Source organism: Enterovirga sp. CN4-39 (assembly GCF_049446235.1).
Lineage (GTDB): Bacteria > Pseudomonadota > Alphaproteobacteria > Rhizobiales > Beijerinckiaceae > Enterovirga.
The window spans coordinates 670,906-726,370 of record NZ_JBMSEF010000001.1; the positions used below are offsets into that span (position 1 = coordinate 670,906).

54 protein-coding genes and 2 tRNA genes (2 of these 56 running past the window's edge) are annotated in these 55,465 nt (G+C 65.2%); 27 read left to right on the forward strand and 29 right to left on the reverse strand.

The window, feature by feature from the left end; genetic code table 11:
- The 3 genes in view from ACO2SS_RS03305 to ACO2SS_RS03315 are tightly spaced (at most 35 nt apart) and all read right to left on the reverse strand, a layout consistent with a single transcriptional unit that may run on beyond the window.
- A protein-coding gene (locus tag ACO2SS_RS03305; protein ID WP_423276128.1) for an enolase C-terminal domain-like protein crosses the window boundary here: on the reverse strand, positions 1–94 show its 5' end (the start). It extends 1,016 nt beyond the left edge of the window; 94 of the gene's 1,110 nt are visible here — the first part of the coding sequence; the start codon lies at positions 92–94; its stop codon lies off the left edge, out of view.
- Between the two features lie 35 nt (positions 95–129).
- Positions 130–1,290, reverse strand: a complete 1,161-nt coding sequence (locus ACO2SS_RS03310) for a mandelate racemase/muconate lactonizing enzyme family protein (protein WP_423276129.1) — start codon at positions 1,288–1,290, stop codon at positions 130–132.
- A gap of 21 nt (positions 1,291–1,311) precedes the next feature.
- The gene (locus tag ACO2SS_RS03315) at positions 1,312–2,091 is read right to left on the reverse strand and encodes a short-chain dehydrogenase/reductase (protein ID WP_423276130.1); all 780 of its coding nucleotides are present in this window, start codon (positions 2,089–2,091) and stop codon (positions 1,312–1,314) included.
- A gap of 86 nt (positions 2,092–2,177) precedes the next feature.
- Here ACO2SS_RS03315 and ACO2SS_RS03320 point away from each other — a divergent pair, with 86 nt between their 5' ends.
- The 9 genes from ACO2SS_RS03320 (at position 2,178) to ACO2SS_RS03360 (ending at position 10,549) form a co-directional block, all read left to right on the forward strand.
- Positions 2,178–3,014, forward strand: coding sequence for an enoyl-CoA hydratase (locus ACO2SS_RS03320; protein ID WP_423276131.1), 837 nt, complete (start codon positions 2,178–2,180; stop codon positions 3,012–3,014).
- A gap of 52 nt (positions 3,015–3,066) precedes the next feature.
- Entirely contained in the window at positions 3,067–4,350 is a 1,284-nt protein-coding gene (locus tag ACO2SS_RS03325; RefSeq protein ID WP_423276132.1) for a CaiB/BaiF CoA transferase family protein, read from the forward strand.
- A gap of 152 nt (positions 4,351–4,502) precedes the next feature.
- Complete coding sequence (locus tag ACO2SS_RS03330; protein ID WP_423276133.1) at positions 4,503–5,420, forward strand: alpha/beta fold hydrolase; 918 nt, start codon at positions 4,503–4,505, stop codon at positions 5,418–5,420.
- On the forward strand, positions 5,411–6,205 hold the full coding sequence (locus ACO2SS_RS03335) for an ABC transporter ATP-binding protein (protein WP_423276134.1): 795 nt from the start codon (positions 5,411–5,413) through the stop codon (positions 6,203–6,205). Before ACO2SS_RS03330 ends, ACO2SS_RS03335 begins: the two co-directional genes overlap by 10 nt.
- A complete protein-coding gene (locus ACO2SS_RS03340; RefSeq protein ID WP_423276135.1) occupies positions 6,202–7,026 on the forward strand; it encodes an ABC transporter permease in 825 nt (274 codons plus the stop codon). The genes ACO2SS_RS03335 and ACO2SS_RS03340 overlap by 4 nt, the downstream gene beginning before the upstream one ends.
- A 36-nt stretch (positions 7,027–7,062) precedes the next feature.
- Complete coding sequence (locus ACO2SS_RS03345) at positions 7,063–8,028, forward strand: ABC transporter substrate-binding protein (RefSeq protein ID WP_423276136.1); 966 nt, start codon at positions 7,063–7,065, stop codon at positions 8,026–8,028.
- A gap of 75 nt (positions 8,029–8,103) precedes the next feature.
- Positions 8,104–9,075 carry an ABC transporter substrate-binding protein gene (locus ACO2SS_RS03350; RefSeq protein ID WP_423276137.1) on the forward strand — a complete coding sequence of 324 codons (972 nt, stop codon included), beginning with the start codon at positions 8,104–8,106 and terminating at the stop codon, positions 9,073–9,075.
- A 1-nt stretch (position 9,076) separates the two neighbouring features.
- Positions 9,077–9,907, forward strand: coding sequence for an alpha/beta fold hydrolase (locus ACO2SS_RS03355; RefSeq protein ID WP_423276138.1), 831 nt, complete (start codon positions 9,077–9,079; stop codon positions 9,905–9,907).
- Positions 9,908–9,928: 21 nt separating this feature from the next.
- Entirely contained in the window at positions 9,929–10,549 is a 621-nt protein-coding gene (locus ACO2SS_RS03360) for a 2-hydroxychromene-2-carboxylate isomerase (protein WP_423276139.1), read from the forward strand.
- A gap of 281 nt (positions 10,550–10,830) precedes the next feature.
- Here ACO2SS_RS03360 and ACO2SS_RS03365 read toward each other — a convergent pair whose 3' ends face one another.
- Entirely contained in the window at positions 10,831–11,745 is a 915-nt protein-coding gene (locus ACO2SS_RS03365; RefSeq protein ID WP_423276140.1) for an NAD-dependent epimerase/dehydratase family protein, read from the reverse strand.
- A 506-nt stretch (positions 11,746–12,251) separates the two neighbouring features.
- Positions 12,252–12,983, reverse strand: a complete 732-nt coding sequence (locus tag ACO2SS_RS03370) for an SOS response-associated peptidase (RefSeq protein ID WP_423276141.1) — start codon at positions 12,981–12,983, stop codon at positions 12,252–12,254.
- A 127-nt stretch (positions 12,984–13,110) separates the two neighbouring features.
- On the opposite strand from ACO2SS_RS03370, the gene ACO2SS_RS03375 reads away from it, so the two are divergent.
- A complete protein-coding gene (locus ACO2SS_RS03375) occupies positions 13,111–14,376 on the forward strand; it encodes a calcium-binding protein (protein WP_423276142.1) in 1,266 nt (421 codons plus the stop codon).
- Positions 14,377–14,624: 248 nt separating this feature from the next.
- Here ACO2SS_RS03375 and ACO2SS_RS03380 read toward each other — a convergent pair whose 3' ends face one another.
- Positions 14,625–15,734, reverse strand: coding sequence for a hypothetical protein (locus ACO2SS_RS03380; RefSeq protein ID WP_423276143.1), 1,110 nt, complete (start codon positions 15,732–15,734; stop codon positions 14,625–14,627).
- A gap of 794 nt (positions 15,735–16,528) precedes the next feature.
- Here ACO2SS_RS03380 and ACO2SS_RS03385 point away from each other — a divergent pair.
- Positions 16,529–16,951 carry a hypothetical protein gene (locus tag ACO2SS_RS03385; protein WP_423276144.1) on the forward strand — a complete coding sequence of 141 codons (423 nt, stop codon included), beginning with the start codon at positions 16,529–16,531 and terminating at the stop codon, positions 16,949–16,951.
- A gap of 87 nt (positions 16,952–17,038) precedes the next feature.
- Here ACO2SS_RS03385 and ACO2SS_RS03390 read toward each other — a convergent pair whose 3' ends face one another.
- Positions 17,039–18,019: a S1 family peptidase gene (locus tag ACO2SS_RS03390; RefSeq protein ID WP_423276145.1), complete on the reverse strand. Its 981-nt coding sequence runs from the start codon at positions 18,017–18,019 to the stop codon at positions 17,039–17,041.
- A gap of 730 nt (positions 18,020–18,749) precedes the next feature.
- Here ACO2SS_RS03390 and ACO2SS_RS03395 point away from each other — a divergent pair.
- From ACO2SS_RS03395 to ACO2SS_RS03410, 4 genes are all read left to right on the forward strand, one after another.
- Positions 18,750–19,148 carry a hypothetical protein gene (locus ACO2SS_RS03395; protein WP_423276146.1) on the forward strand — a complete coding sequence of 133 codons (399 nt, stop codon included), beginning with the start codon at positions 18,750–18,752 and terminating at the stop codon, positions 19,146–19,148.
- On the forward strand, positions 19,149–19,463 hold the full coding sequence (locus ACO2SS_RS03400) for a hypothetical protein (RefSeq protein WP_423276147.1): 315 nt from the start codon (positions 19,149–19,151) through the stop codon (positions 19,461–19,463).
- A 1-nt stretch (position 19,464) separates the two neighbouring features.
- Positions 19,465–21,900 (forward strand): DUF5906 domain-containing protein, encoded by a 2,436-nt coding sequence (locus ACO2SS_RS03405; RefSeq protein WP_423276148.1) that lies wholly within the window; start codon positions 19,465–19,467, stop codon positions 21,898–21,900.
- A gap of 1,022 nt (positions 21,901–22,922) precedes the next feature.
- Positions 22,923–23,249, forward strand: a complete 327-nt coding sequence (locus ACO2SS_RS03410) for a hypothetical protein (RefSeq protein WP_423276235.1) — start codon at positions 22,923–22,925, stop codon at positions 23,247–23,249.
- 13 nt (positions 23,250–23,262) lie between these two features.
- On the opposite strand, the gene ACO2SS_RS03415 is transcribed toward ACO2SS_RS03410, so the two are convergent.
- Positions 23,263–23,583: a helix-turn-helix domain-containing protein gene (locus tag ACO2SS_RS03415; RefSeq protein WP_423276149.1), complete on the reverse strand. Its 321-nt coding sequence runs from the start codon at positions 23,581–23,583 to the stop codon at positions 23,263–23,265.
- A gap of 757 nt (positions 23,584–24,340) precedes the next feature.
- Here ACO2SS_RS03415 and ACO2SS_RS03420 point away from each other — a divergent pair.
- Positions 24,341–25,003, forward strand: coding sequence for a recombinase family protein (locus ACO2SS_RS03420; protein ID WP_423276150.1), 663 nt, complete (start codon positions 24,341–24,343; stop codon positions 25,001–25,003).
- On the opposite strand, the gene ACO2SS_RS03425 is transcribed toward ACO2SS_RS03420, so the two are convergent.
- The gene (locus tag ACO2SS_RS03425; protein WP_423276151.1) at positions 25,000–25,191 is read right to left on the reverse strand and encodes a hypothetical protein; all 192 of its coding nucleotides are present in this window, start codon (positions 25,189–25,191) and stop codon (positions 25,000–25,002) included. The two genes, ACO2SS_RS03420 and ACO2SS_RS03425, sit on opposite strands and share 4 nt — an antisense overlap.
- 482 nt (positions 25,192–25,673) lie before the next feature.
- On the opposite strand from ACO2SS_RS03425, the gene ACO2SS_RS03430 reads away from it, so the two are divergent.
- The 4 genes from ACO2SS_RS03430 to ACO2SS_RS03445 all read left to right on the forward strand — a co-directional run bounded on the left by ACO2SS_RS03430 (position 25,674) and on the right by ACO2SS_RS03445 (position 32,085).
- Complete coding sequence (locus ACO2SS_RS03430) at positions 25,674–26,168, forward strand: hypothetical protein (protein WP_423276152.1); 495 nt, start codon at positions 25,674–25,676, stop codon at positions 26,166–26,168.
- Positions 26,169–26,180: 12 nt separating this feature from the next.
- Positions 26,181–27,617, forward strand: a complete 1,437-nt coding sequence (locus ACO2SS_RS03435; RefSeq protein WP_423276153.1) for a hypothetical protein — start codon at positions 26,181–26,183, stop codon at positions 27,615–27,617.
- Between the two features lie 4 nt (positions 27,618–27,621).
- Positions 27,622–29,871 carry a hypothetical protein gene (locus ACO2SS_RS03440; RefSeq protein WP_423276154.1) on the forward strand — a complete coding sequence of 750 codons (2,250 nt, stop codon included), beginning with the start codon at positions 27,622–27,624 and terminating at the stop codon, positions 29,869–29,871.
- Positions 29,872–30,750: 879 nt separating this feature from the next.
- Positions 30,751–32,085: an ATP-binding protein gene (locus ACO2SS_RS03445; RefSeq protein ID WP_423276155.1), complete on the forward strand. Its 1,335-nt coding sequence runs from the start codon at positions 30,751–30,753 to the stop codon at positions 32,083–32,085.
- Positions 32,086–32,479: 394 nt separating this feature from the next.
- Here the strand turns inward: ACO2SS_RS03445 and ACO2SS_RS03450 are convergent.
- Positions 32,480–32,555, reverse strand: a tRNA-Glu gene (locus tag ACO2SS_RS03450).
- 164 nt (positions 32,556–32,719) lie between these two features.
- Here ACO2SS_RS03450 and ACO2SS_RS03455 point away from each other — a divergent pair.
- A complete protein-coding gene (locus tag ACO2SS_RS03455) occupies positions 32,720–33,679 on the forward strand; it encodes a tripartite tricarboxylate transporter substrate binding protein (RefSeq protein WP_423276156.1) in 960 nt (319 codons plus the stop codon).
- Between the two features lie 3 nt (positions 33,680–33,682).
- Here the strand turns inward: ACO2SS_RS03455 and ACO2SS_RS03460 are convergent, their stop codons facing one another.
- From ACO2SS_RS03460 to ACO2SS_RS03470, 3 genes are read right to left on the reverse strand one after another with little or no spacing between them, the layout of a single operon-like run.
- Positions 33,683–34,180, reverse strand: coding sequence for a DUF2059 domain-containing protein (locus tag ACO2SS_RS03460; RefSeq protein ID WP_423276157.1), 498 nt, complete (start codon positions 34,178–34,180; stop codon positions 33,683–33,685).
- A 26-nt stretch (positions 34,181–34,206) separates the two neighbouring features.
- The gene (rpiA, locus tag ACO2SS_RS03465; protein WP_423276158.1) at positions 34,207–34,896 is read right to left on the reverse strand and encodes a ribose-5-phosphate isomerase RpiA; all 690 of its coding nucleotides are present in this window, start codon (positions 34,894–34,896) and stop codon (positions 34,207–34,209) included.
- Positions 34,897–34,904: 8 nt separating this feature from the next.
- Entirely contained in the window at positions 34,905–35,339 is a 435-nt protein-coding gene (locus ACO2SS_RS03470) for a hypothetical protein (RefSeq protein ID WP_423276159.1), read from the reverse strand.
- A gap of 81 nt (positions 35,340–35,420) precedes the next feature.
- On the opposite strand from ACO2SS_RS03470, the gene gph reads away from it, so the two are divergent.
- A complete protein-coding gene (gene gph, locus ACO2SS_RS03475; protein ID WP_423276160.1) occupies positions 35,421–36,098 on the forward strand; it encodes a phosphoglycolate phosphatase in 678 nt (225 codons plus the stop codon).
- A gap of 7 nt (positions 36,099–36,105) precedes the next feature.
- Here gph and ACO2SS_RS03480 read toward each other — a convergent pair.
- Positions 36,106–36,180, reverse strand: a tRNA-Val gene (locus tag ACO2SS_RS03480).
- Between the two features lie 189 nt (positions 36,181–36,369).
- Here ACO2SS_RS03480 and ACO2SS_RS03485 point away from each other — a divergent pair.
- A complete protein-coding gene (locus ACO2SS_RS03485) occupies positions 36,370–36,948 on the forward strand; it encodes a L,D-transpeptidase (protein ID WP_423276161.1) in 579 nt (192 codons plus the stop codon).
- Positions 36,949–37,353: 405 nt separating this feature from the next.
- On the opposite strand, the gene cysS is transcribed toward ACO2SS_RS03485, so the two are convergent.
- Positions 37,354–38,700: a cysteine--tRNA ligase gene (gene cysS / locus ACO2SS_RS03490; protein WP_423276162.1), complete on the reverse strand. Its 1,347-nt coding sequence runs from the start codon at positions 38,698–38,700 to the stop codon at positions 37,354–37,356.
- Between the two features lie 266 nt (positions 38,701–38,966).
- Here cysS and ACO2SS_RS03495 point away from each other — a divergent pair, with 266 nt between their 5' ends.
- Positions 38,967–39,293, forward strand: coding sequence for a hypothetical protein (locus tag ACO2SS_RS03495; RefSeq protein WP_423276163.1), 327 nt, complete (start codon positions 38,967–38,969; stop codon positions 39,291–39,293).
- A 22-nt stretch (positions 39,294–39,315) separates the two neighbouring features.
- Here ACO2SS_RS03495 and ACO2SS_RS03500 read toward each other — a convergent pair whose 3' ends face one another.
- The 5 genes from ACO2SS_RS03500 to ACO2SS_RS03520 all read right to left on the reverse strand — a co-directional run bounded on the left by ACO2SS_RS03500 (position 39,316) and on the right by ACO2SS_RS03520 (position 44,226).
- Positions 39,316–39,834 (reverse strand): CreA family protein, encoded by a 519-nt coding sequence (locus ACO2SS_RS03500; protein WP_423276164.1) that lies wholly within the window; start codon positions 39,832–39,834, stop codon positions 39,316–39,318.
- A gap of 114 nt (positions 39,835–39,948) precedes the next feature.
- Positions 39,949–40,317 (reverse strand): YybH family protein, encoded by a 369-nt coding sequence (locus ACO2SS_RS03505; protein WP_423276165.1) that lies wholly within the window; start codon positions 40,315–40,317, stop codon positions 39,949–39,951.
- Between the two features lie 113 nt (positions 40,318–40,430).
- Positions 40,431–41,768, reverse strand: coding sequence for a glutamate--tRNA ligase (gltX, locus tag ACO2SS_RS03510; RefSeq protein WP_423276166.1), 1,338 nt, complete (start codon positions 41,766–41,768; stop codon positions 40,431–40,433).
- A 51-nt stretch (positions 41,769–41,819) separates the two neighbouring features.
- Entirely contained in the window at positions 41,820–42,581 is a 762-nt protein-coding gene (locus ACO2SS_RS03515) for a hypothetical protein (RefSeq protein ID WP_423276167.1), read from the reverse strand.
- A gap of 259 nt (positions 42,582–42,840) precedes the next feature.
- The gene (locus ACO2SS_RS03520; RefSeq protein ID WP_423276168.1) at positions 42,841–44,226 is read right to left on the reverse strand and encodes a class II 3-deoxy-7-phosphoheptulonate synthase; all 1,386 of its coding nucleotides are present in this window, start codon (positions 44,224–44,226) and stop codon (positions 42,841–42,843) included.
- A gap of 166 nt (positions 44,227–44,392) precedes the next feature.
- On the opposite strand from ACO2SS_RS03520, the gene ACO2SS_RS03525 reads away from it, so the two are divergent.
- Entirely contained in the window at positions 44,393–45,145 is a 753-nt protein-coding gene (locus ACO2SS_RS03525; protein WP_423276169.1) for an SDR family oxidoreductase, read from the forward strand.
- An 84-nt stretch (positions 45,146–45,229) separates the two neighbouring features.
- On the opposite strand, the gene ACO2SS_RS03530 is transcribed toward ACO2SS_RS03525, so the two are convergent.
- The 9 genes from ACO2SS_RS03530 to ACO2SS_RS03570 form a co-directional block, all read right to left on the reverse strand.
- Entirely contained in the window at positions 45,230–46,360 is a 1,131-nt protein-coding gene (locus tag ACO2SS_RS03530) for an iron-containing alcohol dehydrogenase (RefSeq protein ID WP_423276170.1), read from the reverse strand.
- A 13-nt stretch (positions 46,361–46,373) separates the two neighbouring features.
- Positions 46,374–47,765 carry a glutathione-disulfide reductase gene (gene gor / locus ACO2SS_RS03535; protein WP_423276171.1) on the reverse strand — a complete coding sequence of 464 codons (1,392 nt, stop codon included), beginning with the start codon at positions 47,763–47,765 and terminating at the stop codon, positions 46,374–46,376.
- Positions 47,766–47,834: 69 nt separating this feature from the next.
- Positions 47,835–49,277 carry a dihydrolipoyl dehydrogenase gene (lpdA, locus tag ACO2SS_RS03540; RefSeq protein ID WP_423276172.1) on the reverse strand — a complete coding sequence of 481 codons (1,443 nt, stop codon included), beginning with the start codon at positions 49,275–49,277 and terminating at the stop codon, positions 47,835–47,837.
- A gap of 113 nt (positions 49,278–49,390) precedes the next feature.
- Complete coding sequence (locus ACO2SS_RS03545) at positions 49,391–49,780, reverse strand: hypothetical protein (protein WP_423276173.1); 390 nt, start codon at positions 49,778–49,780, stop codon at positions 49,391–49,393.
- Positions 49,781–49,814: 34 nt separating this feature from the next.
- Positions 49,815–50,591 carry a 5'/3'-nucleotidase SurE gene (surE, locus tag ACO2SS_RS03550; RefSeq protein ID WP_423276174.1) on the reverse strand — a complete coding sequence of 259 codons (777 nt, stop codon included), beginning with the start codon at positions 50,589–50,591 and terminating at the stop codon, positions 49,815–49,817.
- A gap of 52 nt (positions 50,592–50,643) precedes the next feature.
- Complete coding sequence (gene serS, locus ACO2SS_RS03555; RefSeq protein ID WP_423276175.1) at positions 50,644–51,969, reverse strand: serine--tRNA ligase; 1,326 nt, start codon at positions 51,967–51,969, stop codon at positions 50,644–50,646.
- A gap of 113 nt (positions 51,970–52,082) precedes the next feature.
- Positions 52,083–52,883 (reverse strand): twin-arginine translocase subunit TatC, encoded by an 801-nt coding sequence (gene tatC, locus ACO2SS_RS03560; protein ID WP_423276176.1) that lies wholly within the window; start codon positions 52,881–52,883, stop codon positions 52,083–52,085.
- Positions 52,880–53,410 (reverse strand): Sec-independent protein translocase protein TatB, encoded by a 531-nt coding sequence (tatB, locus tag ACO2SS_RS03565; RefSeq protein ID WP_423276177.1) that lies wholly within the window; start codon positions 53,408–53,410, stop codon positions 52,880–52,882. The genes tatC and tatB overlap by 4 nt, the downstream gene beginning before the upstream one ends.
- Positions 53,411–53,480: 70 nt before the next feature.
- The gene (locus ACO2SS_RS03570; RefSeq protein WP_423276178.1) at positions 53,481–53,735 is read right to left on the reverse strand and encodes a twin-arginine translocase TatA/TatE family subunit; all 255 of its coding nucleotides are present in this window, start codon (positions 53,733–53,735) and stop codon (positions 53,481–53,483) included.
- A gap of 226 nt (positions 53,736–53,961) precedes the next feature.
- Here ACO2SS_RS03570 and ACO2SS_RS03575 point away from each other — a divergent pair, with 226 nt between their 5' ends.
- Together ACO2SS_RS03575 and gyrB are read left to right on the forward strand one after the other, a co-directional pair.
- Positions 53,962–54,354, forward strand: a complete 393-nt coding sequence (locus ACO2SS_RS03575; RefSeq protein WP_423276179.1) for a hypothetical protein — start codon at positions 53,962–53,964, stop codon at positions 54,352–54,354.
- A 410-nt stretch (positions 54,355–54,764) separates the two neighbouring features.
- On the forward strand, positions 54,765–55,465 hold the beginning of the coding sequence (gyrB, locus tag ACO2SS_RS03580) for a DNA topoisomerase (ATP-hydrolyzing) subunit B (RefSeq protein ID WP_423276180.1). Its footprint extends 1,750 nt past the window's final position; the window shows 701 of its 2,451 coding nt (coding positions 1–701); its start codon is at positions 54,765–54,767; the stop codon falls past the right edge of the window.

Genomic DNA, 55,465 nt, shown 5'->3' on the forward strand with positions numbered 1-55,465 from the left:
CGGCGTGGCGGAATCGTCCCGTGCCCCAGACGAGATCGGGACGGCCTCGGTCGTACACGGCGCAGCCGATGCGTAGGCTCTCGATGACGGGCAAGGCGCTCTCTCCTGGAAGAATTCGCGGGGGCAGACCTACGTAGGCGCGAAGCGCATGAGGCGCTTCTCATCGACCGTGACGCCAAGCCCCGGGCCCATTGGGGCGGCGACCCTGCCGCCGCGACACTCGAACGGACGGTCGACCGGCTCGTCGGCGAGCAACAGGGCGCCCAGGCTCAGGCCCCAATCCATCTGCGGGGTCGCGCAGGCGGCGTGGATCATGGCGCTTGTCGATAGGCTCGATTCGATCAGCATCGCGAAGTTCACGGAGAGCCCGAGCGCATGCGCGACGCGGCCGGCATCCAGCATGGGGGTGATCCCGCCGAACTTGATGGTCTTGAGGCTCACGCCCCGGACGGCCCCCGCGGCCACGAGCGCCAGGACGTCGTGCAACCCGTGCAGCGCCTCGTCCGCTCCGATCGGGATCCGCGTGAAGCGGGCCACCTCCGCCAGCCTCGCGGTGTCGCCTGCCGGGACCGGCTGCTCGAGGAAGACGAGGCCGCTCGACTCGACTTGGCTGCAGAACCGGCTCGCCTCCGCCGCCGACCAGGCCATGTTCGCGTCGGCCGCGACCAGGGCGTCCGGTCCGAGCTCCTGCCGGAGGCGCCTCACCGTTTCGGCCTCGACCTCGATCGGGGCGACCCCGACCTTCAGCTTGAAGGCCGTGAACCCCTGGGCCGCGAGGGCGACGGCCTCGGCCGTATCCGTCTTCGTCCGGCCCGACCCGCCGACGAGGCGCAGGACGGTCGCTTCCCGGCGAAAAGCACCGCCGAGGAGATCCACGGCCGGCACACCGAGGATACGGCCGCTCGCGTCGAGGAGCGCCATGTCTATGGCGGTCTTCGGCCCGCCATTAGCAAAGAGGTGATGCGTCAGCGATCGGCTGATCATCACTCGGTCGAACACCGAGCGGCCGATCAGGCGGGGCCGGAGGTGCTGCTCGACCGATGCGACCATTCCGGCGAGGGTCTCCCCTGACATGGCGGGATCGATGCCGGCTTCTCCCCAGCCCTCCGCCCCTCCCCTCGTCCGGACCCGGAGGTAGAGGACCTCGCCGATACGCGTGCCGTGCGAGGCCGTCGTCAGCGCCTTCAGCATCGGCAGATGCAGCGGGAAGCAGTCGATCGCGACGATCTCGGCCCGCGGATCGGCCGATGCTGGCTCTCCGCCAAATCCGGCGGCCTCAGGATCGGTCATGTTCGCCACCAGCGTCCCCAATCAGTTGCGGTGCGTGGCGCCGCCGTCGACGGTCAGGATCGTGCCGCTGATATAGGCGGCGCGAGCCGACGCGAGGAACGCCACCGCGGCGGCGATCTCGCTCGGCTCCGCCATGCGGCCGAAAGGGACGTCCATGTCGGCCAGCACCTCGTCCGCACGGTCCGGCGTGCCGAAGCGGCTCTCGCTCCATCCCCGAAGCAGAAAGCTCGCGCGGTCAGTGCGGGTCATGCCTGGATTCACGCCGACTACCCGAACGCCGAAATCGGGCGAGCGTCCGCCGAGCGCTTGCGTCAGGCCCATGAGGGCGATGTTGCCGGAGCTTCCGAGAATGTACTTTGAGTTCATCCGCTCGCCGGAATTGCCGATGACGTTGACGATCACGCCGCGGCGCCGCTCCTTCATGCGCGGGTAGATCTCCCGGATGAGGTTGATGTAGCCGAAGACCTTCAAGTCCCAGGACTTGCGCCAGACCTCCTCGGAGATTGCGTCGATCTCGCCTCCCGGATTGGAGCCGGCATTATTGACCAGGATGTCGACGTCTCCCGCGGCCGCGACGAGCTCCCGCTGCTGTTCGGAGATGGACAGGTCGACCGCTATCGGCTCGACGACGACCCCGAAGGCGGCCCGAATCTCGCCGGCCACCGCTTCCAAACGATCGCGGTTTCTGGCCGCGATCAAGAGATCGCATCCCTCCTCTGCGAGGAGCCGGGCGACCGCCAAACCGATACCGGCGTTGGCCCCGGTGATCAGCGCGCGCGAGCCGGACAAACCTAGATCCATTCGTGTCCCTCCAGGCCGGACGGTAGCGTGTTGACCAGTTCACAGCAACTGGAATACCAATAGCTTCGGACATGTCGGAAAACTGCATGTTAAGCGAGGTGATTGAGACGGCAGCGCCGGGGCGGCAGCCCGAGGCAGCCTCACTGGATCAAGATCTTCTTGTCGGCATCGACGGCGGTGTCGCGATCGTCACATTCAATCGCCCGGCCGTCCGCAACGCCTTCACGCTGAGCATGTATCAGCGTTTGACGACACTCTGCAGCGAGTTGGGCTGCGATCCGGCAGTGCGCGTTCTCGTCCTGACCGGGTCCGGTACGAACGCCTTCTGTGCGGGCACGGATATCGGCGAATTCGAGGCCTTCGGCAGCTCCTCCGACGTGCTCGCCTACGAAGCGCATGTGGAACAGACCCTGTCTGCGCTTGAGGCTTGCCCCTTGCCGACGGTCGCAGCGATCGCCGGGTTCTGCACGGGGGGCGGCGCGGCACTCGCAGGATGTTGCGACATCCGGATCGCGGCCTCCAATGCCAGGTTCGGGTTTCCCATCGCACGCACCCTGGGGAACTGCCTGTCGCTGCCCAACTATGCCCGGTTCGCGGCGCTCGTCGGTGCGCCTAGGCTCAAGCAGATGATCTACGCGGCCGAGCTCCTGGACGCCGCGGGAGCTCTGCGGGTCGGCCTTGTCAACGAGGTTTTAGAGACGCCGGAGAGTCTCATGGCGCGGGTCGGCGCACTCACCCGCGCCATGGCGGAGAACGCGCCGCTGACCATCCGGGCGACCAAGGAGGCGCTGCGCCGGCTCTCTCCCGCCGTCGCGGCCGACGGCGCCGACGACCTTCTGCTCCGCTGCTACATGAGCGCGGATTTCCGCGAGGGCCGAAACGCCTTTCGGGAAAAGCGCAAGCCCATCTTCACGGGCTCCTGAGACGAGACGGGGCCCGGGAGCGCTTCGACACGGCAACGATGAGGGATGGAACATGGGGCCGCTTGCGGGCGTCAAGGTCGTCGATCTTACCCACGTGATGGCGGGGCCGACCTGCACCCTGATGCTAGCCGACATGGGCGCAGAGGTGATCAAGGTCGAGTCCCCGCAGGGCGACGACACCCGGCATAGCCTCCCGAACATCGGCGACCAGTCTGCCGCCTTCATGATGATGAACCGTAATAAGCGCGGCATCGTCCTGAACCTGAAAACGGAAGGAGGCATCGAGGCGATGCGTCGGCTGGCGGCCGAGGCGGACATCCTGGTCGAGAACTTCGCCCCCGGCGTCCTTGACCGATTCGGGCTTGGCTACGAGGCGCTCCGAAAGATCAATGCGCGCCTCGTCTACTGCTCGCTGTCCGGCTTCGGTCGGACCGGGCCTTACAGCGAGAGACGTGGCTTCGACCTCGTCGCCCAGGCGATGAGCGGCATCATGACCTTCACAGGCAGCGACGCCACCTCGCCGCCGACGAAATGCGGCCCTCCTATCTCGGACATCACGGCGGGGCTGCTCGGGGCGATGGGAATCCTGGCGGCCTATTCCCACCGGCTGAAGACCGGCGAGGGCCAGATGGTGGACACTTCGCTCTTCGAGGCCGCGCTGGTCCAGACATATTGGCAGTCGGCGATCGCGCTCGCGACGGGCCGCGCGCCCCGGGCGATGGGTTCGGCCCATCCGCTTAACGCGCCCTACCAGGCGTTCGAGGCCCAGGATGGCTGGCTCGTGGTCGGCGGCGCCAATCCCCGGAACTGGCTTCGGCTGGTGGAGGCGATCGGCGCCCCTGAGCTCGCGGAGGATCCGCGCTTCCGTGACAACCCCGGCCGAATGGCGAACCTGCCGGCCCTCGAAAAGGAGCTCGCCGCGAGGTTCAAGACGCAGACCGTCTCCCACTGGCTCACGCTGTTCGAGCGCGGCGGCCTACCCTGCGGGCCGGTCTACGATTCGCTTCAAGCGCTGTCGGACCCGCAGACGGCCGCCCGCCGGATGGTGGTGGAGCTCGACCATCCAACGGCCGGGAAGGCGCCAGCGCTCGGTCTCCCGGTGAAATTCTCGGAGACGCCTGGCGACGTCAGACGTCCGGCTCCCATCCTGGGGCAGCATAGCCGCGAGGTGATGGCCGAGCTCGGGTTCACGCCCGCCGAGATCGAGGAGATGGAGCGGCTCGGCGTCTTCGGAAGCCGGGTTCCTCTGACCGCGACGAAGCTCGACACGTCCGCTGCACAGGATGGCTGCACGACAGTTAAGCAAGCTGACCCAAATCGGATGGCTCCAGCATAGAATCTCGGCTTGCCCTGCCTCAGCAGACTGATACGATCAGTTTATGGCGCTGATCTTCCAATTTCAGCAGCGTAGACGCTCCGGCCGTTCTTCGGCCCCGACCTTTTCGGCGAGAGGGCCCAGCCTCTTCCCGACGGTCCGGGGCTGCTGACATGCCCGGAACGATCGCCAGCGACGGTGTTTTCCTTCATGTGGAAGACCGGGGCAGCGGCGACCCGATCCTGTTCCTTCACGAATTCGCGGGCGACACGGCCAGCCTCGACCAACAGCTCGATTACTTCGCCGGCAGGTTCCGCTGCATCGCCTTCAACGCGCGCGGCTTCGACCCGTCCGCGGCTCCCGACCACCCGGAGCAATACGGCCTCAGCCGGGCCGGGCAGGATCTCGAGGACGTCCTCGACGATCGCGCCGTGCGGAGCTGTCACGTAGTCGCCCTGTCTCTCGGGTCCGCTACCGCCCTGCCCTTCGCGATCTCCCGTCCCGAGCGCGTGCGCTCGCTCGCCCTCGTGTCCTGGGGCTACGGGATGGACCCGGAGGGAAACGCCGAGTTCCGCCGCCAATCCCTGCTCGGCGCGGAACTAATCGAGAGCGACGGCATGGCGGCCTTCGTCGACCTGTATGAGCGCTCGCCGGTGCGCGACGCGTGCCGCAGCCGCGAGCCGGACCGCTTCCGGGCGCTGATGGCCCGGATGCGCGCCCGCTCCCCAGCGGGCAGCGCACTCACGCTCCGGCGCTTGCAGGCGTTGCGGCCCCCGCTCGACGAGGCGCTACTGAGCGAGGTTCGGCGCTGCCGGGTCCCGACCCTGATCGTCACGGGCGACGAGGACCCGCCGAGTCATGGGCCGAGCCTCGCGCTCCACGCCGCGCTGCCGGATAGCGAGCTACACGTGCTCCGCGGCGGGGGCCACACGCTCTACCTTGAGCGTCCGGACGAGCTGAACGGGATCATCGAGGCCCACCTGGAGCGAAGCGCCTCGCGCGCTTCCCGCCCGGACGGCACCGTCCTGCCGACGGCGCCGAACCTCGACGGCCCCGCGCCCGCATCCAGGGAGGCCTCCCCATGGCACTGATCGAGTTCAACAACGTCGGGAAGGCGTTCACATCCCGCTCAGGGGCCCAGTTCGTGGCCGTCCAGGATTTCAGCCTGCAGATCCAGAAGGGCGAGTTCTTCTGCCTCCTCGGCCCCTCCGGCTGCGGGAAGACGACGGTGCTGGGAATGCTCGCCGGGTTCGCGGAGCCAACCACGGGCCGGATCACGGTCGACGGAGCGACGATCTCGGGTCCGACTCGCGACCGGGGCGTCGTGTTCCAGGGCGACGATTCGCTCTTCGGATGGCTGACCGCCCTCGACAATATCGAGTTCGGGCTCCGGCTGCGCGGGCTCCGGAAGGGCGAGCGGCGCGACACCGCCATGCGCTACCTGGAGCTCGTCGGCCTGCACGGGCAGCAGGACAAGTTCCCGGCAGAACTGTCCGGCGGAATGAAGCAGCGCATCCAGATCGCGCGCGCCCTCGCCAACGAGCCGAAGATCCTGCTGATGGACGAGCCGTTCGGCGCCCTCGATGCGCAGACCCGCGAGATCATGCAGCGCGAACTGCGCCAGATCTGCACGATGACCGGCTCCTCCGTGCTCTTCATCACGCACGACATCGACGAGGCGATCGCCCTCGGCAGCCGGGTCGGCATCATGACCGCGGGCCCGGCCGGCACGCTCAAGGACGTCATCTCGATCGAGCTCGAGGAGCGCTCGCGGACGGACATGCGCTACGTCGAGTACTACGCGAAGATCCAAGGAACGATCCGGCACGAAGTGGAGCGGGCGACCCGCCAGCACACCCGAAGGAAAGCCGCATGAGCACCAGCGCCGTCGACGTCCCCGCCGCTCTCCCCGCCGAGAGACGCAGGCCCATGCCGAGCCTCCGCCACCTCACGGGCGCGCTCCCCTACATCCTGAGCTTCGCGGCCCTGCTCCTCACCTGGCATGTTGCGGCCACGTTCATCGTCCGGTCCGTCCTGTTCCCGGCCCCGGCATCCGTGATGATGAAGGCGGGTGAGCTCCTGGCGAGCGGCGTGCTCGTGGACAACATGGTGGCAAGCCTGCAGCGCATCCTCGGCGGCTTCCTCATCGGCTCCGCCCTCGGCATCCCGATCGGCCTCGCGATCGGTAGCTTCCAGCTAACCCGCAAGCTGCTGGAGCCGTGGACGGAGTTCCTGCGCTTCATCCCGGCCACCGGCATGATCACCATTTCGGTGATTTGGTTCGGGATCGGCGAGGAATCCAAGATCTTCCTTATCATCTACACAACGATCTTCATCGTCATCCTGAACACCGCGGCCGGCGTCGCGTCCATCGCTCCGAATAAGCTCCGGGCCGCCCAGGTCCTCGGCGCGACACGCTGGCAGATGTTCATCCTCGTCGCCCTCCCGGCGACGGTCCCGTTCATCCTGACCGGGATGCGGCTCGCGATGGCGAACTCGTTCACCACCATCGTGGCGGCCGAGCTGGTCTCGGCTCAGGCGGGGCTCGGGGTGATGCTATGGAACGCCCGCATGTTCATGCTCGTCGACGACATCTTTGTGTCGTTGATGACGCTCGGCATCCTGGGCTTCACGGCCGACCGGCTGTTCCGCTTCGCCATCTACCGGTTCGCCGGCCGCTACAATCCGGTCGCCTGATCCATCCCCCCAAACTTCGTGCCTGGGAGTTCGCTCATGAAACGCTTAGTCGCCGCCGCCGTGATGCTGGCCGCCACCCTCACCGGCGCGGCCGCGCAGGCGCCCAAGACCAAGATGACGATCGGGACGGGCGTCGATCCCTCGCTCGCCAATTTCTACGTGGCGAAGGTCGGCGGCTTCTTTGACAAGCACGGGCTTGACGTACAGCTAAACACGGGGCCGAGCGGCTCCGCCATGGTGCCCTTCCTGGTCCAGAACCAGATCCAGGCGGCGCTCGCGGCCGAGCAGGCCGGGCTCGTCAGCCACCCGATCGACAACAACATCGTCGTGATCTCGCAGGCGATGATGAGCGGCCGCTATTTCGGCATCGTCGCCCGCAACATCGACAACCTCGATGCGCTCAAGGGCAAGAAGGTCGGCGTCCCGGTCGGCAGCGCCGGCGACGTTTTCTGGCGCGCTCTCGTCGCAAAGCTGAACCTCAATCCAAAGGACTACACCATCGTACCGGTTGACCCGCCCGAGATGGTCGCAGCCCTTGAACGCGGGAACATCGATGCGGCGTCGGCCTGGGAGCCGTGGGTCACTCGGACCGTACAGACCGTGGCGAATACCAAAATGATCCGCGACAACGAGGGGATCATCAGCACTCGGAATTTCGTCTACCTAAACCGCGGTTGGGCGGACCAGAATCCGGATGCCGCTATCCGCTTTATGCGAGCGCTCGCGGAGGCGACCGACTTCATCAACAGCAATCCTGACGAAGCCGCCAAGCAGACGGCCTCGTTCCTCAAGATGGAGCCGGATTTCACCAAGACCCTGATGGCCAAGGTGCAGTTCAGCGTCGGGCTCGAACAGCCCGCCATCGATTACCTGAAGACGGTCGAGACGCAGCTCCGGGAGGCCGGCCGCCTTAAGGGGACGATCGACTGGAACCGGTTCATCTATCCGGACCTCGCCATGAAGGTGGTCCCGGAGAGGGTGAAGCTCGGCCCGAAGAGCTGACGCTGCACCTTCGATCCGCCGACACCAAGGGTTCGCCCACCCGTCCCTCCCGCCCCCCAGCCGAAAGGCGTTCCGATGAACAGCTTGCTCAACCGGCTTGGCCTGCTCGCTCTCGCGACGGCAATGGGCCTGACCGCAGCCGCCGCGCAGAGCACCAAGATGGTCATCGGGACCGGCGTCGATCCGGCCTTCGCGGCCTTCTACATCGGCAAGCGCGCGGGCATCTTCGAGAAGAACGGCCTCGACGTCGTCCTCAACACGGGGCCGAGCGGCTCGGCCATGGTGGCGTTCCTGATCAAGGGGCAGAGCCAGGCGGCGCTCGGCGCGGAACAGGCCGGCATCCAGAACTTCAACCTCGACCCGAACGTGGTGGTCGCGGCCGAGACGACGGAGCTCAAGACCTACTGGGCGGTCGTCGGCCGCAACATCGGCAGCGTCGAGGAGCTCAAGGGCAGGCGGATCGGCGTCGCGCCGGGCAGCGGCAGCGAGGTCTTCTGGCTCGCGATGATCGAGAAGCTGAAGCTCAACCCGAAGGACTACAACGTCGTCTCGGTCGAGCCGCCGGAGATGATCGCCGCCATGGAGCGAAACAACGTCGACGCCTTCGTCTCCTGGGAGCCCTGGCTGACGAAGACGGTCCGGGCCATTCCGGGCGCCCGCATCGTGCGGGACAACGACGGCATCCTGACCCCCCGCGTTTACCTCTACATGAACAAGGCCTGGGTGGCGGCGAACCCGAAACCCGCCGAGGCCTTCATGCGCTCGCTGATGGAAGCGAGCGAAATGACCCGGACGAAGCGAGAGGAGGCCGCCCGGCACATCGCGGCGACCCTGCATCTCGACGTGCCGCTGACGCTCGAGCTGATGGACAAGCTGACCTACGACATCCGGCTCCAGCAGCCCTCGCTCGACCACCTCAAGATGATCGAGGGCCAGATCAGACAGGTCGGCAAGCTCGCGAAACCCGTCGACTGGGGCGCATACATTTACCCCGACCTGCTGAAGTCGGTGGCTCCCGCGAAGGTCGGCTACGAGCTGCCGAAGTAAGATGGCGCTCGAGTTCCTGCGGGGCGACGCCGCGCTCGCGTACGAGGTCAGCGGGCGCGGAACGCCGATCGTCTTCTGCCACGAATTCGCGCAAAACCACGAGGGATGGGCGCCGCAGGTGTCGCGCTTGGCCCCGCTCTACCGGACGATCTGCTACAGCCGAGTCGGCTATCCGCCCTCGGACGTCTCGGACAAGCCGGACGCCTACGGCTTCGCGACAAGCGTCGCGGATCTCGGTCGGGTGGTCGCGGGGGTGGCGGGCTCTCCCGCCCACCTCGTCGGCCACGGCGCCGGCGGCAACATCGCGCTCGACTACACGCTCGCCAACCCGCACGCGGTCCGCAGCCTCACGCTGATCGGCTCGGGCGCCGGAAGCGACAACCCGCGGGGCTGGACGGAGGCCGCCCGGGACTTCGCCGCCCGGATGGACCAGGGCAGGGAGGGGCTCGTCTCGGGCATCGCCACAGCGCCGCAGCGCCAAGTCTTCCGGCAGCGGGACCCGGCCGGCTGGGAACGCTTCGTCGCCGCCCTGGGGCGGCTGTCGCATCAGGGCTGCGCCCGGGCGATGCGGGGCGCGCTGTCCCGCCCGTCCTTCATGGAGCTGAAGGACCAGCTCGCCAGCCTGCGCGTGCCGATCCTGCTCATCCTGGGCGATCAGGACCGTCCGTCCTTCGAGGGGACGATCTTCGTCCTGCGGACGGCCCCTCAGGCCTCGCTGGCCGTGCTGCCGCTTTGTGGGCACACGGAGAACCTTGAGAGTTCCGACCTGCTAAACCAGATCCTGTCCGGCTTTCTGATGCGGGTCGAGGCGGGGCGGCTTCCCGCGCCCTAAAGCGGGCCCGAGGAGAGCAATATGGGCCGTCAGCTGGACTACTACCTTACGATGGCCTCGCCCTGGGCCTATCTCGGCCATGCCGCCCTGATGGCCGCGATGGCGCGGAACGGCATCCAGGTCGCAGTCCGGCCGACGCCGCTCGGGCGCCTTTTCCCGCAGACAGGCGGGCTCCCATTGCCCCAGCGGCACCCAGCCCGCCAGCACTACCGGCTGATAGACCTTCAGAGATGGCGCAATCGGCGCGGCGTGCCTCTTAAGCTGAAGCCGGCTCATTCGCGCTTTGACCCGAGTTTCGTAGATCGCCACGTGATCGCCGGCCTGGCAGCCGGAGCCGAGGTCGACGACTTCATGCGGGCGGCTTTCCAGGGCGTCTGGGTCCACGAGTTCAATCTCGGGGACCGGGTCACCGTCGAGCGGCTCGCCCGCGAGCACGGCTTCGCGGAAAGTGTCTTAGCCCTCGCGGAGAAGCCGGAGATCCTGGAGCGGTACGACCGTAACCTCTCCGACGCCATCGCGGCAGGCGTCTTCGGGGCGCCCTCCTACGTGCTGGACGGCGAGGTCTTCTGGGGCCAGGACCGGATCGAGTTGCTGGTCGAAGCAATCGAGAGCGGGCGGGCGCCCTTCCGAATGGAGGAGTGAGCGTGGGGGATGCGGCATCCAAAGGGCCAGGAAGTCGCCGGGATGAACGGTGTATTCGTCCAGAAATACGCGTTCGATCGTGTGCCGGCATTCGGCATCACGATGGGCGCCGGCCATCGACTAGCTTCAGGCCGTCTTCCGCCTCGGCCCAAGGCATCGTGGTATCCTTTCAGAAGTGGGCATCCTCGCGTTGCCATCCAAGAACGGGTGCCGGTGCGCTCTAAGTGTGCTGTCGAGCGTGCGTCGCCAGGGCCGAGACGCGGACAGGGCGCGAACCAGCCCTATGCTCCCCTTCTGACTTTAAGCCAGTCCAGGGTGGCAGCCGCGCCTTCCGCGAGCCCAGTGCGCGGCTCGAAGCCGAGATCCCGTCGCGCCGCGTCAATCGACAGCGGCCCCACCGGGAAGGTGTTCCAGGCGAACCCGTCCTCGTCCAATCGCGCGGAGACCGAGGGCACAGCACGGCGCGCAGCCGCGACGATCTTGCGGAGGTCCTGCGCCCGCCCGGGTCCGATGTTGTAGACCGGCTGCCGGAGCTCGCCTACATCCAGCGCCGCAACAGTCGCTTCCACCACGTCCTCCACGAAAACATGCTGCCGCGTGCGGCCCTCACTCTCCTTCACCAGCGTCTCGCGGCCCTGTAGCCCGTCCTCAAGAAGAGTGCGGATCAGGCAGGAGGTGGTCCGGCCCGGCCCGTAGCAGCCGGCCACCCGCAGGGCGACGGCGTCGACCCCGTGCTCCGCCCGGTAGGCGCGCAGCATCGCTTCTCCCGCCGCCTTAGTGGCACCGTAGACCGTGTCCGGACGCAGCGGCACGTCGTCGGCCAGCACCGCGTCCGCCGGGTGCTTGCCGCAGGCCATAATCGACGAGAACCAGACCACCCGTCGGAGTCCGTGGATCCGGGCAGCCTCGAGCAGTTCCACGAGCCCGAGCAGGTTAACGTCGGTGATATGGGCGGGCTGGTCCGCCGCCTGCATCGGCCCGGAGATGCCGCCCGCGTGGACCACGTCCGTGATCCCATGCCGGACGATCACCTCATGCCATCGATGAGCGCCAGGCAGCTGCTGCACCACGGCCGGGCATCCGCTCTGCGAAATCGGGACCTGATCGGAAACGACGATCGCCCGTCCCGCTCTGAGCAGGCGCGTGGTGAGGGCTCGCCCGATGAGCCCGTTCGATCCGGTGACAAGGGTGGCCATACAGGAACTGGCGTCTTCCAGAGCGTCACGGTGGGCAGTGACGCCCCGTCCAGCCGAGCACGACGGATGCAATCCTGCAAGTTCTATCGGGCTAGCTCAGGGCGCAGTCTGGAGATGTGCGAAAGACGCGAAGTACAAGTGGCACGGCCGTGACCTCTTTCCTTGCACCGCGAGCGCTCGACCAATCCGACGGCCGACCTCGATGTTCAGTTCCGTTCCGCGTGCTCGAATGTCTCAATCGGGGCTGAGACTCGCTCTGGCGGCTGCGCATCGCGGCGGCGGTCCGCACAGAGACTTGCTCGTGCAGCTTGCGGGCGCGCTCCGCGCAACCTGGCTGATAACCCGGCGCTCGGCGGCCCGACCGCGATGAGCCGGCTCTCGGACCCGCTGCGGGCCGAAGCTGCCCCGATCGCCTCCGCCGGCCGCCAAGCCATGCTCTGGGCACAGGAAGCGGCGTGATGACCAGAGCAGGCTCGGAGACTCCGACCAGGATCGCAACATGCCGATCATGCCGCAGCCGCTCTCGGCTCGTCCTTCTTCACCCCTCGCGCGACGATCTGGAGCGAGCCATCCGGCAACGGCCGCTGTAGTGCTCGAGCTTCTGACCATGGCGCCCGGAGCCACACATCCCACTCCTCGGCCGTGGTCAGGATCGCCGGCATGGCCTTCGGGTGGATGGCGCCGACCTCCGCGTTCGGATCCGTCGTGAGGAAGCCGTAGAGGTCGTTCGTCGTCTCGCCTTCCTTGACCTTTCGAACGCTCGTCCAGTTCTCGACCTTCAGGCCCGCGAAGGCCACCATCGGGCGGTCCTCGCTCAGGGCGAACCAGATGTCGCCGCCGGCCTCACGGTTGAACTCGCTGAAGCTGGTGAACGGGACGAGGCAGCGGTTCTCGGGCTCGAGCCAGCGCTTCCAGTGCTTACTGTCCATTCGGCGCACGTTCGTCGTGCCGGTATCCGGCTCCATCCGGAGCAGCTGCTGGAAGTCGACCGGCTTGCCCTTTGCCTCGAGCTTCTGCGCTCGCTTGGTTGCGGCATCGAGCAGGGCCTTCTGCGACGAGGGCAGTCCCCAACGCATCATCGCCGAGACGCGCTGGCCCTCGTTCAGGTGGATCACGGGTGCCGAGTAGTCCGGGAACACGCCCGGCAGCCAGGGCAGGTTGCCGGTGAGGTCGCGGCCGACCTTGAACAGGTTGCGGATCGCTTCCTGGTTCGTCGTGACGCTGTAGAGATTGCACATGCGGCCGAGCTTACCGACCCGGCCATGGAATTCAAACCGATGACAGACTTGAATGTAGGTGGGCAAAAGTGGCAGTCTCGACGTACAAACTCCGGGCAACTAGCGCCGCGAAGGATGAGCAATAGAGATGATCGAGATTTCTCGGCAGGGAAACTACATCATATCGAGCGATTTCGGCGCGGAAGCGATCGAAGGCACAAGCAGCTTTGGTACGAATGGCCCCCTGGTAACTTTTTCTATCGAACAGATCAACCCGATATACAACTCGTTCTACTGGCGGATAGAGCCTATTACCGGATCTCATGATGATTTCTGGGAAGATTTTTTTTCTAATTTCATTGGCGGAGAGCCAGCCGACGCTTTTGATAACAGCGGCTTTACGTCGGGATTCGTGGAGCTCAAGCTGAACCCGGACTCGGTTCCTGAGTACGACGAGCAGTTTCGTATTTCCTTCTATTTGTCTGCCGTTGATCCCAGCTTCGGGCGTGCTCCCGTAGCCAGCGCCGTGTTCTCGATCGTGGATGATGATCCTTTTGTTCTGACCGGAGGAGAGGAGGACAATGCGTTTACCGGCGGTAGCGGGAACGACATTCTGTCGGGTGGCGGCGGCGCAGACACGCTTTTTGGGGCTCGTGGCGATGACATTCTGTCAGGTGGCGTCGGGGCCGACGTTCTGGACGGCGGCGAGGGCAGCGATACCTATTACGCGGATGAAGCGGACGCGCTCGCTGATACCGGCACCTCTGGCACGGACACTGTGATCGTGACGTTCACGGGAGGGACGGCCACGAGCAACACATACTACCTCCCCGGGTCCATCGAGAATCTCGTCCTGGGCGGCAACGTCGCGATTGGGGCAGGAAACAGCAGCGCGAACTATATGCAGGGCAACGAGCTGATGAACGCCTTGTACGGCGGGGACGGTGCGGACACGCTGGTTGGCCTGGGCGGACAGGATTGGCTCCAGGGAGACGCAGGCGCGGATTTCATCTACGGCGGGACAGAGGACGACGTGATCGGCGGCGGAGCTGATGCCGACTGGCTCCTTGGCGAAGATGGCAACGACGCGATCTGGGGGGACGACGGTAACGACGTGATCTCAGGCGGTTCCGGGAGCGACTACATCATCGGCGGAATCGGCTACGATCTTCTCTACGGCGGGGAGGGAAACGACGTATTCGTGGTTGCACGGGTCGACCAGGAGGACATCATCTTCGGTGAAGCCGGAGCGGACACGGTCTACTTCGCGGACCGCGCGAGTGCGGAGCTCAGCTCGATCGCTCAGACTGGGAATGGCTACACGACAATCAGCTTCACGGATGGCCATTTCGCGTCCGTGACCGGGATCGAGTGGATCCAGTTCGCTGACGCTGGATGGGCGATCGCGAGCTGATCCAGCGCACTCTGCCGGATCGGTGGCGGCGGCTCGAGCGTTCACGAAGTGAGTGCGGCGGCCAATCTGGCGCTCGGTCGGAGGCTTCTGCCCGAAAGGATGAACACCAACGCACCGCAGATCGCCTGCGCCTCATGCTGGTACTCTGGACCGTATCGCGCCAGCACGGCCTCTTCGGAGGTCGTCACCGTCTCGGGGAAGGCCGAGCATCTCAGCCGGTTCAGAGGGCATGTATCCCTCCCCCCTGATCAACCCTTGATGCAAATGACCCGCATATCGCCGGTGTCGACATTCGCCCCAGTTACATAACCCGCAGACGGCACCCCGAATTTTGCGGAGCAGTAAGCCCATGCCGCGTCATTGCATCCCGGAGCGTAAGCACCCGCGAGCGGCGGACCTAATTGCTTCGGAAGAAAGCCACATGCTCCGTGCGGAGTAAGCTGATTATATTTTATAACTTCGTTCGAGATCACGATCTTCTGAGCTGCTACCTGGGAGGCAACGGCCTGAGATGCATCCTGGAGACCCGATATTAGCGTCCCATGCTGCGCCGAGACCGGCTCGATTTTATCCAATCTACTCTTTAGCTCAACGATCTGGTTCAAAGCAGCACGTGCCTCGCTTTGCGGCAAGGGCTCGTCATACTCCCTTGGAAAGAAGAGCTGAAAAGGATACGATGCAGTTTGAACAGAAAGAACTGCTCGCTCAAGCATCAGCATCTTGCTGTTTCCGACGAGCACTTCCTTGGGACTATCTCTGCTGCATACGACGGAGAGAGCCTCCGGACCGATGGCCACCCCGCCGGGTATCAATCCAGAGTAGTCAGTGTTCGCTGGCCCCTTGATGCTGCAAGAGAATCCTTCAGGCGCAATGCCGTAGAATTTTACCCCGGTACTTGTTGGTCCTTTATAGCGTATGCTCATTGTCACACTACGATTATCCTGAGAAATAATCGGATTTATAGAAATATCTGCTGCAAGCAATTCGTTGCACCGATTCCACGCCTGAACGGCGTCACTGAAGATGGACTGAGCCTCTTCGTATGAAGCTGCGTTCTGAGTGGCTGTATCCTTGTTGGTAGTACACCACTCATTAAGCTTTTGCTCGCGCACCGCCCGCGTAAACCCGCCCGTTCCGCTTCCATAGCCGATGACCTCAATTTCTATACTCGCCAGCTGGTCGTCGCTCATCGAGCTGAAATTCTTGCCGCAATTGTTGTAATACTTCAAAACCGTCGCGGCGGCCGACGTTTTTTTGATGACGATATTGCGCATGCCGTGATTGATGATCCCACTGCATTCCTGCGCGAACGCCGAACCGACAAGGATCCAGACCGCGAAAGCGATGTACCGTCTCACGATGCTGCCCCCTGATTGCAATATGTCTAGCCCAAACTGAAACATGATGTTGTTTATTCTGCAAATCAACTAAGATTTGGATCTCGTCCGAATTGGAACATGCCAGACAATATATTATGAGATCGATATATGGCATTCTGCGTAGAGCGACATATATCCTTGTTTGGCTGCCCTGCAGCTGGAAAATGCTGTCTTGCTGATCGGAGCTTACGACTGGACCGTGCAGGCAATCGGGCGTCACAATGTCCGAGTGCGGCCTCGTCGACCCGAGATGAAGTGACGCGCGACCATCGTTCAAGCTGACGCGGCGCGCGGTCGGGCTACCTGCTCTACTGCCCGGAGCACGGGGGCTGGCATGTCGGGGAATGGTGGGAGGTCGACGGACCGGGCCGATGGGTGCTCGCCTTCAATGTGAGGCACGAGCTCCATCCTTCCCACGTCATGCCGGCCCTGAAGACGCGATGAGCGTCACGGACGTGATCCGGTGGGCTTGGGTCCGGCAGGCGCCGCCGGCGGGACACGCCTGATGACCGAAGCCGTCGAGCTCATCTGGCGCGTCGAACGCAACCCTCACACGGGCCATTCCGATCCGAGCGAGGGCCACTGCCATTTGGCTTACTGTAGATTAGCTCAAGCAGCACTTCGGGCTGAGGCGTGTTGCCGCCAAGGCCTTCACCTATCAGGCAATCGATGAGATGGATGCTCTTATGCGGAAACCCCGCTGGTCAACTCTGTGCCTCGTTGCCAGTCTGCTGTCCACGAGCAGTGCCCTGGCATGCTTCGATCCCGGGGAGATGCGTCAGCTTAAGTTCCGCAGCTTCGATGAAGGTATGACCGTGGCTCCCAACGTGGCCGAGGTCAGGATTACGAAAATCCTGTCGTTCTTCTACGCAGAGGCGCAGGTAGTCAAAGCGATCAAAGGTTTTGAAGGCGTCCGTGAGGTTCTGATCGAGGGTGGAGGGGGTCCATGCCATGCGGGAGTGTTCAATGAGGATGTCGGAAAGACGTTCTTCATCGGCGGTCGGATCCAGCACCGCCCGGTCGGCCTTCCATTGTTTCAAGGAAACTGGGCCACCTACGGCCTCCCCCGCCGGAAATCCCTTTCCTCCCACCACCCCCAGAGTGAGCGACTAAGCGCGGCGAGCCAGGGCGTGCGGCAGGTGAAACGGGATCGGGAGGAGCTTGCGGCGGAGATCGCGACGCAGCGGGAGGGTTGAGACGGGAAAAGCCCGCCCGGCCGGAGCCGAGCGAGCTTGGGAAGCCTTATCCGAACCCGCACTAAGCTCGGGGAGACAGACTTGCATTCAGACGCGCAGGAATTCGTGAAGCTTGTCCATGTTGGCCATCTGAAGATCGATCAGCGATCGCAGATGCTTTCCTTTGATCACGTTCGCGAATGGGACGCGGACCAGGGTATCTGGATCGCTATCCAGTGGAACTAAACCCTGCCCACTCACGATGCCAACTAACTTGTTATCCTCGATCACCGGTCCGCCGCTGTTCCCCGGATAGATACTCAGGTCCGCCCAGAAATATGGCAAGTCGTCTTCAAGCATTGACACTCTGCCGAATGACCCGATCGGGACCGAAACCGAAGCGCTCCCACGGTGGGAGCTACCCCGATCCAGCTGTTGCCGACCTACCTCTGAAACCCCAGGGAATCCGACTGTAAATATCTCGGCGGCATCCTTAGATGGTCCGTCCGCCAAGTCATCTGTATCAATCGGTACGAAGCCGTTTCCATCAAGGTCATTCGCAAAATAAGTGGTCCGGCGCTCAAGTGAAATCACCGCCAAGTCTAGCTCGGGCGTCGAAAACGAGAATTCATGACGACCGCCGGCCCCGAGATTGTTCAAGGATACCGTATGGAGCGGAAAACCCGGCGGGGCTTTATGATCGCGAAATTCAGATAGGGTTGGGACCCGAAAGACTGCGTTGAAAACCTCGCTCTCTGAGTCTCGGGATCCGTAGCGAAATGTCTGATCACGCACCCGGACCGCCTTTTCCGATTCTTCGTCGTGAAGAACGTGGCGAGCAGTGACGAGGATCTTCCTTCCACGATGAACCATGTAGACCGCCGTACCGGTGTGTCTGCGGTCAAGCGAAGGTTCGATCCGATTCCAGACCGCCCGATAGTCCTCGTCCGTTATCTCACCCAAGTGGAGCCGGGCACGAGCCTGCCAGAGTTCGAGCTCCCGTGTGGCAAAAGGGACGCTGTCTCCAGCACACTCGATATGAACTGTAGACCGCTTCCATCGAGCCACATCCATCGGCAGCTGCTCCAAGTGTTTGTCGGATCTTACACGACGACTCGAGTCCAGGCGAAGGGTGTGCCTGCCTCCCGCATTCTCGATGATTGCCCGCATGGCGATGCAGCACCCGCGTCTCGACCCGGCTTCGCTGAAGCAATTAGGATCGATTGAGACGAAGGCCCGGATGATCTCCGAGCCGGATGCGGTTGCTCGAGGCCCGCTATTTACCAGCGTCCACAAAGTAGCATCAAGAATTTGTCCAAGCAAGTCGCAAGCACGTCAATCAACGCACTGTCAGTCATGTAGTGTCTCATAGAAGATGAGCATGATGACCTTGACGCTGCACGGCCGAGGCTATAGATAGATCTTCGTCGCCACGACACGGACTGAAACGGCAGAAACGGAATCTGGCTCTCCGGGCGCGGGAGTAGCCTCCTCCACTCACGCCGAAGGTCAGTTCGAATGCCCAAAGCCCCTCATCCACGGAGCCAAAGTGCTTCCGAGATCCCCTGGCGAGAGCGACCGTTTCAACCTCTCCCACGCGCACATGAGATTACCGGCGTCTCGATAGCGTCTTTGTACAAGCTCGCCGATGAGGGCCGGCTCGTCTTCCGCCGCATCGCGGGACGGACCCTTGTCGAAACTGCAAGCCTGATCCAGCTCGTCGACTCGGCGGAGCCGTGGAGGCCATCCGAACGAGGAGCCGCCGCCAGGGCAGCTCGCGCCGAAAACGCTCGCGCAAATTGGCGGAGCTAGCCTCTTCATGGCCGGCCCCCTGCTCGGAGCCTTCGTGTGCCGCGGCGCGACGGACGACGCGCCACACGCCCTCTTCACGCCGACTCTCCTGCCCGATTACGGGCCGGGTGATCGGGAGTTTCTCGATCCGGATCCGTCGCGGCTGGTCCAGATCCGGCCCGTGCTCGCGGCTGAGTGCCCGCAACGCAAGCTGATACCGGCGGATCGGGTTGTGGTCTGCCGCGCGTTCAACGGGCTGCCCCCGATGTACGCGCTCGTGCGGCTTAAGCCGTTCCAGTGCGAGAACACACCTCAGAACGTCGAGAAGGCGATCTGGCAGCTCGCGGACTTCGACCAGTCCATTGCCGATCACTGCATGGCCGCATTCCGCGCCAGCACGCAGCACGCAGCCCGCAGGAGGCGGTAAATGACGCTGCCGATCGAGAACACATGGCCGATGAACGTGCCGTCGAGCCAGGGCGAACCTCGCGTGACGCTCCACGCGCTTCGAACACGGCATACCTGGGCTTCCGGATCCGCGTTCACGCATTCGCTCCGGTTTGACGATCCGGCCGGCGTGCTCGTCGCACTCGTCAGGCTGTCCGACGCTGAGGCTGAGCATGACCGCTGCGTCGAGTACGCCGTTGAGCACCTTGAGCAGGCCAATCCGTCAGCGGCCGCCGCATTCCGAGAAGTCCTGTCCCACTCGGCGCAGTCGCGCCTTCCTTGCGCGTTCGACTGACATGCTTGCAGCAACCTTGAAGCTGGCTGCGGACACTCCGAAGAGTCCGCTCGTCGCCGATCACGGAATGATGCGCGAGTTCGCGAAGGCGATCTTCGCGAGGTGTCCGGCACGGGGTTGGGTTTCCCTCAGCGCTTTTGAACACCGTGAGGAACGCTTTGTAGCCGCGTGGACTTGGGCGCCACTCGACACCGAGCTGGTGCAAAGAGCCAGCGCGGTGGCCACCCGGGTCGCCAACCTGGGCCGCCCCGCCGTTTTCTGTCCACCGCTGACGGTGTTCACAGGAGCCTTGGACGAGAATGGCCGCCGGCGGGCACGAGAACGTGACGTCCTCTACGGCCCGGTTCTATCCGTTGAACTGGACGAGCGGCCCCAGCAGGCTCGCGAGCTCCTGGCCGAGACACTCGGCCCGCCAACCGCGATTGTTAGGTCCGGCGGGTTCTGGACGGCTTCCGACGGCCGTACGGAGCCGAGGCTTCATCTGCACTGGCGTTTGAGCAAGCCTGCAGAAGGAGCTGTCGCGCTCGCGCAGTTGAAGCGGGCTCGTCGCATGGCGGCTGCGCTAGTCGGGGCAGACTTCTCTGCGGTTCCGCTCGTTCACCCGCTGCGGTGGCCCGGTTCGTGGCACACGAAACATCTGCAGAACCCCCGACTGTGTGAACTCGCATCGGTTTCCGATTCAGAGCTCGAACTGGAGGATGCGGTTGCACGGCTAGAATTGATGCTGTTCATCAGGGGCGTCGCAGTCGACCAGGCCCGGCTAGCGGGGGCGCGGGTTGGATGGACGACGAAGGAGCCGCTTCCCCCCGAGGCTCTCACAGCGCTCGCCAGATCAATCCCGAACCCGGAAGACCTCAGCTGGGCTGAGTGGAACACGATCGGGATGGCGTTCTGCGACGCCTCGCACGGCAGCGAGGACGGGCGCGAAGCCTTCGCCGCGTGGAGCGAGAAGAACTCGGCCAAGTTTGACGCGGACGAGACTGACGCGCGTTGGGACCACATCAGCAGGTATCCGCCTTCGGAGCTCAGCGCGGGCACGCTGATCCACCTCGCACGAGCGGCTGTCCCCGGCTTCATGCTGCCCGACCAGCGTCCGCCGAGCACATCAGCAGACAGATGGACCGACACAAGCGACGACGCTGTAGCGAGAGAGGAAGAAGGGGGCCTCCCCGACTACATTGCGCGACTGAACCGAGAGCATGCGTTCGTTATGAACGGCGGAAACGCACTGGTCGTGAACGAAGGGGCTAGCGGCGCCATAACCTTCTCCTCCCGATCCGCGTTCTTCGACCGTTACGCTAACGACACCGTCCGGGACGGCAACAGAAGGCTATCCGTTGCACAGGCGTGGTGGGAGCACGCCCATCGCCGGCAGTACCTGGCCGGCATCGACTTCATGCCGGAGGGGGCTCCCCCAGGCGTATACAATCTTTGGAGGGGCCTGGCGCTCAAACCTGACGCGACGCGATCTTGCGACCGCATCCTGGAGCATCTGCGCACGAACGTGTGCGGAGATGACGAGACCCTGTTCAGGTGGGTGGTCGGCTGGCTGGCGCATATCATCCAGTGCCCGGGAGAGAAGACCGGTACAGCCTTGGTGCTCAGGGGCGATCAGGGCGTCGGCAAATCGATCGTAGGCGAGTACGTCAGCCGGATCCTCGGCCGCCATCACGTAGTCGTCTCCCAGGCTGACCACCTGACCGGAAAGTTCAACGCGCATTTGCAGACCGCGCTCTTGGTGCAGGTCGAGGAAGGCCTTTGGGCGGGGGACAAGGCCGCAGCCGGCGCTCTCAAAGACCTGGTCACCTCACCGCGGATGAGGATCGAGCGGAAGGGCGTCGATGTCATCGAGGTGCGGAATAACATCCGCATCCTCATGACCACTAACAATCGCTGGGCGGTTCCGGCCGGGCTAAGCGAGAGGCGGTTCGCCGTCTTCGATGTGAGTGACGCTCGGCGGCAAGACAAGTCCTATTTCGGCGCGATCTACCGCGAGATGGAAGAGGGAGGCGCCGCTGGCCTGCTCCATAAACTTCTCGCGTTCGACCTAAGCAGCGTCGACCTCCGCACCATCCCCGACACAGCCGGCCTGCTGGATCAGAAATTCGAGAGCCTCGAGCCGCATCAACGGTGGTGGCTCGACACCCTGAAGCGCGGAGCGATCGGCCTGCTCGATGGCTGGCCGGAAGAAATCTCCCGGCAGGAACTCATTGCCGACTACGAGAAGACAGCCATGAAGCTACGTGCTCGGCCGTTGAGCCAGCAGGCGTTCGGGAAGGAACTCAGGGCCATCTGCCCTTCACTCGGTGATCGGCGACCGCGCCTTGGCGGCTCGAGCGGTCGGGGGGCACGCACCTACGTGCTTCCGAGCATTGACACATGTCGCGCTGATTTCGAGCGCGCAGTGCAGGCCCGAGTCGACTGGGACGATGTCTAATGTCGCGCGGCCCATCACATTGGACCAAGTGGACCGGCGTCACGCTAGAAAATGTAACGAAATCAACGATGGTCCACTTGGTCCACATGGTCCACACTGTTCAGATCAATTCACGCGCAAAGAACGGCGTCCTCCCAGCGGTAGGCAAAGACGAGCGGTGCACCCGTAGCCCGCACACATGTAATGAGATTAGCCGAAATCGCGTGGACCATGTGGACCATGTGGTCAGGCCTTTGTTTTCGTTGCGATTTTCAGTTTCTTGGCATGTGGACCGGACTGGACCTCAAGTGGACCGCGCCTGGGCGAGCTCGCCGGCGGACAACTTGTCCGGTTCGCTCCCTTGCGCCGCCTCGGCCGCGATACCTCACGTGCGCTACGAAGAAACTCGGCTCCGGGCACGCCATGCCGCGCCCGGTCGGACAGGGCCGCGTTGATGCCTCGCCGCCCGCCCCGCGCTCCCGGTTGGTCCCAGTCGCTGCAATGGCGCCTCATCGCCTCGAACGCGATCACGCGATGGAATCGGACCCGTCATCTTCTCCCGAAATGCGGCGCCGTCCGAAAGCACGATGGCGGGACGTGCCAGCAGCTTGCCATGCCGAACGGGCGGTGCGCTTACCACGGCGGCCGGACGCCGAAGGGGAAAGACTGGCACAAGCCGCGTTGGCCGAGCGACGGCCCACGGGCGATCGAGAAACTCGGCCGCAAGCTGAAAGATCGAGAGCGCGCCGGGAAGAAGCGAGCCAAGCGCCTGGCGGCCATGTCGCCGGACGAGCTGGCCGCCCATCGCGAATGGCAGCGGACTCACCGGCCGGGCCCGCCCGGCCCACGTGCTCGAGCCCGGCACGAGCGACAAGGCGCCCGGGCGATGCAGCGAGCCTTGAACGATGCTCGTGACCCGGGGCCAGTCTCGCCAGAACGCGCCGAGCTTCAGGCCCAGGCGGCCGAACTACGTCGCATGCTCGCCGAGCTAGACGCAGAGCGCGACCGCCTTCCTAACGCCTTTGACTGACGCGAGAAGCACCATGACGAAACCCGCCCGCGACCCGGCACAGGTTCGTGCCGATCTCAAGCGCCGCGCCCAAACCGAGGGCCTCCTCGTCGCCTACGAGACGAGCCTCGAGATCTGTCGGGACAAGACGGCCCCGGCGAGCGCGAGATCGGCCGCCGCGGGCATCCTCATGAAGCTCGCGGGATCCGACGATGAGGACAGCGGCGGAAAGGATCTGCACGAAATGGACGGGGCCGAGCTCGCCCGGTACGCGGCGGAGCTTCGCAGGAAGACCGAAGCCGCTGAGGCCACGCTCGTCGAAGACGACGGAGAGGAAGCTGCAGCCGGATTGTTCGGCTGACTTCGAGTCCGACTTACGAAGGTGCCTTCCGAGTCTTGCGCTCCTTCATCCGGCTTAGCGCTCGATGGATTCGCATTGCCATGAATGCAGGGCTTTTCAAGAATGCACGAAGTCGCGCCGTCTCGGCTTCTGCCTGTTCTCGTTTCAGGCGCTTGGCTTCAGCATTGGCATCTAGATACGCCTGGAGATCGGCCTCGTTGATTAAGACCGGCCGCCCAGGAATGTACGCTAGCTTCCCTTCAAATCTCAAACGAGCAACCGTGGTCTCTGAGCAGCCAAGCCGCTCCGCGACCTCTTTTTGCAGCAACAATCGCGAGCAGGTTTTATCCGTCATTGTAAGTCTATGTCTATGACGTCAGCCATTATGACTGACAGGCTTACACTAACGTTAGATTATCTATGTTGACCACAAAGTCTACTGAGGCTAATCCTGATCCCAGGGAGTCGATTGGCAAAGTCACAGCACGACCTGTAAGCCTGAACGGGTCCGGGGCCCTGGCACCATGTCCAAGGCTCGGCCCAAAAGTGTCAGGACCGTGCGTGTGCGGTCTTTCGAGCTCCCGGACACCCACGCCTCCGTCGAAAGCGGATGCGAGCAATCAGGGATCACACGCATGCTGAGTCTTCGTAAGGGCGACCAGAATCTCGACCGCAGCAGCCTTCAGGATCAGCGCGGCGCGCTTCCAAAGCACGAGCCACGAAGGCCGTTCACTCGCATGACTATCACTGATGCGCCCCCCGAGATCGCAGCCCGATCTTCCGCCATCGCAGCCGATCTGGCCGGCCACTTTCCCGGTGAGGACATTCGGTATGGTGAGCTCGTGACGAGGTGCTCGCGGAAGGGCGATGAGCTCGCGTGCGAAGTGGTCCTAGAGATCGAGCACGGCGGACAGGCCCTCCGAGCGGCTCTCCCGCTCTGGGCGGATCTCTTGGTCAAGCCGGAAGCGGTTCCGGTTCACTAGGCTTGTGACCGAGGAAGGGAGCGGCTCCGGCCGCTCTCTTTTTCAATGCTCTGTAACGCGCACAACGACCGTTGCCATACGTTACAGGATCGGCTTTCATGCTCATCAAAGGGCGTGAAGGGAGTTCGAATGAAGCGCTACGTGATCTATCTCCGGGTGAGCTCGAAAGAGCAGGGCCGCTCCGGGCTCGGCATCGAAGCGCAGCGCCGGGACATCGCGATCTTCCTGGAGCGCTATTCGGACGTGCCGTTTGAGGTGCTCGGCGAGTTCGTCGAGATCCAATCGGGCGCCGACAACGAGCGCCCGGAACTCGCGAAGGCGCTGGCCCTCGTTCGGAAACATCGGGCCGAGCTCCTCGTAGCGAAGCTGGATCGGCTCTCTCGCAAGGTAAGCCTGATTGCTTCGCTTACGGACGATGCGAAGGTGGCGCTCCGGGTCGCGAGCATGCCGAACGCCGACAAGTTTCAGCTTCACCTCTACGCGGCGCTCGCGGAGCAGGAGCGGGACTTCATCAGCGCCCGCACGAAAGCGGCCCTGCAAGCCGCTAAGGCCCGCGGAACGGTGCTTGGCGGGGTTCGTGACACGACGATGGCCCGAAATGTCGCCCGGGCCGAATCGGCCGCCAAGGGTGCCCAGAAACTCGCCAGCGTCGTGCTACCGCTCAAGCAGGCCGGGAAGAGCACGCGCCAGATCGCGGCCGCGCTGAACGAGCTCGGCCTCCGGACCGATCGCGGCGCCGAGTGGCAGGCCATGACCGTCAAACGAGTGCTGGACCGGCTAGGCCCAACCTAGTCGAGCTCGTCGAGCCAATAAACGTCGAAGGCCGCTTCTCCGGAACGGGGCACAAATCGCACCGTGGGCGGCTTGCGCATTGGCCACGGCGCCTTGCCGGCGCCCATCAGCCATCGGCCGATCTCAGCGCTGATCAGCTCGCGGCATCTCCCACCCCAGAACGATGCCTTGTCGATGTTGACCGTCACAGGGCCCGACCATCCCTGGAGATGAAGGGTGACGGACCTCCACTCCCGCCTGAAGTGATACCCACGATCCGCAACCGCGATCTTCAAGCCGTACCCGGCCCCTGAAGGATGCCGGCTACCATTCGTCCAAGCCGTCGCGACGAAACCGGCGTCAGTCATGGCGTCCCCAAACAGTCAGGCGTGACCTTGCCACATGGGCGAAGGTAGTGGGAGCCGTTCTGCACCACCCCGGTCGCCGAGGTTCCGGCCCGAGCCCGGCCCCCGACCCCGACCCACCCCCCGGCACCGGTCGAAACCGATCCCCAGAAACGGCCGAAGGCGTGCCGAGATAATTTCTGCGCAGCACAGGTTCCGGACAAATTGTCCGGATGCGAAGTCAAGATCACGCCGCGCCGACCTCAGATCGACTGCCAGCATTAATCGAAGTATATCGCCATCTTTGCTTGCATTTTATCTTTGCCCGTGCTATGTTTCGCCCCGACATGATCGAGGCACCCGTAGCGGGCCACGGACCCGCGGAACACTCCCCCGAGACGGCGGACGAAATCCTGGCCGATGTCGCCGTGCGCCTCGAAACCGCGGCCATCGGCCGGGACGTTTCGCAGAACGTCATGCGGGCCTGCGCCATCGTCCTCGATGCCCAGGCGCTCGACATGACCCGGGCTTCGCCGGCCGCAATCGACCGGGCCGCCGCGGCCTTCCTCACGGCGATCCAGCCCGTCACCGCTCACCTGGAGCCTGGGACCGATCTCTTCGACTTCGCCTTCCGGCGCGGGGCCGAGCTCGTGCGGATGTTCGGCAACTCGGCGCCCGGCCCGTTCACCACGGACGAGGCAATCGACTTCGATAATCGGTGCGATGCGCTCGTGGCCATCGCGAGCCGCCTTTCCATGTTCGCCGCGATCCGCCGCATCGGCGATCGCGAAGCAGCCCGGGGCCGGGAAGCTTTCCCGCCCTCGAACGCGACCTTTCACTGACGGAGCCGACCGATGCCCATCCGCAGGAACCCCGCTTACGGCGGCGACCCCTACATGGCCCAGGCGGCACAGAACATCGCCTCGCTGTACGCTCCAGAAGATCCGAGCAAGATCGCCGCCGGCGCCCTCGCGTTCCAGAAGGCGCAGGCGGAGCGCGCCGAGACCGAGCGGCTGGCCGACCTCTACAGTTACATGAAATCGCCCGGCTACGATCCGGCGATGGCCGACCGCATGGGTATGGGCGCGGGCCGGTGGAAGCCGACCGAAAGCTTATACCGGGTCGACACGGACGCGGCCACGACGCGCCGCGGCCAGGATGTCGAAGCCGGGACGAAGCAGAACGTCGCGCTGATTGACCAATACGGCCAGCTTAAGCGGCAGTATGCGGCCCCGATCAAGCTCGGCGAGGGCGAGACGGCGTTCCTCCCGCAACAGACCCAAAGGAACACGGGCCTCGCACCCATGCTCGGCGGCCAGACGCGCCTCAAGCCGGGCGAGGTCGTCATCCAGCCCGGCGGCGCCCGCCTAGAGGGCAACCCGGCCCCGGTCACGATGGATCAGGTCCGGGCCGCGACATTCGCGGGACTCCCCCCGGAGCTCCGGCAGGCGCTCATGCTCGGCGGCGAGGGCATCACGGAAGTTCAGACCCCCGGCGGGCCGGTCGTGCAGTCGCGCGCCGGCGCCATCGGGCTTCCGGCTGTCCCGGCCGGCGACAAGATCACCGAAGTCTCTCGCCTCATCGCCGAACGCGACCGGCTCCCGGCCGGCGATCCAAACCGGAGGGCTTACGATGCCCGGATCGAGGCGCTCGGCCGCGGCCAGCAGCAGTCCGCCTATGACAAGGAAATGGATGAAGGCTTCGCGAAGGAGAACGCGAAGATCAACGCCCAGGCGAACGCGGCGCGGACGCAGCTCGGCTCGCTCCAGTTCATGCGCCAGCTTCTCGCCAACCCCGAGACGCAACAGGGCTTCGGCGGGGAGACGGCGCTGCAGTTCCGGAAGGCGCTTGAGGCGCTCGGGATGCCGGTCGGGAACACGACGGATGCCGAAGTCGCCCGGGCGATCTCGAACAAGCTCGCGCTCTACGCCAGGAACGAAGGCGGCGAGAACTTGATGCCCGGCGCGCTCTCGGACAGCGACCGGCCGTTCCTTCAGCAGCAGGTTGCCGGGCTCGGAAATACGCGCGGCGCCAACATGAAGCTCCTCGATTATTATGAGCGCGTCCAGCGCCGTGCGATCGAGGTGGAGGGCCTGCGCCAAGCATATGTCCAGCGGAACGGCCGGATCGACGAGGGCTTCCGGCGGGAGCTCTCGGCATGGGCCGAAGCCAACCCGGTGTTCCCGGAGGCTCGTCCGGAAGCGTCGGCGAACTCCGGAGCCGTGGGCATCCCAGCGTCGGCTCCGTCCGGCGGCGCCCGGCCGCAGTTCCGCGTGCTCAGCGTGAGGTAGCGCTATGCCCATCTTCACCATCCAGACGCCGAGCGGCCGGACGCTCGAGATCGAGGCTCCGGACGAAGCGCAGGCGCTCGCTGGCGCCGAACAGTGGCAGGCAGAACAGAGCCAGGCCGCGCCGGCCGGAGCCCCTCCGGCAGGGCCGAACCTTCCCGCTGGCATGCCGGCGCCTGGCGCGGCGCAGGACCCGAACGCGCCGGCGCCGGAAGCACCGGGCCTCGCGCGGCAGATTTTCGACGCAATGTTCCCGCGCTACGGCGTTGCGGCTTCCGTCGCGAACGGGATGACGTTCGGCACGCTCCCAAATATTCAGGCCGGCACGAAGGCCGGGGCCAATGCGGTCCTGAACGCTATCGGGCTCGGCGACGGCCGCGCGATCGGCGAGACCTACGACCGGACGCTCGCCGAACAGCAAGACGCAAGGCGACGGTTCGAAGCCGAGCATCCCTTCCTGAACCCTGTCCTGAACGCCGCGGGCGGCTTTGCCACCGGCGTCGGGCTCGCGCGAGAAGGCGCCACGCTCGTTGGGCGCGAGACGCTCCCGGTGCTCGGCCGGATGACGGGGAGCGGTGCCGGCCAGACAGCCAAGCGCGCGGCAGCGGGAGCCGTCGAGGGCGCTGGCTACGGCGCCGCGGCGGGATTCGGCGGCGGCGAAGGCGGTTTCGAGAACCGGGCCAAGGCTGCCGGCGACAACCTGGCCGTAGGTGCCGCGCTCGGCGCCGCTGCGCCGGTCGCGGTCGATCTGGCGAGCCGGGCCGGCGGGGCGGTCCGCGACGTCGTCCGGTCCGTCCGGAATCCGGAAGGCCGGGCCGATGATTGGCTCGTTCGCCGGATTATGCAGGACCGCACCTCGCCGGATGAGATCGCGACGGCGGTCCAGCAGGCGGCCGCGGCTGGGCAGCCCGAGTTCATGGCCGTGGATGCGGCGGGCCGGAACACGCAGAAGCTCGCGAAGGCGGCCTCCCGCGCGCCCGGTTCGTTTCGGGATGAGGCATTCGGGCGGCTGAACGCTCGGCAGGAGGGCCAGGCCACGCGACTGGGCCAGTTCAGCGACGAAGCGCTCGGCCAGACCGGCGTCGGCGCCTTCAATACCGAACAGGGCATCGTGAACGCCCGCCGGACGGCTTCGCAGCGCCACTACGATGAGGCGTACTCGGCGCCGGCGCCCTCCGGCCAATTCTATGACGAGATGCTCGACAGGCAGTCCGTGCAGGACGCCTTGCGCACCGTCGAGCGCACCGCGGCCGAGAACCAGCTGCCCCTCACGGAGGTGTTCGCGGAGATCCCAAACCCGAACGCCCGGACGGTGACGCGGCAGGTGCCGACCTCTGTTCTCGGCCCGGACGGCCAACCCATCATGCGGACGGAGACGGAGCTCGAAAATCCGACGCTCCGCGTTCCGACTATGCGCGGCTGGGACATGATCAAGCGGGCCCTCGATACGCAGGTGAATACGGCTTTCGGATCGGTCGATCCGGCGCAGCGTTCCCTTGCGCAGGCCGTCCGCGAAACCCGGGACCAGCTTCGGCAGCGGCTCGCCGACGACAATCCGGCATATGGCCAGGCGCTCAAGCGCTACGCCGACGACACCACGGCTCTTGAGGCGATCCAGACCGGCCGGGATCTGGCGAAAGCGCGCAACGCCGACGAGGCCGGGCTCGCGTTCCGGCAGATGACGCCCGGCGAGCAGGATCTCGCCCGCGCCGGGGCGGCCCGGGAAATTGGCGTGAAGCTGGAGAACCAGCCTGTCGGGAACGATAAGACTCGCATCTTCAGCACCCCGAACATGGAGCAGAAGATCGAGCTCCTTTCGCCCGACCCGACAATCCGGGCGATCTTCGGCGAGCGAGTCGCGCGCGAACGGACGATGGCGAGCACCCGCCGGGGCATCACCGGCGGCTCCGATACAGCCGAGAACCTGGGCGAGGCAGTGGACCTTCCCGGCGCCACTGCGCTCGCCCGGCTCGCGGAAGGCCGGCTTCTCAGCGCCATCTTCCACGGCACCGCGGGCGCGGCGGCCGGCGCCGGCCGGGCTGCAACCGGGATGACGGAGCCGGTTGCGCAGCGCGTCGGATCCTACCTGACGAGCACGGACCCGGCTGAGATCCGGGCACTAGGCGACCTGTTCGCCGCGGCGCAGTCACGGGCCCAGGCCCCGGCAGTCGGGACGGCCGGCACGATCGCCGCCATTGAGGCCCCGCGGCAGCGGAGCGGGCGCCGATCTTCGATCACGGATCTGTACTCGCGATAGATTTGAGAATTGCAGACCGCGGAAGGGGCGATACTCTGGACGGATGACAAACCCTCACCGCACCCGATGTTCGCTCGCAATCGCGGGTTTGATGAGCCTGATCGTACCTGGCGAGGCGTCCGCGTACTGTTCGGAGCCGTCCGCACCGGCCTGCGCAACACGCTACGGCGGCTTCGATGACCAGGACGAGTTCGACCGCTGCAGGCGACAGATGACTTCTTACAAGAGCGAGGTCGAGGATGCGGTGGGCTGCCAGCGGAGCGCTATCGAAGAGGCCCAGCGGGTCTCAGCCAGGGTCGTAAGCGACTTCAACGACGCGGTTGAGAGCTTCAACCGTCGCGCTCGTCGGTAGGCCCGACCCCGCCACCGACAGGCGCTACCGACGATGACAGGAGTAATCGGGATCGGGTTCAGCCTGTTGATGCTGGTAGCCTTTCCGCGACAGACCGAGGTCTCAGGCGTACTGGTCTTGAGCTCTGTCCTGCTCTTCTATCAAAGCGGCGCGACCAACCGGAAATGAGGCGAAGCTTACTAGCGGGATTTTTCGGCAGTTTCCATCCTCGCGACGGCCGATCGACAGCAATGCTCGAGCCCGAAGTACCCGATCATGGTCCACATCCGAGACGGATCCGATGTAAAGGCACTCATACGGTAGACGTCACCTATTCGCTTACAGCCGGGAAATTAACAATCCAGACTCAGCGCCCGCTCTCTCGAGAGCGACCGGATACTTCTGCTGGGGTCGAGGCTGACGGCGTGCTGGTCAGCACCAAGCGGGACGACCGGAGAAGGGTACACGTATCAATCCTCGGAATGGGAAACGAAATCGCGAACGGTAAGGTGGCGTTGAGCGTAGGCGGGGGCTAGACGGGCAAGGAAATGGCGATTGTTGATCCAAGCCGGCTGCTTGCCAGTCTATGTGCCGAGCCTCGGGAGAGCGAGTGGCTGGAGTTCAAGCTCAACAGGTTCGTGCCGGAGGATGTTGGCCGCTATGTCTCCGGCCTTGCCAATTCAGCAATGCTGGCCGGGCAAGAGCGAGCGTATCTGATCTTTGGCGTCGAGGACGATACTCATGAGGTCGTAGGGACCCAAGTTCGCCTCAAGGAAGAGAAAGTCGGAGAGCAACTGTTCGAGCAATGGCTGTCCCGTCTACTCGAACCACGCATCAATCTAGAGTTTGTCGCGTTTGAACACGAGGGCCGTTTGGTCGAGATGATCGCGATAGATCCGGGCTACATCCGCCCGGTTCGGTTCAAGTCCGAACCATTCGTGCGAGTCAACTCAGTGCAGCAGCCCTTACGTGACTTCCCCGAGCGAGAACGAGCTCTTTGGGCGATCACTTCGCGCTATTCGTTTGAGCAGGGGATCGCCGCAACGCATCTAGATAAACGCGATATACTCGAGCGGTTCGACTGCGACGAGCTGTTTTCAACTTTGGGGCTTCGCCGGCTCTCGCCAGCTTCGGTGTTTGATCAACTCATGATGGAAGGGCTGATTGTCGACGATAGGCAAGGTGGCTATGACGTGACGAACTTCCTGGCAATCGTCGCGGCTAAAAAGCTCACAGAATTTCCGTTGCTGAGCCGAAAGGCTCCTCGGGTCATCACGTACTCCGAACCGAACAAGATGAGCGGAGTCGACGATGTCACAGGTGAGAGAGGCTACGGAGTTACGTTTCAGCGTCTACTCCGGTACATTCTCGACCGTGTTCCTCATAAGGAAGTCATAGTTCACGGGGTCCGCACCAAGCGTTTCACGATACCTGAGATCGCAATCAGAGAATTCGTGGCAAACGCTCTCATCCATCAGGATCTCACGTCTGTGGGAGATGGTCCCCGGATCGAGATCTTTCCGGACAAAATCAGGATCACCAATCCTGGCCGGCCACTAATCTCCCCGGATCGCTTCATCGATGCCCCATCAAGATCCCGAAATGAGAAGCTGGCCGGCCTCATGCGGCGGCTCGGGTTCTGCGAGGAGCGCGGGAGCGGAGTGGATCGCGCAGTGGAAGCGATCGAAACCGCGGCCCTCCCTCCCCCCCAACTTCCAGGAAGTCGAAGGCTCTACCGTCGTTACGATCTTCGGCGAGAGACCGTTCGCCGCAATGTCGAAAGAGGAGCGAATTCGGGCCTGTTATCAGCACGCCCAACTTCGGTTCGAAGCCGGGTCCATGATGAGCAACGCAAGCCTTCGAGCTCGCCTCGGGCTTTCTGACAAGCAGTATCCTCAGGTGTCGATCGTCATCCGTGAGGCGATAGAGGCCGGCAAGATTCGCCCGATGGATGAGGACCAGGCGAAGCGAACGGCGAGGTACGTCCCAGCCTACGTCTAGGGCGCCTTTATGTAACTAGCTCGCGGCCGGAATTCACGCTCGGGCACTGGGAAATCAAAAAAGTCAAGCGCCCTAACATGTTAGCCCACAGCGAAACCGTCCCGGTTATGTAATCGGTTCCCGGAACGACAGCGGCCAGAGCTTCGAGTTCAAGTCGCCCGGAGCGGCCCCTCGGAAGCAATCTAGACCCGCTGTGTGAGACGCCTATGTGGGACGGAGTGTTGGAAGGGCTGCTTCGACAAGGCCGAAACCCTTGTGGCACTTGGGTTTCAGCGCTGGCGCGCCCAACGGGACTCGAACCCGTGTTTTCGCCGTGAAAGGGCGACGTCCTAGACCGCTAGACGATGGGCGCGGGGCTGCAGGCAGCGCCGGACGTATAGAGGGCGAGTCGGCTCGGGACAAGCCAGAACTCGCTCCGGCACGAGGTAATCGACACGAAGCTTCACCTTGTGCCTTGTCGGCTCGCGGAGGGGCGTCTAGCGTGCCGCTCGAGACACGGCCGCCGCGACCAAACGAATGAGAACAAGAGCGCTGCCGCTCCTGCTTTGTGCGTTCCTCTGCTCCGCTCCCTCCGCCGTCCACAGCCAGGGCGTCGATATCAGGATCGTCGCTCCCTCCGCCCCAGGTTCGGGCTGGGACCACGTGGCCCAGGCGCTCCGCGGAGCCTTGGCGGAGAAGGGCGGGCTCGAGGCCGTGGTGACGAACAAGCCTGGGCGCGCGGGCGTCCTCGGCCTCGGCCACTTCCTGGCAACCCATTCGGATACCGACCTGCTCGTGACTGGCCTCACGATGCTCGATGCGAGCGTGCTCGGTCGGAGCGGAGCGGAGTTCGCCCGACTTAGGCCGATTGCCCGGCTCAGCGCCGAGCCTTACGGCCTTGTGGTCCCGGTGAACTCCCCGCTGAAGTCGCTGGATGACCTCAGGGCGGCGCTACTGACAGAGCCGGCACGGCTCGCGTGGGCAGGTGGGCCGAGCGGCGGTGTCGACCATGTCGCAGCCATCCTCCTCGGCAAGGCGCTCGGCATTTCCGCGCAGCGGCTGAACTACGTCCCGTTTCTCACGAGCTCCGAGGCTGGCATCGCCGCCGCGGAAGAACGGGTCGGGATCGCCATGCTGGCGCTGGGCGAGATCCAGCGCGAGATCGCCGCAGGCCGGCTCCGACTCCTGGGCGTGAGCGCCGCCGTGCGACTCCCGGGCCTGGATGCGCCAACCCTCAGCGAGGGTAGCATCCCGCTGGAATTCGCGAACTGGCGGGGTGTCATGGCGGGACCGGCTCTTTCGGCCGAGCAGCAGGATCGGCTTGCCACGCTCGTCCGCTCGGCGGTCGACACAAGGGTCTGGCAGCAGATGCTCCAAAGCCGGAGTTGGCAGGATGCGTTTCTCGCACCCGAGCCCTTCGCCGCCTTCGTCCGGGAGGAGCATCGGCGCGTGCAGGAGGCCCTCAAGGCAGCCGGCCTCCTGAAGAAGGGCGACTAGCGCCTACTGCATCTGGTGGCCACGCTTCCCCATTTCGGCGCGGACGCGGACCATGAGGTATTCGGAGGCCTGCTGGGTCCAGACCTGGACGTCGTTCACGACATCATCCGCCAGGTCGCCCTGGACCTTGTTGTACTTCGCACCAATCGGAGACTTGAAGAAGGCGATCACCTCCTTCAGCTCGGGCTCGCTCAGCCATTTCGCGTAGGTGCGCGAGACCACGTTGGTGATCTGCTGTCGTTGCAGCTGCATCTCCGGCTGCAGCGTCTTCAGCACCTCGTCCAGGTCCTTCACCAGCTCGGGACGGGTCACGTTCTGTCGCCGGATCTGCTCCGAGAAGCTGGTGATGAGATCGTTCACCGGCGCGAGGATCGCCGTTGTCTCCATCAGCTCGCGGGCAGCAGCCAAGTGGGAGGCGGAGGGCTCCTGGGCCCGGACGGGCGCGGCCATAACCGCGAGCGCGAGCAGGGCGACCGACAGGCGGGGCACGATACAAACCATCTGGGCGGGCTCTCCTTGCTCTTGCCTCAGCTTCCGGACATCTCAATGACGCCCTCCGGCCCGCCGATCAAGGCAAGCGAGGCCATCGCGACGAAGAGGCCATGATCCACGACCCCGAGAACCGATTTCAGAGCCGCGGCCAGGCCGTAGGGGTCGGGAATTTCACCGAGCGGCAGGTCGAGGATCACGTTGCCGCCGTCCGTCCTGAAAGGCGAGCCGTCGGCTGCCGTGCGCAGCCGCATCTCCGCCTCGAGCTCGAGAAGGTCGAGACACTTGGCGAGGCGGCGCCGCGTCGTCTCGATACCAAACGGGACGACCTCGATGGGAAGTGGGAATTGCCCGAGTTGCGCAACCCGCTTGGAAGCGTCGGCGATCACGACCATGCGGCTGCTCGCCGCCGCAACCAGTTTCTCGCGCAGGAGCGCTCCTCCCCCGCCTTTGATCAGGTTCAAGGCTGGGTCGATCTCGTCGGCCCCGTCAATCGTGAGATCGAGCTGCGGCTCCTCCTCAAGCGTCGCGAGACGGATGCCGAGAGCCTCTGCCTGGCGCCGGGTGGCCTCCGATGTCGGCACGCCGACGATGTCGAGCTTGCGCCGACCAAGCTCCGCGACGAAGAGGGCTGCCGTCGAGCCGGTCCCGAGCCCCAGCTTCATCCCGCTCTGGACGAGGTCGCAGGCCCGCTCGGCCGCGAGGCGTTTGGCGTCGTCAGGTGTCATGGCGGGACTCACGGGCGCTGCGCCGCCGGGGCGGCCGGAGCGGGGGACGCCGGGCGCGCCAGCGGCGGTGGATTGGTCTGCGGCGTGCAGACCACCTTCTCGTCGAAGACGTAGCAGACGCTCATCTCGCCGGTTCGGAAGTTGACCCGGAACACGCCACCCTCGCGCTCGTGGCGAGAGGAGACGATGCCGTATTCGCCCGGCGGCTGAGGTCCAGCCCCCTCCCCTGCCCCGAAGCACAGCGTGACGCCGACCGAGCCCTCCTGAAGGCCGTACTGGCAGGAGCTGACCTCGCCGGAATACTTGTCGATCCGGTAGATGCGATTGAGGTCGGTCTGCGGCGCGGGGACGAAGTCAAAGCTGGCCGCCCGGACCGACGGGCTTCCCGCGACGGCGACCGTGAGCGACACCGCTGCCAGGACTCCTCTGAGATGGCGACCCATCCGTTCCTCCGCTCGATTCGTCCGCGAAGTTACCGCATGGCCCGGCTTGATCGCGCAAGACCCCGTCTGTAGCGAGCCGCGATGACCCAATCTCCAATTGCCGTCTTCGACCTCGACGGCACCCTCGCCCACACGGCTCCCGATCTCATCGGGACCCTGAACGTAATCCTGGCGCGTGAGGGGCTCCCCCCCGTGGCGCTGGACGATGCGCGCGAGCTGATCGGGGCTGGCGCGCGCGCCCTTGTCGACCGTGGCTTCGTGGCGGCCGGACGGGAGCTCACGCCTAAAAAATCCGACGAACTCTACCGCGACTTCCTCGCCCATTACGCCGAGAATCTTTGCGTGGCGAGCCACCTCTTCGACGGCGTCGAAGCGGCGCTCGACAAGATCGAGGCAAGCGGCTTCCGACTCGCCGTCTGCACGAACAAGATCGAGGCCCATTCCAGGCAGTTGCTGCGAGCTCTCGGAACGGCGGATCGCTTCGCCGCCATCTGCGGGCGGGATACCTTTGCCTACTTCAAGCCTGATCCGAGGCATCTGACACTGACCATCGAGGCCGCCGGCGGGGACCCGAGCAGGGCGATCATGGTGGGAGATTCGCTGACCGACATCGCAACTGCCAAAGCGGCGGGCATTCCGGTCGTCGCCGTCACGTTCGGCTATACGGATCGGCCTGTGCGCGAACTCGACCCTGACATCGCGATCGACGCCTTCGAAGAGCTGCCTGCGGCAGTGGCGTCCATTACCGCGAGATGGTGAGGGCGGGTGGTGGGCGCGACAGGGATTGAACCTGTGACCCTTCGCGTGTGAAGCGAATGCTCTCCCGCTGAGCTACGCGCCCGAACCCGAGGCGGCTTCCTAGGGTGCTCGGCCCCTCCCGTCAAGGAAGGATCGTGAGACGCGAAATCGGGCTGGGGAACATGGTGGCGGATTAAGGTCAATTTGGCGGCAAGCTGGATCAGTGGCGCGCCCTGTGCCTTGTAGCCTCGTGTTCGGTTCATGACCGTCGAAGTGTGCCCACGAGGATCACATGCGTCGCCTACCCGCGTTGTTTGCCGGCCTTGCCTGCATGGCCGCACTCTCCAGCCCGGGCCTTGCAGCCTGGGACATCGATCCCTTCACCCGCCAGCCCGTCGGTCCATCGCAGGGAATGGTCCCTCAAGCCGCAGCCATTCCGCGAGAGCTGGTCGATTTCCGCAGCCGCTACGCGCCGGGCACAGTCGTGGTCTCCACCTCGGAGCGGCGGCTTTACTACGTGCTACCCAACGGCCAGGCGATCCGCTACGGCGTTGGCGTCGGCCGGCCCGGCTTTACTTGGTCGGGGACCAAGACGATCACCATGAAGCGGGAATGGCCGGATTGGCGCCCGCCGGCCCAGATGCTTCGTCGTCGTCCCGACCTGCCGCGCCACATGAAGGGCGGTCTGGACAATCCGCTCGGCGCGCGCGCGCTCTATCTCGGTTCCTCGCTATACCGGATCCACGGCTCCAACGAACCCGAGTCGATCGGTCAGGCCGTGTCGTCGGGCTGCATCCGGATGCTGAATGATGACGTCGTCGATCTGTATCAGCGTGTCCGGGTAGGAACGCGCGTCGTCGTCGTGCGGTAAGACAGGTCTTCACTTACCCTGGAATGGCCGCCCTCGGGCGGCCATTTTCGTTCTCGGGCCCGCTCCCTTTTCGCCCGATGCGAGGGAGACGGAACAGGCCAAGAGCTGATCGCAAGACGAAGCGTGACTGCGCCACGCAACCGGGATGCAATCACGATGAAACGCGGGCGCGGTATCGGCGTTGTAGAAGCAAAAGGGAACGGTCATGGACACGCTTGCTCAACGCCTGGATACATTCATTTCGGACGTCGCCGCGATCATCTGGATAGTCAGGGCACGCGGACGGCACAACGTCAGGCGATTGTCGCTTTCTCTCGGCGGGAGGTAGTTCGCGGCATCCGGAGATACCCCCCGCACGCTTTTGCCTTCGTCTCTGCAGGCGAAACGCCAAGTCGAGCGGCAGCGTCAGTGCCGCGCGAACTCCCAGGTCGTAGTTCCGTCCTTTCCGTCCTTCAGCTGGACGCCCATGGCCTTCAGCTCGTCGCGGATCCGATCGGACTCCGCCCAGTTCTTGGCAGCACGGGCAGCGAGGCGAAGCTCGATCTTCTGCTGAACCGCATCGCGATCGACCTCGACCGCGCGCGGATCGTCGATGCGACCGGCGAACCCGAGCGCGCGGAGGGTTGAGGCCAGCGCGGCGCGATCACCCTTTCCGGAAAGGGAGTGCAATTCCGCGATCGCCCTCGGCGTGTTCAGGTCGTCGAGCAGGGCCTCAAGCACTGACGGTGCGATCTCCGCGTCGCCCCCGCTGCCGAAATCCTCATGCGCGTACCAGGAGCGCAGGGTGTCCCAGCTCTCATCCAGGCTCCGCGCGGTCCAGTCGATCGGCTGCCGGTAATGCGTCTTCAGCATGTTGAGGCGGATTACCTCTCCAGGCCACTCCTTCAACGCATCGTGGATCGTGACGAAGTTGCCGAGCGACTTCGACATCTTCTCGCCTTCGACCTGGAGGAAACCGTTGTGGAGCCAGTAATTGGCCATCACTGCCGTTCCAAAGCAGCACCGCGACTGGGCGATCTCGTTCTCGTGATGCGGAAAGATCAGGTCTAGACCGCCCGCGTGAATGTCGAACGTCTCGCCGAGATGCTTCCACGACATCGCGGAGCACTCGATATGCCACCCGGGCCGCCCTGGTGTCGCGATGCCAGCGGGTGAAGGCCATGAGGGCTCGCCTGCCTTCGACGGCTTCCACAGCACGAAGTCGAGCGGCGAGCGCTTGTAGGGCGCGACATCCACCCGCGCGCCAGCCTCCATCTCGTCGAGGGGACGCTTCGAGAGCTGGCCGTAATCCGGCATGGACGGCACATCGAACAGGACATGCTCCTCGGCCACATAGGCGTGCCCGGACTTCACCAGACCCTCGATGAGTCGGCGCATCTCCTCGATGTGATCCGTCGCGCGGGGCTCGACACTCGGCCGCAACACCCCGAGCGCGCGGATATCCTCGTGGAACTGCGTCAGCGTGCCGTCCGTGAGTTCGCGGATGGAGACGCCCCGCTCCGCCGCCCGCGCGTTGATCTTGTCGTCCACGTCCGTGACGTTCCGGACGTAGGTGACGTGGGCCTCGCCGTAGAGGTGGCGGAGAAGGCGGAAAAGCAGGTCGAAGACGATGATCGGCCGCGCGTTCCCGATGTGCGCGAAGTCGTAGACCGTGGGCCCGCAGGCATAGATGCGCACGTTCGACGGATCGATCGGCCGGAATTCCTCCTTCCGGCGCGTCAGCGTGTTGGTCAGCCTGAGCGGCGCGGCCATGATCGAAGTCTCCGACAACTCCCCTGCCCTACCCCGCGTGCAAAGCGCATTGCGGTGCAATATGGCAACAGCCGGCGACAGAAGGCTCCGGGGAATACCTCGCCGATTGCCGGTCGGCGCCGAATCCGTCAAGAGCGACGCCTCCCGGCGATAGCGGGTGCGGCGGCGCACTCCCGGAGCGAGACCTGCCACTTAAAGCTTTGTTCATGGCCGCGGGCCAAGAATTTTCGACGAAGTCAGCCTGTCGGCTTGAGGGGATGTTTACGATGCGTCGCAGGTTGGCCATGCTCGGTCTGGTCGCTTCGGTGCTCTGCGGCGCGACCGTTCTCGGGATGCCCGAGAGCGTGTCCGGCGAGACCAGCTCGAGCGCCACTTTCGTCATACCGGCCGATGACAGCTACGGCGTCGCCGAATGCAAGACGCCGGAGTGCGGCAAGGTGGTCGCCGACCAGTGGTGCATGGCGCAGGGCTTCGCCCGCTCCGACTCTTTCGGGGAGACCGACACCATTGAGGTGACCGGCTCGATCCAGGGACGCCTGCTTCGCGCGAGCCAGCCCGCCAGCCGGCCGATCTCCATCACCTGCAGCCGCTGAGCACCGGGCCTGCGGGCCCCGCTCAGCCCTTGATGAAGTCGCCGCAGCGCTGGACCTCACTCTCCTGCCCCCAGGGCATGATCGGGACGGTCGAGGTGGAGTTCTGGGGCGAGCCTTCGATAACGCGGTCTGAATAGACCAGATAGACGAGCACGTTGCGCTTTGCGTCGCAGCCGCGCACGATCTGCATCTTCTTGAAAACGAACGAGCGGCGCTCCGAGAACACGACGTCTCCCTGGTCGAGCTTCGCCTTGAACTTGATCGGGCCGACCTGTCGGCAGGCGAGCGAAATCTCGGAACGCTCTTCGGCGAAGCCCAGAGTTCCTTTCACGCCGCCCTTCTCCGGCACCGTGTAATGACACGCGACGCCCTCGACCTCCGGATCGTCGATCCCGTAGACGGCAAGCTTGTCGTTGGGCGTAAGCGCCCGCCATACGGTCGATTTCTTGAAGATCGCATCCGGGCCATCAGCGAGCGCCGGGCCGGCCAACAACAAGCCGGCCGCCAGAGTACCGGCGACACCTACAATCCACGTCCGCATCAAACTCTCCTCGTTGACGCGGGATATAGGAAGCCCGGCGAAGCTTCGCAGGAGGCCGGCACCGGAGCCGGTGCGCCCAGGATGTGAGCCCGACGACGAAAAAGATGAGGCCCGCTAGCCGTCTAGGTTGAACGTATCGACCTCAAGATACCAAGCGTCGCCCAAACGCCGCCACACGACGAGGTATTTTCCGGCGGTGACATCCGGGTGTCCCTTACTCCGAAGGCCGAACCGACCGACCTCGCGGGCGCTGTTCTCGCCAAGTGAGGCCACATCGACAGCGGTCAGATCGATCGCCGCGACCTGCTCGAACTGAGTCTTCCAGAAGGCCTCGATTCCTGCCTTGCCCCGGATCATCGGCGCGCCCGGCGGAAGGAGCCACGCATCGTCGGTGTAGAGGGAGGCTACGGCAGCCGCGTCGCCACGGGTGACAGCCTCGCTGAACAGATCGTTGCGGGACTGGATCTGGTCGAGAATGCTCAACGTCGCCTCCGTGTCACGGTGGTGTCGAGACCACCTCAGGAAGCGCCCGAACGAGGCAGGAGTCCAGCCTTGCGATAGGCTTGACGAACCGTTCCGGCCAACGCCGCGCTCGGCTACGCTACCTCGCCATTCAGCCTTTCCCTCGCGCGCTCCGGGCCGATGAGCGGCAGAAGGACGGCAAGTTCCGGCCCATGATCGAGGCCGGTCAGGGCGAGCCGCAGCGGCATGAAGAGCGCACGCCCCTTCAGGCCGGTCTCAGCCCGGACCGCCTCCGTCCAGATCTTCCAAGTCGAGCCATCCCACGGCTCGGGCGGCAGGAGTTCGAGCGCGGCATCGGTCAGGGCCTTGTCCACGATCTCCGGGGAGACGGGCCCCTCGACGATGCCCCACCAGCGCAGGGCATCCCCGAACCGGGACAGGTTCGCCCGGATCGCGTTCCAGAATGCCTCGCCGCCACCGATCCGCAGATCCTCGAGTCGCGGCTGGGCCGCTTCATAGGACATCGCGTGGACGAACCGCGCGTTCAGGTTGTCGAGCTCCGACTCGTCGAACTTCGCCGGCGCCCGCGAGATGTGGGCGAGGTCGACGAGCGACGCGAGTTCGTCGAGGTCTGCCACCGGCCGCACGGCCTCGGATGAGCCGACGAGCACGGCCAGCGCCGCCACGGCAAGCGGCTCGTACCCGTCCGCCGCCAGTTGGTGCAGCGACAGCGCGCCTGAACGCTTTGATAGCCCCTCGCCGCTGACGGTCGTCAGGAGGTTGTGGTGGCCGAAGCGGGGCGCCGCTCCGCCCAGCGCCTCGAACAGCTGGATCTGCACCCCCGTATTGGTGACGTGGTCCTCGCCGCGCACCACGTCGGTGATTCCGAGCGCGATGTCGTCCACGACGGAGGGAAGCGTGTAGAGGTACGTGCCGTCCTCGCGCACCAGCACGGGGTCGGAAAGCGAGGCGCAATCTACGTGGGAAGCTCCCCGCACGAGGTCGTCCCAAGCCACGAGTCGCGGCTGGAGCCGGAAACGCCAATGCGGGCGCCGGCCCTGCGCCTCGAGGGCCCGCCGGTCGTCCTCCGTCAGTGTGAGGGCGGCCCGGTCGTAGATCGGCGGCTGGCCGCGGGCGAGTTGGATTCGGCGGCGGCGCTCCAACTCCTCCGCCGTCTCGTAGCAGGGATAGAGGCGGCCGCTGGCCTTCAGGCGCTCGGCGGCTTCGGCATAGAGTTCCATCCGGTCCGATTGCCGCACCACGAGGTCGGGGACGATACCGAGCCAAGCGAGGTCGATCTCGGTCTGGTCGGCGTACTCGGCGCGTGAGCGCTCGGCGTCCGTGTCGTCGAAGCGCAGTACGAAGGTGCCGCCCTGCCGTCTTGCAACGAGCGCGTTCAGGAGCGCCGTGCGAGCATTGCCGATATGGATGAGGCCCGTCGGCGACGGGGCAAAGCGCAGGACCGGAGACATGCCCGGGGGTGTAGCGACTCGGCGCCTCGCTGTCTCGCCCGTCCGCCGCGGTCACGAGGGCCGGAACTTCGAATAGCCGTGCACCCGGTGGATATGCGCCTCCCCGCGCCCGATCTCGCCGAAGGGTGCGAGTTGCCAGTCCCAGCTATTCTCGGGGGGCGGGAGGCACTCGTCGCCGATCAGGGTTTCCTGCTCCACGATCGAGCCGGCGCGGCCGAGAACGCGGTAGGCAACATCCGTCAGAAGGCACACGCGGGAGTGAAGGCGGGCAAGGTCGGCGAGGTGCCAGCGGGTCACCAGCCGTGGAAGATCGGCCGGAAGGTGGGCCGCCTTGCGCGGCCTCCGCTCCAGCCAACGCTCGATTGCCATCGGGAGCTGGGACAGGACATTGGCCGAGATCACGAGGTCGAGGCTCGGATCTTTCCGCCAGGCTGAGAGCGGGTCGGAGCGTCCATCCGCCTCGCCCGCGAGCCATGCCGCGGCACCGGTAAGGTCGGCCACGACGGGTTCGGCACCGGCGCGGCCCGCCTTTCGTCGTGCAGGGAGAAGATGAACGGCGTCGAGCAGCACCACGCGCTCGAACTGGGCGGTTAGAAACGCGAGCGGCACATCCCGGATCAACCCCGATCCGAGAACAAGGACCGTCCTCCTGGATTGCAGGCCGGAGACGGATTGCCTCACGACCTCATGGCACCGTGCCTCATGCGGCCGCCACGCTCGACGCTGCCGGCTGGCACGCGACCAGAGCGCCACCGCATCCCCGACCAGCCCGAGCCGGCGGAGTTGAGGTGACGTGAGGGCGGTGAGGTTCAAGACCGCCGCAGCGAGCATTGGGAATGCCGTCGAGAGCAGGCGATCTGTTCGGAACCGGTCAAGCTTCCCGAAGTTGAACAGGCATCTTTGAACGGGAGACAGACATGCTCAAGGGCGGCCTCCTCTGGCTCATCGGCATACCCCTGCCGATCATCATCTTGATTGCGCTGTTTACGAACTGGCTGAGCTGAGCCCAGTTCTTCACGACAGCTCGCGAAAGAGAAAAGGGGCGGTGATACACCGCCCCTTTTTGTTCATGCTACTCGGCAGCCGCGGGGACCGGTATGCCCCGCGCGAGCCGCTCCTGCTTGATGAGTTCGGCGGTCATGAACGCGACTTCCAGCGCCTGCTCCGCATTGAGCCGCGGATCGCAGAACGTGTGATAACGGTCGCCGAGATCCTGGTCGGTCACCGCCCGCGCGCCGCCAGTGCATTCGGTGACGTTCTTGCCCGTCATCTCGAGATGCACGCCGCCCGCATGCGTGCCTTCGGCCTGATGGACTGCGAAGAACGACTTGATCTCTCCCACCACAAGCTCGAACGGCCGCGTCTTGTAGCCGTTGCCGGACTTCACGGTGTTGCCGTGCATCGGATCGCATGACCAGATCGGCGTGCGGCCTTCCCTCTTCATCGCCCGAACCAGCGCCGGAAGGTGCTCGAAGACCTTCGTGGCGCCAAAGCGGCAGATGAGCGTCAGTCGGCCCGGCTCGCGATCCGGATCGAGGATGTCCGCCAGCCGCAGCAAGCCGTCCGGCGTGAGCGACGGGCCGCATTTCAGGCCGATCGGATTCTTGATCCCCCGCGCATATTCCACGTGGGCGTGGTCAACCTGCCGGGTCCGGTCGCCGATCCAGAGCATGTGCCCGGAAGTGGCGTAGTAGTCGCCGGTCGTCGAATCGACGCGCGTCATTGCCTGCTCGTAGCCGAGCAGCAGCGCCTCGTGGCTCGTGTAGAAGTCCGTCGTCCGCATCTCCGGGTGGACTTCCGGGTCGATGCCGATCGCCCGCATGAAGGCGAGCGTCTCGGAGATGCGATCGGCCAGCTCTCGATACCGCGACGATTGCGCTGAGTCCTTCGCAAAACCCAGCATCCAGCGGTCGACATTGTCGAGGTTCGCATAGCCGCCGGTCGCAAAGGCGCGCAGCAGGTTCAGGGTAGCGGCCGATTGCCGGTAGGCCTCGAGTTGCCGACGCGGATCGGGTTCGCGCGCCGAGGCCGTGAACTCGTTGTCATTGATGATGTCGCCGCGGTAGCTCGGCAACTCGACGCCATCGATCGTTTCGGTCGGGGCGGAGCGCGGCTTTGCAAACTGGCCCGCGATCCGGCCGACCTTCACGACGGGCGACGCACCCGCGAAGGTCAGGACCACCGCCATCTGCAGGAAGACGCGAAAGAAGTCGCGGATGTTGTCCGCCGAATGCTCGGCGAAACTCTCGGCGCAATCCCCGCCCTGGAGCAGGAAGGCCTCGCCGGCCGCGACCTTGCTCAACGCCCGCTTGAGCTTGCGCGCCTCGCCTGCAAAAACGAGCGGCGGAAACCCGGCGAGCTGGGCCTCGACGGCTCCGAGCGCTTCCTGGTCCGCATAAAACGGCACCTGCTGGATCGGACGTTGCCGCCAGCTATCAGGTGCCCAACGCTCGCTCATAACCTTCTCCAGTTCATCTCAGCGGCGCGTGTGGCGCCCGTGAGTAACGGGTGCTTATACATCACAAGACGGCGGGAGCGAGGCTCGGCGGACAGATGATTCCGCTGTCGCGAAACTGCGCTTCGCCGTAAGAGGCTTTGCAGGGAGCAAAGCGGAGAGAACAAGGATGAGCGGATCGGGAAAGATCGCCCTCGTCACAGGAGCAGGCACTGGCGTCGGCAAGGCGGCATCGCTGGCACTGCTACGGGACGGCTGGTCCGTCGTTCTCTCCGGCCGCCGGCGCGAGCCGCTCGATGAGGTCGCAGCGCAAGCCGAGCCGGGCCGCACTCTCGTCGTGCCGAGCGACATCACCCTGCCCGACGATGTGGAGAGCCTGTTTCGCCAGACAAGGGAAACCTTTGGCCGGCTCGACCTTCTGTTCAACAATGCGGGCCGCGGAGCTCCCGCCGTGCCGATCGAGGACCTGCCGCTCGAAACCTGGCGTGCGGTGGTCGATACGAACCTGACCGGCATGTTCCTGTGCACCCAGCACGCGTTCCGGATCATGAAGGATCAGAACCCCCGCGGCGGCCGCATCATCAACAACGGGTCGATCTCGGCCCACGCCCCGCGGCCCTTCTCGATCGCCTACACGTCGACCAAGCACGCCGTAACCGGGCTGACCAAGTCGACTTCGCTGGACGGGCGCGCCTATGACATCGCTTGCAGCCAGATCGACATCGGCAACGCCGACACCGCGATGGGCGGCCGCATGAAGGCCGGGGTGCCGCAGGCGGACGGGTCCATCCGGCCCGAGGCCGTCATGGATCCCGACCACGTCGGCAGTGCCATCCTCTACATGGCGTCCCTGCCGCTGGAGGCCAACGTGCAGTTCATGACGATCATGGCGACGAAGATGCCCTTCGTCGGCCGGGGTTAGAGCACCTTACACTCACGCCGGCGCGGGCCGCCGCCCAACTTTAGCTTCGACCCCGGCTTTCGCCGGGGTAAGCGGGAACGGGCTCTACATCGTCTCGCGCATCATCTGCAGGTAATCCGCGGCCTTCACGGGCCTCGGATTCGTTGGCGTCGAGTGATCGAGCTCCGCCTTTTTCGCCATCTCGGGCAGAACCGCTTCCGGAACGCCCATCTCGCCCAGGGTCTTCGGCATGCCGATTCGGGCGTTCAACCCATCCACGTAACCGGCGAGGTCCGCATCGGCAGGCAGGCCCGCAGCCAGTGCCAGGCGCTCATACTTCTCGTCTGCCGAGCCCGCGTTGTAGCGCAGGACGGGCGGGAGAAGCACCGCGTTCAGCGTACCGTGATGGAGCGCCGGGTGCTTCAGCGAGCCCAGCGCGTGTGAAAGCCCGTGCACCGCGCCGAGGCCCTTCTGGAAGCACATGCCGCCCTGAAGCGCGCCCATCATCAGCTCGGAGCGGGCTTTGCGGTCCTGCCCGTTGGCCACCGCCTTCTCCAGGTTCCGGACAATCCGCCCTGCCCCATCGAGCGCGATCGCGTCGGCGGGCGGGTTGAAACGCGGGGACAGGAAGGTCTCGATGCAGTGCGACATCGCGTCCATACCGGTCGCCGCCGTCAGCCGAGGCGGCAGCCCGAGTGTCAGATCCGGCTCGCAGATCGCACGCTTCGGGATGAGGTGTGGGCTGATGAGGCCCACCTTCCGGCCATCGGCCAGGTTCATGAGCGCGGCACGGCCGACCTCGCTGCCCGTGCCCGCGGTCGTCGGGATGGCGATGACCGGAGCGACCGCCGCCGTGATCAGCGGAATGCCACCATCGATCGCGGCATAGCGCGCGAGCGGCCCCGGATGGGTGGCGAGGATCGACACGGCCTTTGCGAGGTCGATCGGCGACCCGCCGCCAAACCCGATCAGGCCGTCGCACCTCTCCGTGAGATACGTCTCGACGGCCGCGAGGGTGGCCGCCTCCGTCGGATTCGAGGGTACCTCGTCGAACACGATGGCAGCCATTCCGGGCGGCAGCACCGCGAGCAGTCGGTCGAGCAGCCCCGTCGCGGCCACGCCCTTGTCCGTCACGATGAGCGGCCGGGTGATCCCGAGCGCCGCGAAGTCCTCGGGCAGTTCCGTCAGGACGCCGTCGCCGAAGCGGATTGTCGTCAGGTAAGTGATGAGCGCCATGATGTCCTGAGCCTCAGCCGACCGCGACCGGTCGTTTGGTGACGAAGGGCGTCCGCATGGTGACGAGTTCCTCGGCAGCCGTGGGGTGAACCGCGACCGTCCGGTCGAAATCGGTCTTCGTTGCCCCCATCGAAACCGCGACACCCGCGAGCTGGATCATCTCGCCCGCATGCTCCCCGACCACGTGCACCCCGAGCACCTTGTCGGTCTCGGCGTGAACGACGAGCTTCATCAGCACCTGCTCGCTCCGGCCCGACAGGGTGGCCTTCATGGGCCGGAAGCTTGCCTTGTAGATGATCACGTTCTCATCGCCGTAGAGGCGTCGCGCGGCCTCTTCGCCGTGCCCGACGGTCCCGATTTCCGGAGTGGAGAACACGGCCGTCGGGATGAGCTCGTGCTCGACGAGAGAAGGCTTGCCGCCGAAAAGCGTATCGGCGAACGCATGACCCTCGCGGATGGCGACGGGCGTGAGGTTCGCCCGGTTCGTCACGTCGCCGACTGCCGAAATCGAGGGAACGGAGGTGCGCGAATAGCCGTCCACCGGGATCGCGCCAACCATATCGAGCTCGATCCCCACCTTCTCCAGCCCGAGATGCCGCGTATTGGGACGGCGCCCGGTCGCCACGAGGACCTGGTCCGTTTCCAGCACCTGCCCGTCGGAGAGTGTCACGGCGATGCAGTCATCCCGACGCTCGAGGCGCTCGAGCATGACGCCGAGGCGCAAGTCGATCCCGCGCTCCGCATAGGCCTTGCCTAGCGCTTCGCGCACGTCCTCGTCGAAACCGCGCAGGAGCCTTTCGCCTCGGTGCAGCAGCGAGGTGCGGGAACCGAGGCCGTGGAACACGCCCGCGAACTCCACCGCAATATACCCCCCACCCACCACCAGGATGCGCGGTGGCAGCTTCTCGAGCTCGAACACCTCGTTGGAGGTGATGGCGAGATCCCCGCCGGGGATGGGGGGCTCCATGGTGGGATGCGCACCGACCGCGATGAGGATGTGGCCGGCACGAATCGTACGGCCCGACGTGATCAGGCGCACCGTGTTGGCATCCTCGATGACGGCGCGCTCGCTGAAGGTCGCGATCTTCGAGCCCTGAAGCAGGGCGCCGTAGATCCGCTCCAGCCGGCTGATCTCGGCATCACGGTTCGCCTTGAGCGTCGCCCAGTCGAACCGGGTCTCGCCGACCTGCCAGCCGAAGCCGGCCGCATCCGCGAACTCGTCCCGGAAACGGCTCGCATAGACCATCAGCTTCTTCGGCACGCAGCCGCGGATCACGCAGGTGCCACCGAACCGGTACTCCTCTGCGATAGCGACCTTGGCGCCATGGCCTGCCGCGATCCGAGCGGCGCGGACGCCTCCCGAACCCGCCCCGATGACGAAAAGATCGACGTCAAAATCAGCCATGTCTCACCTGAAGCCGCACGAGAGAGCCCGCGCGGAATGAAGCCCAGCCCGCCCGCGGAACGCGACGGCTCACGTGTGAATCACGCGTCCGTAGGCGTCGAGCACGGCCTCATGCATCGTTTCCGACAGGGTCGGATGCGGGAAGACCGTGTGGATCAGCTCCTCCTCGGTCGTCTCGAGATTCATGGCAATCACGAAGCCCTGGATAAGCTCGGTGACCTCCGCGCCGACCATATGTGCGCCGAGGAGCTGGCCCGTCTTCTTGTCGAAGATCGTCTTGACCATGCCCTGGTCTTCGCCGAGCGCGATAGCCTTGCCGTTGCCGACGAAGGGAAAGCGGCCGACGCGAATGTCGTAGCCCTGCTCCTTCGCTTTGGACTCGGTCAGTCCGACAGAGGCAATCTGCGGGTTGCAGTATGTGCAGCCAGGAATCTTCCCCTTGTCGAGCGGCTCGGCATGGAGCCCCTTGATGGCTTCCATGCAGCGCTCGCCCTCGTGCTCCGCCTTGTGGGCCAGCATTGGCGGACCTGCGACATCCCCGATCGCGTAGACGCCGGGCACGTTGGTCCGGCCGAGTCCGTCGGTGACGACGATGCCGCGCTCGATCTTCACCCCGAGCTTCTCCAGCCCGATATTCTCGATGTTGCCGACGACGCCGACGGCCGAGATAAGCCGTTCGGCCGTGATGGTCTGCGTGCCGCCCTTGCCGTCCTCGATCGTCGCGGTGACCTGGTCGAAGCCCTTCTCCACCTTCGTCACCTTGGCGCCCGTCAGGAACTTGATCCCCTGCTTCTCGAAGCGCTTGCGGGCGAAGGCGGCGATCTCCGCATCCTCCACCGGCAGGATCTGGGGCAGCAGCTCCACGACGGTCACCTCGGCGCCCATAGTGCGGTAGAATGAGGCGAATTCGATACCGATCGCGCCCGATCCCATGACGAGGAGCGACTTCGGCATCCTCTCCGGCACCATCGCCTCGTAATAGGTCCAGATGAGTTTCTTGTCCGGCTCGATGCCGGGAAGCGCGCGAGGCCGGGCGCCGGTCGCGACGACGATGTGCTTGGCCGAGTAGGAGCCCGCACCGAGCGCGCCCTTCGGGGGTGCCGCGCGCTTCGTCTCCTTGACGGTGATCTTTCCGGGAGTACCGCCCTTCGGGGCGGACTCGACCGCGGCTTCGCCCCAGATCACATCGATCTTGTTCTTCTTCATAAGGAACGCGACGCCGTCAGCGAGTCGCTTCGAGACACCCCGCGAGCGTTTCACGACGGCACTGACATCGGCCGACACCGTGCCCTCGATCTTCAGCCCATAATCCGCCGGGTGCTGCATGTAGTGGTAGATTTCGGCCGAGCGCAGCAGCGCCTTGGTCGGAATGCAGCCCCAGTTCAGGCAGATGCCGCCCAGATGCTCGCGGTCGACGACAGCGGTCTTGAAGCCGAGCTGCGCCGAGCGGATGGCCGCCACATAGCCGCCGGGTCCCGCCCCAATGATGATGACGTCGTACTCGCCGGCCATGTGCGTTTCCTACCCTGGCGATGTCCGGGCCGCGACGCATTCCGCCGGGACCGGGAGGTTTGTTCAAGGGCGGCGCGATGGCTGGGTCAAGCCCGGTCGCGACATGGCCGGTTTCATCCCTGCGGGATGACGGGCCGTTCCATCAATCCAGCGGCGCCAGGCTTCGGTCGGAAACCTTCCTCCTCCAGGAGGGCCCGCATCTCGGGATCGAGCGAGGCGGGTTCGAGCACCACGGATGCGAGCCCGTCCTCCGCCGCCAGCGCATCCGCAAGCCGCAGCACGCGCGGGCCGAGTTCCCCGACCCGCTCATGGAAGACGGCGAGAGCATCGACGCGCCACGCACCGCCGTCCGGGCGGCCGTCGAGGACGGCCGTGATCTCCCCGCCCTCGTCCGCCACCACGGCCTCGGCGGGTGCCGGGCCGGAGCGCTCGCCAAGCAGCGCCCGGATCGTGTCCATGTCCTCGGCGACAGCGCGGCGGAAGGGCGAGTGAAGGTTCAGCATGGGGCGGGGCGTCTCCGTTCGCCGGAGAAACGCCCTAGCTCACCTTCCGTTCTGCGAAAGCTCGGGCGAAGTGCGTCACCGTCGGCTCGTCCGTGAGGTCGATCTTCAGCGGAGTGACGGAAATCTTGCCCTCCGAGAGGGCCTTTAGGTCGGTGCCATTCCCGGGCGTGAAAGGCTGCCGCGAGAAGCCGATCCAGAAGTAGGGATTTCCGCGACCGTCGCGCCGTTCCTCGATGCCCAGCAGCCCATTGTCACGCTTGCCCTGGGCCGTGACGGCGATGCCCTTCACCTCCTCGGGCTCGCAATCGGGAAAATTGACGTTGACGAGGGTCCCCTCCGGGATGCCCGCATCGAGTATGGCCCGGATGGTCGCCGCACCGTGGCGCTCGCCGCAATGCCACTTGATGTGGTCGCGCCCGCTCTTGCCGTAGGCCTGGGAAAGCGCCACCGACGGAATTCCGAGCACCGTCCCCTCCATGGCTCCGGCGATGGTGCCGGAATAGCCGACATCCTCGGCGACGTTCGAGCCGCGGTTGATGCCGGAAAGGACCAGATCGGGCCGCCCGTCCTTCAGGATGTGGCGCGTCGCCATGATGACGCAGTCCGTCGGCGTACCCTTCACGGCGAAGCGCCGCTCGGAGACCTGCCTCAGCCGCAGGGGATCGGAGAGGGACAGCGAATGCGAGACCCCGGAATTGTCGAATTCGGGTGCGGAGACCCAGACGTCGTCCGAGAGCTCCCGGGCGACCTTTTCGAGGAGCTCGAGCCCGGGCGAGTGGATGCCGTCATCGTTGGTGACGAGAATTCTCAATCTCAACTCCACTGTCATTCCGGGGCGCCTCAGGTGACGGCGCGGAGAAGAATCAGTCTCCGATCCGGGTGAGTCCGCCCATATAGGGCTGAAGCACCGACGGGATCGTGACGGAGCCGTCCGGCTCCTGATAGTTCTCCAGCACGGCGATCAGCGCGCGGCCGACCGCGACCCCCGAGCCGTTCAGCGTGTGGACGAAGCGCGGCTGCTTCTCGCCCTTGGCCCGGAAGCGCGCATTCATGCGGCGGGCCTGAAAGTCGGTGCAGACCGAGCAGGAGGAGATCTCCCGATAGGTCCCCTGCCCCGGCATCCAGACCTCGATGTCGTAGGTCTTGGCCGAGGCGAAGCCCATGTCGCCCGTGCAGAGCGTCATCACCCTGAACGGCAGGTCGAGCCGCTTCAGCACCTCCTCGGCGCAGGCCAGCATGCGCTCGTGCTCCTCGGCCGACTTGTCCGGCGTCGCGATCGAGACGAGCTCGCATTTGGTGAACTGGTGCTGGCGCAGCATGCCGCGCGTGTCCCGACCCGCGGCGCCGGCCTCCGCGCGGAAGCAAGGCGTGAGGGCGGTGAAGCGAAGGGGCAGTTCCTCATCGGAAAGGATGCTCTCACGCACGAGGTTCGTCAGCGGGACCTCGGCCGTGGGGATGAGCCAGTGTCCTTCGGGCGCACCCGCGCCGATCTGCTCGACATTCCCGGCGAAGAACTGATCATCCCGGAATTTCGGCAGCTGCGCCGTGCCGAACATCGCGTCGTCCCGCACCATCAGCGGCGGTGAGACCTCCGTGTAGCGGTGCTCGGTCGTGTGCAGGTCGAGCATGAACTGCCCGAGGGCCCGCTCGAGACGGGCGAGTTGGCCACGCAAGACGACGAAGCGCGAACCGGAGAGCTTGGCGGCCACCTCAAAGTCCATCGCCGGGCCGATGCCGACCTTCCAGGCCTCGGCCAGCTCGAAATGCTGCTTGCCCGAGCCGAGCTGCCGGCTGCCCTCGAAGCGATGTTCCTCGCGCTGGACGTTGTCGTGCTCGTCCTTTCCGACCGGTACGTCCAGGTTCGGGATGTTCGGGATCTCCGCAAGACGCTTCTCCAGCGCCTCGGTCGCGTCCTTCTCTCGCTTCTCCTGCTCCGGGATGGATTCCTTCAGTCGCGCCACCTCGGCCATCAGCTCGGCCGCGCGCGTCTCGTCCTTCGCCTTCTTGGCGGCGCCGATCTCCTTGGAGAGGGCATTGCGCCGCTCCTGGGCGGCCTGAGCCTCTGAGATCGCGGAGCGGCGCGCGTCGTCCAGTCGGATCAACTCAGCCGATAGCGGCTCCATGCCGCGATTGCGGAGGCCCTGGTCGAAAGCGTCCGGGTTCTCCCGGATGAAGCGGATGTCGTGCATGGCGGAGCGATAGCGCTCTTCAGTGTCATGACCGCGCGCCGCGGCCATCCGGATCGAGGAAGCGCTCCGCTTTTCACATTGGGCAGCCCGGGACAAGCCCGGCAGCCCGCTCCCTAGGTGGCCGCAGCCTCCGCGTCCGCCTTGGCGCGCTTCTTCTCGGCCATCACCACCGCGAGAATCGACGCTTCGTAGAGCGCCAGGGTCGGTATAGCCAAGGCGAGCTGGCTGATCACGTCGGGGGGCGTCAGGACCGCTGCGATCACGAAGACGATCACGATCGCATAGCGCCGCTTCTCCTTCAGGAACTTCGAATCGATCATCCCGGCCCGGGCGAGGAGCGTCAGCACGACCGGCAGCTGGAAGCAGATCCCGAAGGCGAAGATCAGCGTCATGATCAGCGAGAGGTACTCGTTGACCTTGGGCAGGAACTCGATCGTCGGGCTGTCCCCAACAGCGAACTGCTGCATCCCGACCGAGAACCGCATCAGCAGCGGCATCGCCATGAAATAGACGAGCAGCGCCCCGAGCAGGAACAGGATGGGGGTTGCCACGAGATAGGGCAGGAACGCGCCGCGCTCGTTCTTGTAGAGGCCCGGCGCGACGAACTTGTAGATCTGCGTCGCGATCACCGGGAAGGCCAGGAAGCCCGCCCCGAACACAGCGACCTGGATCTGCGTGAACAGGAACTCCAGCGCGTGGGTGTAGATGAGCCGCGCGTGTTCCGCGTCGCCCACGGCCCAGACATAGGGCTGCACGAGGATGTTGTAGATGTGCTTGGCGAGCGCGAAGCACAGGAAGAACATCACGATGAACGCCGCGAGCGCCTTGATGAGGCGCGATCTCAGCTCGATCAGATGCTCGATCAGCGGGGCTCGAGAGGCTTCGATCTCCGCTTCGTCTTCCGCAGTCCTCACGCCTGGGCACTCTTGAGGGGAGCGGGCTCAGGCGCGTTAGCTGCGGCCGGCACTTCGGCCGGCCCGGGCTCGAGGCCGGGACCCGTCAAATCGGGAGGGATGGGCACGACCGGATCGGGCGGCGGCAAGGCAGGCTCGGGCATGGGCTCGATCTGCGGGATCGGACCCGCCTCCTCCACGGCCGGAGCGGGGACGGCATCGGAGGCTCCGGCATTCCCCTCGCCGGAGACCGCCTTTGCCTCGACGGCCGTCTTCAGCTCGTCGCGGATCGTCTGGATGGGATTGAAGGCCGAACTCGTCGCCGAGGAAACCTGCCGGTTTATGCCCTCGACCTCGCGGCGGACCTCATCGAGCTCCGCCTCGCGCATGGCCTCGTTGAACTGTCCCTGGAATTCGGATGCAAGACGGCGCACCTTGGCCGTCATCTGGCCAACGGTGCGCAAGGCCTTGGGCAGGTCCTTGGGGCCGATCACGATGAGGGCGACGCCGCCGATCACCATCACCTCGCCCCAGCTCATGTCGAACATGGGCAGCGTATCTCGGAACTCAGCCCGCCCTCAAAGCCGGGCGGGCAGGGGCAGCTTGACGGCGAGTTCCTCAGCCGACTTGGCGGTTAAGGGTCGAGGTCGTCCCGGCCGGCTGCGTGTTTGCGTGCTCGATCGTGCGAACCGGCTCGTTCGACGCGGGCGCGGGCGGCGTCGTGGCTGCCGTATCCTCGTCCGACATCCCCTTCTTGAATGCTTTGATGCCCTTGGCGACGTCGCCCATCATCTCGGAGATCTTGCCGCGTCCGAAGAGCAGCATGACGATCCCGCCGACGACGACCCAGTGCCAGATGCTTGCGCCACCCATGGCGATCTCCTTCGTGGCCTGTTGGCCCAGCGCCCGATGTTGGCCGGCAAACTAGGGTCCGAACGCGGGGAAAACAAGGATATCCTGCCTGCGGCGCTATCGCCCTTTGGCGAATTGAAGCGGGTGGTGAACGGCGCATCGCCTGAAAGAGCGCCGAGGCCGTGGTTTTCGACCTTCGGCCGACGAGGTGCTAGAAGGGCCCGACCCCACCTGCTTCGGAGCTCAGATGAAACTGTCCCGCGGACTGACATTGGCCGCTCTCGGCACCATGCTGGCGACCGGCGCCGCTCAAGCGCAGGGCGTGATGGCGCCAGCTCCGATCACCATGCCGCCTTCGCTCCGCGACGCCGCACCCGCCAGCGGCAGCGCGACGCAGCCCCGCCGGGCCCGCAATCCCGCAGCCGACACTTCGAACAAGGCCGCGAGCACTGCGCCCCGGAAGAAGCTCCAGGCGCCGTCGGCAACGGCCCCGGCGCAATCCTCGGGAAGCAGCTACTCGAACCGGGTCGACTCCCGTCCGCAGCGCCCGAGTGCCCCCGCATTCGAGCTGGAAGACGACCCGCGCGCGGTTCGGCCGGTTCTGAATAACGGCCGGGCCGGGGTCGGGATGCGCTTCTGAGGCCGCTTAGCCGAGGTAGCCGGCTGCGGGCGGCCGGGGGCTCCCGGCCGGACCACGCTCGGCAAGCGACGCCTCGGCGACCCCGCGCTGTTGAGCAGCCCTCCCGGACGAGCGTTGGCCAAAGATTGGCCGCTATCGGGGTGGTCCTAGGCCGCTCGCCGAACAACGCCACGGGCTGGGTCCAGGCTGAACGGAGGGCTCCACTCGATCGCAACCCGACGTCAGGCAGCTGAGGAGGGGCGGGAGCCCGTCAGAGGCACCCGTGCTGCCGGCTCGCTCACGCGCGCATACACGTACGCGTACATACGCGTGCGGGATGAAAAACACGGTTCGAGCCCTTACATAGGGATTCGAATCGCCACAGACACGACGCATTCGCACGCGCCGCTTCGGCGGCGCGAAGGATCACCATGGCCGAACCTGCCCGAATAATCCCTGACGCCGAGTATGGCGCCGAGTCGATCAAGGTCCTCAAGGGGCTCGATGCTGTCCGCAAGCGACCCGGCATGTATATCGGGGATACGGACGACGGCTCCGGCCTCCACCACATGGTCTACGAGGTTGTCGACAACGCCATCGACGAAGCCTTGGCTGGCCATGCTGACCTCGTCACGGTGACGCTGAACGCGGACGGATCCTGCACGGTCTCGGACAACGGTCGCGGCATCCCAACCGGCATCCACCCAGAGGAAGGCGTCTCGGCGGCGGAAGTCATCATGACCCAGCTGCACGCGGGCGGTAAGTTCAACAACACGGCCGAGAGCGGTAACGCCTACAAGGTTTCCGGCGGCTTACACGGCGTCGGCGTGTCCGTCGTGAACGCGCTTTCGGAGTGGCTGCGCCTGCGCATCTGGCGCGGCGACGAAGAGCACTTCATGGAGTTCCGGCATGGCGATCCCGTCGCCCCGCTCGCCGTAGTCGGCCCTGCCAACGGAAAGCGCGGGACGGAGGTGACCTTCCTGCCCTCGCCCGAGACCTTCACGCTGGTGGAGTTCGACTTTCCGACGCTCGAGAAGAGATTGCGGGAGCTCGCCTTTCTCAACTCGGGCGTGCGAATCGTCCTGACCGACGACCGCCACGCCGACGTGAAGCGGGAAGAGCTGCTGTACGA

What these genes read in the sequence shown, in the direction of transcription:
- ACO2SS_RS03310 (WP_423276129.1), bottom strand. Translation starts at nt 1,290, where the DNA reads ATGACCGATCCTGAGGCCGCCGGATTTGGCGGAGAGCCAGCATCGGCC.
- ACO2SS_RS03315 (WP_423276130.1), bottom strand. Translation starts at nt 2,091, where the DNA reads ATGGATCTAGGTTTGTCCGGCTCGCGCGCGCTGATCACCGGGGCCAAC.
- ACO2SS_RS03320 (WP_423276131.1), top strand. Translation starts at nt 2,178, where the DNA reads ATGTTAAGCGAGGTGATTGAGACGGCAGCGCCGGGGCGGCAGCCCGAG.
- ACO2SS_RS03325 (WP_423276132.1), top strand. Translation starts at nt 3,067, where the DNA reads ATGGGGCCGCTTGCGGGCGTCAAGGTCGTCGATCTTACCCACGTGATG.
- ACO2SS_RS03330 (WP_423276133.1), top strand. Translation starts at nt 4,503, where the DNA reads ATGCCCGGAACGATCGCCAGCGACGGTGTTTTCCTTCATGTGGAAGAC.
- ACO2SS_RS03335 (WP_423276134.1), top strand. Translation starts at nt 5,411, where the DNA reads ATGGCACTGATCGAGTTCAACAACGTCGGGAAGGCGTTCACATCCCGC.
- ACO2SS_RS03340 (WP_423276135.1), top strand. Translation starts at nt 6,202, where the DNA reads ATGAGCACCAGCGCCGTCGACGTCCCCGCCGCTCTCCCCGCCGAGAGA.
- ACO2SS_RS03345 (WP_423276136.1), top strand. Translation starts at nt 7,063, where the DNA reads ATGAAACGCTTAGTCGCCGCCGCCGTGATGCTGGCCGCCACCCTCACC.
- ACO2SS_RS03350 (WP_423276137.1), top strand. Translation starts at nt 8,104, where the DNA reads ATGAACAGCTTGCTCAACCGGCTTGGCCTGCTCGCTCTCGCGACGGCA.
- ACO2SS_RS03355 (WP_423276138.1), top strand. Translation starts at nt 9,077, where the DNA reads ATGGCGCTCGAGTTCCTGCGGGGCGACGCCGCGCTCGCGTACGAGGTC.
- ACO2SS_RS03360 (WP_423276139.1), top strand. Translation starts at nt 9,929, where the DNA reads ATGGGCCGTCAGCTGGACTACTACCTTACGATGGCCTCGCCCTGGGCC.
- ACO2SS_RS03365 (WP_423276140.1), bottom strand. Translation starts at nt 11,745, where the DNA reads ATGGCCACCCTTGTCACCGGATCGAACGGGCTCATCGGGCGAGCCCTC.
- ACO2SS_RS03370 (WP_423276141.1), bottom strand. Translation starts at nt 12,983, where the DNA reads ATGTGCAATCTCTACAGCGTCACGACGAACCAGGAAGCGATCCGCAAC.
- ACO2SS_RS03375 (WP_423276142.1), top strand. Translation starts at nt 13,111, where the DNA reads ATGATCGAGATTTCTCGGCAGGGAAACTACATCATATCGAGCGATTTC.
- ACO2SS_RS03385 (WP_423276144.1), top strand. Translation starts at nt 16,529, where the DNA reads ATGCGTCAGCTTAAGTTCCGCAGCTTCGATGAAGGTATGACCGTGGCT.
- ACO2SS_RS03395 (WP_423276146.1), top strand. Translation starts at nt 18,750, where the DNA reads ATGGCCGGCCCCCTGCTCGGAGCCTTCGTGTGCCGCGGCGCGACGGAC.
- ACO2SS_RS03400 (WP_423276147.1), top strand. Translation starts at nt 19,149, where the DNA reads ATGACGCTGCCGATCGAGAACACATGGCCGATGAACGTGCCGTCGAGC.
- ACO2SS_RS03405 (WP_423276148.1), top strand. Translation starts at nt 19,465, where the DNA reads ATGCTTGCAGCAACCTTGAAGCTGGCTGCGGACACTCCGAAGAGTCCG.
- ACO2SS_RS03410 (WP_423276235.1), top strand. Translation starts at nt 22,923, where the DNA reads ATGACGAAACCCGCCCGCGACCCGGCACAGGTTCGTGCCGATCTCAAG.
- ACO2SS_RS03415 (WP_423276149.1), bottom strand. Translation starts at nt 23,583, where the DNA reads ATGACGGATAAAACCTGCTCGCGATTGTTGCTGCAAAAAGAGGTCGCG.
- ACO2SS_RS03420 (WP_423276150.1), top strand. Translation starts at nt 24,341, where the DNA reads ATGAAGCGCTACGTGATCTATCTCCGGGTGAGCTCGAAAGAGCAGGGC.
- ACO2SS_RS03430 (WP_423276152.1), top strand. Translation starts at nt 25,674, where the DNA reads ATGATCGAGGCACCCGTAGCGGGCCACGGACCCGCGGAACACTCCCCC.
- ACO2SS_RS03435 (WP_423276153.1), top strand. Translation starts at nt 26,181, where the DNA reads ATGCCCATCCGCAGGAACCCCGCTTACGGCGGCGACCCCTACATGGCC.
- ACO2SS_RS03440 (WP_423276154.1), top strand. Translation starts at nt 27,622, where the DNA reads ATGCCCATCTTCACCATCCAGACGCCGAGCGGCCGGACGCTCGAGATC.
- ACO2SS_RS03445 (WP_423276155.1), top strand. Translation starts at nt 30,751, where the DNA reads ATGGCGATTGTTGATCCAAGCCGGCTGCTTGCCAGTCTATGTGCCGAG.
- ACO2SS_RS03455 (WP_423276156.1), top strand. Translation starts at nt 32,720, where the DNA reads ATGAGAACAAGAGCGCTGCCGCTCCTGCTTTGTGCGTTCCTCTGCTCC.
- ACO2SS_RS03460 (WP_423276157.1), bottom strand. Translation starts at nt 34,180, where the DNA reads ATGGTTTGTATCGTGCCCCGCCTGTCGGTCGCCCTGCTCGCGCTCGCG.
- rpiA (WP_423276158.1), bottom strand. Translation starts at nt 34,896, where the DNA reads ATGACACCTGACGACGCCAAACGCCTCGCGGCCGAGCGGGCCTGCGAC.
- ACO2SS_RS03470 (WP_423276159.1), bottom strand. Translation starts at nt 35,339, where the DNA reads ATGGGTCGCCATCTCAGAGGAGTCCTGGCAGCGGTGTCGCTCACGGTC.
- gph (WP_423276160.1), top strand. Translation starts at nt 35,421, where the DNA reads ATGACCCAATCTCCAATTGCCGTCTTCGACCTCGACGGCACCCTCGCC.
- ACO2SS_RS03485 (WP_423276161.1), top strand. Translation starts at nt 36,370, where the DNA reads ATGCGTCGCCTACCCGCGTTGTTTGCCGGCCTTGCCTGCATGGCCGCA.
- cysS (WP_423276162.1), bottom strand. Translation starts at nt 38,700, where the DNA reads ATGGCCGCGCCGCTCAGGCTGACCAACACGCTGACGCGCCGGAAGGAG.
- ACO2SS_RS03495 (WP_423276163.1), top strand. Translation starts at nt 38,967, where the DNA reads ATGCGTCGCAGGTTGGCCATGCTCGGTCTGGTCGCTTCGGTGCTCTGC.
- ACO2SS_RS03500 (WP_423276164.1), bottom strand. Translation starts at nt 39,834, where the DNA reads ATGCGGACGTGGATTGTAGGTGTCGCCGGTACTCTGGCGGCCGGCTTG.
- gltX (WP_423276166.1), bottom strand. Translation starts at nt 41,768, where the DNA reads ATGTCTCCGGTCCTGCGCTTTGCCCCGTCGCCGACGGGCCTCATCCAT.
- ACO2SS_RS03520 (WP_423276168.1), bottom strand. Translation starts at nt 44,226, where the DNA reads ATGAGCGAGCGTTGGGCACCTGATAGCTGGCGGCAACGTCCGATCCAG.
- ACO2SS_RS03525 (WP_423276169.1), top strand. Translation starts at nt 44,393, where the DNA reads ATGAGCGGATCGGGAAAGATCGCCCTCGTCACAGGAGCAGGCACTGGC.
- ACO2SS_RS03530 (WP_423276170.1), bottom strand. Translation starts at nt 46,360, where the DNA reads ATGGCGCTCATCACTTACCTGACGACAATCCGCTTCGGCGACGGCGTC.
- gor (WP_423276171.1), bottom strand. Translation starts at nt 47,765, where the DNA reads ATGGCTGATTTTGACGTCGATCTTTTCGTCATCGGGGCGGGTTCGGGA.
- lpdA (WP_423276172.1), bottom strand. Translation starts at nt 49,277, where the DNA reads ATGGCCGGCGAGTACGACGTCATCATCATTGGGGCGGGACCCGGCGGC.
- ACO2SS_RS03545 (WP_423276173.1), bottom strand. Translation starts at nt 49,780, where the DNA reads ATGCTGAACCTTCACTCGCCCTTCCGCCGCGCTGTCGCCGAGGACATG.
- serS (WP_423276175.1), bottom strand. Translation starts at nt 51,969, where the DNA reads ATGCACGACATCCGCTTCATCCGGGAGAACCCGGACGCTTTCGACCAG.
- tatB (WP_423276177.1), bottom strand. Translation starts at nt 53,410, where the DNA reads ATGTTCGACATGAGCTGGGGCGAGGTGATGGTGATCGGCGGCGTCGCC.
- ACO2SS_RS03570 (WP_423276178.1), bottom strand. Translation starts at nt 53,735, where the DNA reads ATGGGTGGCGCAAGCATCTGGCACTGGGTCGTCGTCGGCGGGATCGTC.
- ACO2SS_RS03575 (WP_423276179.1), top strand. Translation starts at nt 53,962, where the DNA reads ATGAAACTGTCCCGCGGACTGACATTGGCCGCTCTCGGCACCATGCTG.